44 protein-coding genes and 1 pseudogene are annotated in these 48,245 nt (G+C 60.6%); 20 read left to right on the top strand and 25 right to left on the bottom strand.

Going from position 1 to position 48,245, the window contains the following annotated elements; genetic code table 11:
* The 3 genes and pseudogenes from rimM to ffh form a co-directional block, all read right to left on the bottom strand.
* On the bottom strand, nt 1–299 hold a 299-nt coding region (gene rimM, locus ACIQY3_RS33025), incomplete at its 3' end, for a ribosome maturation factor RimM (protein ID WP_403028612.1).
* A gap of 5 nt (nt 300–304) precedes the next feature.
* Entirely contained in the window at nt 305–556 is a 252-nt protein-coding gene (gene rpsP / locus ACIQY3_RS33020; RefSeq protein WP_403028611.1) for a 30S ribosomal protein S16, read from the bottom strand.
* A gap of 249 nt (nt 557–805) precedes the next feature.
* A pseudogene (gene ffh / locus ACIQY3_RS33015) lies at nt 806–2,182 on the bottom strand (signal recognition particle protein).
* A 210-nt stretch (nt 2,183–2,392) separates the two neighbouring features.
* Between ffh and ACIQY3_RS33010 the strand changes: the two are divergent.
* From ACIQY3_RS33010 to ACIQY3_RS33000, 3 genes are all read left to right on the top strand, one after another.
* Nucleotides 2,393–3,205, top strand: coding sequence for an inner membrane protein YpjD (locus ACIQY3_RS33010; protein ID WP_403028608.1), 813 nt, complete (start codon nt 2,393–2,395; stop codon nt 3,203–3,205).
* 12 nt (nt 3,206–3,217) lie between these two features.
* Nucleotides 3,218–4,459 carry an HlyC/CorC family transporter gene (locus ACIQY3_RS33005; protein ID WP_403028605.1) on the top strand — a complete coding sequence of 414 codons (1,242 nt, stop codon included), beginning with the start codon at nt 3,218–3,220 and terminating at the stop codon, nt 4,457–4,459.
* Between the two features lie 323 nt (nt 4,460–4,782).
* Entirely contained in the window at nt 4,783–6,099 is a 1,317-nt protein-coding gene (locus ACIQY3_RS33000) for an MFS transporter (RefSeq protein ID WP_403028604.1), read from the top strand.
* Nucleotides 6,100–6,202: 103 nt separating this feature from the next.
* Here the strand turns inward: ACIQY3_RS33000 and purT are convergent, their stop codons facing one another.
* From purT to ACIQY3_RS32975, 5 genes are all read right to left on the bottom strand, one after another.
* The gene (gene purT, locus ACIQY3_RS32995; protein ID WP_403028601.1) at nt 6,203–7,384 is read right to left on the bottom strand and encodes a formate-dependent phosphoribosylglycinamide formyltransferase; all 1,182 of its coding nucleotides are present in this window, start codon (nt 7,382–7,384) and stop codon (nt 6,203–6,205) included.
* 99 nt (nt 7,385–7,483) lie between these two features.
* Complete coding sequence (locus ACIQY3_RS32990) at nt 7,484–7,951, bottom strand: preQ0 transporter (protein ID WP_403028599.1); 468 nt, start codon at nt 7,949–7,951, stop codon at nt 7,484–7,486.
* Nucleotides 7,952–8,119: 168 nt separating this feature from the next.
* Nucleotides 8,120–8,335, bottom strand: coding sequence for a DUF1289 domain-containing protein (locus ACIQY3_RS32985; RefSeq protein ID WP_403028596.1), 216 nt, complete (start codon nt 8,333–8,335; stop codon nt 8,120–8,122).
* On the bottom strand, nt 8,332–8,856 hold the full coding sequence (locus ACIQY3_RS32980) for a gamma carbonic anhydrase family protein (RefSeq protein WP_054616048.1): 525 nt from the start codon (nt 8,854–8,856) through the stop codon (nt 8,332–8,334). The genes ACIQY3_RS32985 and ACIQY3_RS32980 overlap by 4 nt, the downstream gene beginning before the upstream one ends.
* Before the next feature lie 50 nt (nt 8,857–8,906).
* The gene (locus ACIQY3_RS32975; protein WP_054054747.1) at nt 8,907–9,506 is read right to left on the bottom strand and encodes a CoA pyrophosphatase; all 600 of its coding nucleotides are present in this window, start codon (nt 9,504–9,506) and stop codon (nt 8,907–8,909) included.
* 146 nt (nt 9,507–9,652) lie between these two features.
* Between ACIQY3_RS32975 and ACIQY3_RS32970 the strand changes: the two genes are divergently transcribed.
* The 7 genes from ACIQY3_RS32970 to nagE all read left to right on the top strand — a co-directional run bounded on the left by ACIQY3_RS32970 (nt 9,653) and on the right by nagE (nt 18,399).
* Complete coding sequence (locus ACIQY3_RS32970; protein ID WP_403028593.1) at nt 9,653–10,204, top strand: NUDIX hydrolase; 552 nt, start codon at nt 9,653–9,655, stop codon at nt 10,202–10,204.
* Between the two features lie 67 nt (nt 10,205–10,271).
* Nucleotides 10,272–10,775: a murein L,D-transpeptidase family protein gene (locus ACIQY3_RS32965; RefSeq protein ID WP_054054751.1), complete on the top strand. Its 504-nt coding sequence runs from the start codon at nt 10,272–10,274 to the stop codon at nt 10,773–10,775.
* 431 nt (nt 10,776–11,206) lie between these two features.
* Nucleotides 11,207–11,938 carry a GntR family transcriptional regulator gene (locus ACIQY3_RS32960; RefSeq protein WP_403028590.1) on the top strand — a complete coding sequence of 244 codons (732 nt, stop codon included), beginning with the start codon at nt 11,207–11,209 and terminating at the stop codon, nt 11,936–11,938.
* Nucleotides 11,939–11,967: 29 nt separating this feature from the next.
* The gene (nagA, locus tag ACIQY3_RS32955) at nt 11,968–13,074 is read left to right on the top strand and encodes an N-acetylglucosamine-6-phosphate deacetylase (RefSeq protein ID WP_403028587.1); all 1,107 of its coding nucleotides are present in this window, start codon (nt 11,968–11,970) and stop codon (nt 13,072–13,074) included.
* On the top strand, nt 13,055–14,077 hold the full coding sequence (locus ACIQY3_RS32950; protein WP_403028584.1) for an SIS domain-containing protein: 1,023 nt from the start codon (nt 13,055–13,057) through the stop codon (nt 14,075–14,077). The genes nagA and ACIQY3_RS32950 overlap by 20 nt, the downstream gene beginning before the upstream one ends.
* A 54-nt stretch (nt 14,078–14,131) precedes the next feature.
* Nucleotides 14,132–16,648, top strand: coding sequence for a phosphoenolpyruvate--protein phosphotransferase (gene ptsP / locus ACIQY3_RS32945; RefSeq protein WP_403028581.1), 2,517 nt, complete (start codon nt 14,132–14,134; stop codon nt 16,646–16,648).
* 41 nt (nt 16,649–16,689) lie between these two features.
* Nucleotides 16,690–18,399, top strand: coding sequence for an N-acetylglucosamine-specific PTS transporter subunit IIBC (gene nagE / locus ACIQY3_RS32940; protein ID WP_403028578.1), 1,710 nt, complete (start codon nt 16,690–16,692; stop codon nt 18,397–18,399).
* Between the two features lie 114 nt (nt 18,400–18,513).
* On the opposite strand, the gene ACIQY3_RS32935 is transcribed toward nagE, so the two are convergent.
* The 3 genes from ACIQY3_RS32935 to purL all read right to left on the bottom strand — a co-directional run bounded on the left by ACIQY3_RS32935 (nt 18,514) and on the right by purL (nt 23,622).
* On the bottom strand, nt 18,514–18,843 hold the full coding sequence (locus tag ACIQY3_RS32935; RefSeq protein ID WP_403028576.1) for a DUF6124 family protein: 330 nt from the start codon (nt 18,841–18,843) through the stop codon (nt 18,514–18,516).
* 567 nt (nt 18,844–19,410) lie between these two features.
* Complete coding sequence (locus ACIQY3_RS32930) at nt 19,411–19,722, bottom strand: YqfO family protein (protein WP_213939823.1); 312 nt, start codon at nt 19,720–19,722, stop codon at nt 19,411–19,413.
* 3 nt (nt 19,723–19,725) lie between these two features.
* A complete protein-coding gene (gene purL / locus ACIQY3_RS32925; protein WP_403028572.1) occupies nt 19,726–23,622 on the bottom strand; it encodes a phosphoribosylformylglycinamidine synthase in 3,897 nt (1,298 codons plus the stop codon).
* Nucleotides 23,623–23,896: 274 nt separating this feature from the next.
* Between purL and mltF the strand changes: the two genes are divergently transcribed.
* A complete protein-coding gene (gene mltF / locus ACIQY3_RS32920; protein ID WP_403028568.1) occupies nt 23,897–25,357 on the top strand; it encodes a membrane-bound lytic murein transglycosylase MltF in 1,461 nt (486 codons plus the stop codon).
* 129 nt (nt 25,358–25,486) lie between these two features.
* Here mltF and pdxJ read toward each other — a convergent pair whose 3' ends face one another.
* The 8 genes from pdxJ to lptF form a co-directional block, all read right to left on the bottom strand.
* Entirely contained in the window at nt 25,487–26,233 is a 747-nt protein-coding gene (pdxJ, locus tag ACIQY3_RS32915) for a pyridoxine 5'-phosphate synthase (RefSeq protein WP_403028563.1), read from the bottom strand.
* Nucleotides 26,234–26,284: 51 nt separating this feature from the next.
* Complete coding sequence (gene recO, locus ACIQY3_RS32910; RefSeq protein ID WP_403028558.1) at nt 26,285–26,968, bottom strand: DNA repair protein RecO; 684 nt, start codon at nt 26,966–26,968, stop codon at nt 26,285–26,287.
* A gap of 167 nt (nt 26,969–27,135) precedes the next feature.
* On the bottom strand, nt 27,136–28,038 hold the full coding sequence (era, locus tag ACIQY3_RS32905; RefSeq protein ID WP_054054777.1) for a GTPase Era: 903 nt from the start codon (nt 28,036–28,038) through the stop codon (nt 27,136–27,138).
* On the bottom strand, nt 28,031–28,720 hold the full coding sequence (gene rnc, locus ACIQY3_RS32900; protein WP_054054779.1) for a ribonuclease III: 690 nt from the start codon (nt 28,718–28,720) through the stop codon (nt 28,031–28,033). The genes era and rnc overlap by 8 nt, the downstream gene beginning before the upstream one ends.
* A 184-nt stretch (nt 28,721–28,904) precedes the next feature.
* Nucleotides 28,905–29,759: a signal peptidase I gene (gene lepB, locus ACIQY3_RS32895; protein WP_054054781.1), complete on the bottom strand. Its 855-nt coding sequence runs from the start codon at nt 29,757–29,759 to the stop codon at nt 28,905–28,907.
* Between the two features lie 5 nt (nt 29,760–29,764).
* Nucleotides 29,765–31,564 (bottom strand): translation elongation factor 4, encoded by a 1,800-nt coding sequence (gene lepA, locus ACIQY3_RS32890; RefSeq protein ID WP_090188076.1) that lies wholly within the window; start codon nt 31,562–31,564, stop codon nt 29,765–29,767.
* Nucleotides 31,565–31,735: 171 nt separating this feature from the next.
* Nucleotides 31,736–32,797, bottom strand: a complete 1,062-nt coding sequence (lptG, locus tag ACIQY3_RS32885; protein WP_403028553.1) for an LPS export ABC transporter permease LptG — start codon at nt 32,795–32,797, stop codon at nt 31,736–31,738.
* Nucleotides 32,790–33,908, bottom strand: coding sequence for an LPS export ABC transporter permease LptF (gene lptF, locus ACIQY3_RS32880; RefSeq protein WP_403028550.1), 1,119 nt, complete (start codon nt 33,906–33,908; stop codon nt 32,790–32,792). The genes lptG and lptF overlap by 8 nt, the downstream gene beginning before the upstream one ends.
* Nucleotides 33,909–34,215: 307 nt before the next feature.
* Between lptF and ACIQY3_RS32875 the strand changes: the two genes are divergently transcribed.
* The 5 genes from ACIQY3_RS32875 to rlmF all read left to right on the top strand — a co-directional run bounded on the left by ACIQY3_RS32875 (nt 34,216) and on the right by rlmF (nt 40,825).
* Nucleotides 34,216–35,706 (top strand): leucyl aminopeptidase, encoded by a 1,491-nt coding sequence (locus ACIQY3_RS32875; protein ID WP_403028548.1) that lies wholly within the window; start codon nt 34,216–34,218, stop codon nt 35,704–35,706.
* Nucleotides 35,707–35,766: 60 nt separating this feature from the next.
* Nucleotides 35,767–36,195, top strand: coding sequence for a DNA polymerase III subunit chi (locus tag ACIQY3_RS32870; RefSeq protein ID WP_403028546.1), 429 nt, complete (start codon nt 35,767–35,769; stop codon nt 36,193–36,195).
* A gap of 8 nt (nt 36,196–36,203) precedes the next feature.
* Nucleotides 36,204–36,587 (top strand): DNA polymerase III subunit chi, encoded by a 384-nt coding sequence (locus tag ACIQY3_RS32865; RefSeq protein ID WP_403028543.1) that lies wholly within the window; start codon nt 36,204–36,206, stop codon nt 36,585–36,587.
* Between the two features lie 195 nt (nt 36,588–36,782).
* Nucleotides 36,783–39,629 (top strand): valine--tRNA ligase, encoded by a 2,847-nt coding sequence (locus tag ACIQY3_RS32860; RefSeq protein WP_403028539.1) that lies wholly within the window; start codon nt 36,783–36,785, stop codon nt 39,627–39,629.
* A 173-nt stretch (nt 39,630–39,802) separates the two neighbouring features.
* The gene (gene rlmF, locus ACIQY3_RS32855) at nt 39,803–40,825 is read left to right on the top strand and encodes a 23S rRNA (adenine(1618)-N(6))-methyltransferase RlmF (protein WP_213939810.1); all 1,023 of its coding nucleotides are present in this window, start codon (nt 39,803–39,805) and stop codon (nt 40,823–40,825) included.
* Nucleotides 40,826–41,031: 206 nt separating this feature from the next.
* Here the strand turns inward: rlmF and ACIQY3_RS32850 are convergent, their stop codons facing one another.
* Nucleotides 41,032–41,313, bottom strand: a complete 282-nt coding sequence (locus ACIQY3_RS32850) for an HU family DNA-binding protein (RefSeq protein WP_007905514.1) — start codon at nt 41,311–41,313, stop codon at nt 41,032–41,034.
* A 487-nt stretch (nt 41,314–41,800) separates the two neighbouring features.
* Here ACIQY3_RS32850 and yejK point away from each other — a divergent pair, with 487 nt between their 5' ends.
* On the top strand, nt 41,801–42,805 hold the full coding sequence (gene yejK / locus ACIQY3_RS32845) for a nucleoid-associated protein YejK (RefSeq protein WP_403028532.1): 1,005 nt from the start codon (nt 41,801–41,803) through the stop codon (nt 42,803–42,805).
* Nucleotides 42,805–43,155, top strand: a complete 351-nt coding sequence (locus tag ACIQY3_RS32840; RefSeq protein WP_403028529.1) for a glutaredoxin family protein — start codon at nt 42,805–42,807, stop codon at nt 43,153–43,155. Before yejK ends, ACIQY3_RS32840 begins: the two co-directional genes overlap by 1 nt.
* A 118-nt stretch (nt 43,156–43,273) precedes the next feature.
* Here the strand turns inward: ACIQY3_RS32840 and ACIQY3_RS32835 are convergent, their stop codons facing one another.
* The 5 genes from ACIQY3_RS32835 to ACIQY3_RS32815 form a co-directional block, all read right to left on the bottom strand.
* On the bottom strand, nt 43,274–44,209 hold the full coding sequence (locus tag ACIQY3_RS32835) for a glutathione S-transferase family protein (protein ID WP_403028526.1): 936 nt from the start codon (nt 44,207–44,209) through the stop codon (nt 43,274–43,276).
* Between the two features lie 84 nt (nt 44,210–44,293).
* Entirely contained in the window at nt 44,294–44,602 is a 309-nt protein-coding gene (locus ACIQY3_RS32830) for a GIY-YIG nuclease family protein (protein ID WP_403028524.1), read from the bottom strand.
* Between the two features lie 40 nt (nt 44,603–44,642).
* Nucleotides 44,643–45,113: a nuclear transport factor 2 family protein gene (locus ACIQY3_RS32825; RefSeq protein WP_403028522.1), complete on the bottom strand. Its 471-nt coding sequence runs from the start codon at nt 45,111–45,113 to the stop codon at nt 44,643–44,645.
* Nucleotides 45,114–45,227: 114 nt separating this feature from the next.
* The gene (locus ACIQY3_RS32820; protein ID WP_403028519.1) at nt 45,228–46,535 is read right to left on the bottom strand and encodes a CynX/NimT family MFS transporter; all 1,308 of its coding nucleotides are present in this window, start codon (nt 46,533–46,535) and stop codon (nt 45,228–45,230) included.
* Entirely contained in the window at nt 46,525–47,184 is a 660-nt protein-coding gene (locus ACIQY3_RS32815; RefSeq protein ID WP_403028516.1) for a FadR/GntR family transcriptional regulator, read from the bottom strand. The genes ACIQY3_RS32820 and ACIQY3_RS32815 overlap by 11 nt, the downstream gene beginning before the upstream one ends.
* 165 nt (nt 47,185–47,349) lie before the next feature.
* On the opposite strand from ACIQY3_RS32815, the gene ACIQY3_RS32810 reads away from it, so the two are divergent.
* Together ACIQY3_RS32810 and ACIQY3_RS32805 are read left to right on the top strand one after the other, a co-directional pair.
* Nucleotides 47,350–47,661 (top strand): type II toxin-antitoxin system MqsR family toxin, encoded by a 312-nt coding sequence (locus ACIQY3_RS32810; protein WP_403028513.1) that lies wholly within the window; start codon nt 47,350–47,352, stop codon nt 47,659–47,661.
* Nucleotides 47,658–48,140 carry a type II toxin-antitoxin system MqsA family antitoxin gene (locus tag ACIQY3_RS32805; RefSeq protein ID WP_403028511.1) on the top strand — a complete coding sequence of 161 codons (483 nt, stop codon included), beginning with the start codon at nt 47,658–47,660 and terminating at the stop codon, nt 48,138–48,140. Before ACIQY3_RS32810 ends, ACIQY3_RS32805 begins: the two co-directional genes overlap by 4 nt.
* The last annotated feature ends 105 nt before the right edge of the window (nt 48,141–48,245 follow it).

The raw sequence follows: 48,245 nt of genomic DNA, 5'->3' as shown, positions 1-48,245 counted from the left end.
GTCAATTCAGGGAACAGGTTGCGCGGCACGCAGATCTCATAACCGGCCAGAAGACGCGCTTCTTCCCGATCATCAAGACCCTTGAGCTTTGCGACCAGGAACTTGTCGTTCCCGCGTCCGCTGACCAGCTCGACCTGTTTCACATTGCCTTCGCGCTTGAGCGTCCAGGTTTTGTACTGCAACAGGTTTTCAGTCGGATCCGTAAAGGAATAAACCTTCACTTCGCCGCGAACGCCATGAACAGAATAAATCTTGCCGATAACGATCAAATCATCAGCAATGGCAGGCGTCGCGTTCATATTGCTCAGGCCGCAGCCTTAGATGCATCCTTCAACAACTGAGCAACACGCTCAGAAGGTTGTGCACCAACGCTCAGCCAGTAGGCTACGCGCTCTTGGTTCACGGACAGACGAACTTCTTGACCACGAGCAACAGGGTTGAAGAAACCAACCTGTTCCTTGTGCGAACCGTCGCGCGGGTTTCTGTTGTCGGTTACGGTAAAGTGGTAAAACGGTCGATTTTTTGAGCCGCCAAGTTCAAGAAGGATTGTTAGCATGTGAACATCGTTCCTGTAGTCGGTGCTGCAAATCTAAAGGCACAGCGGGCATAGGTGCCCGAAAGGCCGCATATTCTAAGGAATATCCGGACTTTTGCAAATGTCTTTTTCCGGCGGCCTTCCGGTCGCCATCAAGATTTGCTATAGAGCCGTCGTTGAAAACGGCCAGTCAGCTCCCGCCAAGTGCGGGTTTGCTGGAGTTCCCACATTGCTGTGGACAGCGCAAGAGCAAGCCCTTGCGCGGATTCTTTACATCTTCGGCATACCGCCGCCGGGCAACATACCGCCCATGCCGCGCATCATTTTGGCCATTCCGCCTTTCGCGGAGAATTTCTTCATCATCTTCTGCATCTGCTTGTGTTGCTTGATCAAGCGACCGATGTCCTGCACCTGGGTGCCGGAACCCATGGCGATCCGACGTTTGCGCGAACCGCTGATCAGCTCAGGGTCGCGGCGCTCGGCCGGGGTCATGGAATTGATGATGGCTTCCATCTGCTTGAATTGCTTCTCTGCCGCGCCCTGGGCATTGCCCATTTGCGCCAGGTTCACACCGCCGATGTTCGGCAGTTTGTCCATGAGGCCGCCGAGGCCGCCCATGTTCTTCATCTGTTGCAGCTGATCGCGGAAGTCTTCGAGGTCGAAGCCCTTGCCCTTCTTCAGCTTCTTGGCCAGTTTGTCGGCCTTGTCCTTGTCGAGGGTCGCTTCGGCCTGTTCGATCAGGCTGAGCACGTCGCCCATGCCGAGGATGCGCGAGGCAATACGCTCGGGGTGGAACGGTTCGAGCGCTTCGCTCTTCTCGCCCATACCGATGAACTTGATCGGCTTGCCAGTGATGGCGCGGACCGACAGGGCGGCACCGCCACGGGCATCGCCATCGACCTTGGTCAGGATCACACCGGTCAGCGGCAGTGCATCACCGAAGGCCTTGGCCGTGTTGGCGGCGTCCTGGCCGGTCATGGCATCGACCACGAACAGGGTTTCGACCGGGTTGATCGCGGCGTGCAGCGCCTTGATCTCGCCCATCATCTCTTCGTCGATGTGCAGACGACCGGCGGTATCGACGATGACTACGTCGATGAATTTCAGTTTTGCTTCTTTAATAGCGGCTTGCGCGATCTCGACCGGCTTCTGGCTCAGGTCGGATGGGAAGAAGGTAACGCCGACTTCACCAGCCAGCATTTCCAGCTGCTTGATCGCCGCCGGACGGTAAACGTCCGCGGACACGACCATGACCGTTTTCTTCTTGCGCTCTTTAAGGAAGCGCGCGAGTTTGCCAGCGGTGGTGGTTTTACCCGCGCCCTGCAAACCGGCCATCAATACGACGGCGGGCGGAACGGCGCTCAGGTTCAAGTCTTCGTTGGCCGCGCCCATCAGGCTTTCGAGTTCGGCCTGGACGATCTTCACGAAGGCCTGGCCCGGCGTCAGGCTGCGCGACACTTCGGTGCCGACGGCGCGTTCCTTGACCGAATTGACGAAGTCCTTGACCACAGGCAGGGCGACGTCTGCTTAGAGCAACGCCATGCGAACTTAGCTCAGGGTGGCTTTGATGTTGTCCTCGGTCAGCTTGGCCTTGCCGGTGACATGGCGCAGCGTCTGCGAGAGACGGTCTGTTAAGTTTTCAAACATTGCGCGATCCTTTCAGGCCCTGTGTAGACCGGGATAATGGCGGCCCAGACCGGAATAAACATGTGCTCGGCGAGCCTGCGGCGTGGGCAGGTCGCGGATTATAGCGAAGACTGCGTCTGGCGGACACCTCGCTGTCAGGTTCTATGGTCTTTCGTGCCATGTGGGTTCTATGCCAAACTCAGCGCCTTTCGGGCTTGCCTAACAGGATTTATGCTCCCCTTGTCACCCAGTTTGCTTACCACTCTCGCCGCCGCCTGCTTATATGCCGCTGCGACTATCTATCAAGGCACTCGCCTGGCCTCCGGTGCCAAGGCGAACAAGCGCCTGCTGGTCACGCTGGGCGTACTGGCCGTGCTGGCTCACAGCGCCAGCCTGTTCACCCACCTGCTGACGCCAATTGGCCTGGGCCTGGACTTCTTCAGTGCCGCCAGCCTGATTGCCGCAGCCGTTATCGCCCTGACCCTGCTGGCCTGCTCGCGGATACCGGTGGAGAACCTGCTGATATTGCTGTTCCCGCTCGGCGCCGCCACCGTGCTCCTGGCGCAGTTCGCCCCGGCCGGCACGGTACAGGTCATCGACGAAGAGCCGGGCATCCTCGCCCACATTCTCTTGTCGATCCTCGCCTACGGCATGTTTACCATCGCGGTGTTCCAGGCCTTGCTGCTGTTGGTGCAAGATCACCAGCTAAAGAACAAGCACCCATCCGGGCTGATCAAGAACTTCCCGCCGCTGCAAACCATGGAAAGCCTGCTGTTCGGCTTCCTCTGGGCCGGCTGGACCCTCCTGTCGCTGTCGCTGATCTCCGGCTGGCTGTTCGTCGAGAACCTGTTTGCGCAGCATCTGGTGCACAAGACCCTGCTGGCCTGCCTGGCCTGGATCGTGTTCAGCGTGTTGCTGTGGGGCCGTAATCGCCTTGGCTGGCGCGGACACAAGGCGATCCGCTGGACCCTCGCCGGTTTCTGCCTGCTGATGCTGGCCTATTTCGGCAGCAAGCTGGTTCGTGAATACATTCTGCACATCTGACGGGCGGCAATAATGGACGACTTGCCCATAGGGCCGATGCTCGCAGTGATCGCCCTGCTGATTTTGTGGTCGGGGTTGTTTACCGCCATCGAAGTCGCGCAACAGCATCTGCTGGCCCAACGCACCGCTTCACGGGCGAGCGACAAGCCCCTGGCGAAGCTGAGCTTTCCGCTCAACAGCCTGATTTTCTGCAACACCCTGTGCCGCGCACTGGTCATGGTCATCAGCACGTTGCTGGCGATTTTCACCTGGGCGGAAAACGGCCCATGGGCCGCCTGCGTCGGCGCTGGTGTGATCCTGCTGGTGTTCGCCGACTACCTGCCGCGCACCCTGGCCGTGCGCTACCCGGACGCGATCCTGAACCTGGGCAACACCTTGCTCGGCGCGCCACTGAAAATCATCTACCCCGCGGCCTGGCTGCTCAATGGCTTCAGCCAGTTGCTGATGCGACCGTTCGCCCGCAAAGTCAAAGTAGTGCAGCAAAGCGAAGACGAGGCGCAGACGGATCGCCACGACGAACACGAACACGCGCCTTCCCGCCCGCACGCGCTGTCCGGTATCCATGCGCTGGACAACATCACGGTCAACGACATCCTGGTGCCGCGCAGTGACGTTGACGGGATCAACCTCGACGACTCCCTCGAAGAAATCATCGAACAACTGCGCAACAACCGCCGCACGCGCCTGCCGGTGTTCCATAGCGACATCAATCAGGTCGAAGCGGTGCTCAATACCCGGCAGATCCGCCACCTGCTGCCGGATGCCAGCCTGACCGTCGAAGCGTTGCTGGCGGCCTGCCACGAACCCTACTTCGTACCGGAAAGCACCCCGCTGCAGTTGCAGTTGCTGAATTTCCACAAGCAACAGCGGCGACTGGGCATGGTGGTGGACGAGTACGGCGAAGTGCTCGGCATCGTGACCCTGGAAGACATCCTCGAAGAAATCGTCGGTGAGTTCGAAAGCGAGCACAGCCTGGACAACCCGCACATTCACCCGCAGGCCGATGGCCGACTGATGATTGAGGGCGCCGCGTCGATTCGCGATTTGAACAAAAGCCTGGGTTGGCACCTGCCCAGCGATGGCCCGAAAACCCTGAACGGCCTGGTGACCGAGGCCCTGGAAACCATTCCGGAAAGCGCGGTTTGCCTGAAGATCGGGCGTTATCGGCTGGAGATCCTTGAGACCGAGGACAACCGCGTTACGCGGGTGTTGGTCTGGCATACCAGTTCGGTTCCGGTCCTGTCCAAGATCTGACGCGCCCCTTATTTTCAACGCACAGAACCTGTGGGAGCGGGCTTGCTCGCGAAGGCGATTTCATAATCAGCAGAGATGTTGACTGATAGTCCGCCTTCGCGAGCAAGCCCGCTCCCACATGGATTTTGTGTGACCCCAAGCTCATAAAGACCTCCCCTGCCTCAACCCCCCTTGTTGAATCGTTAGCCGCCTTCCTATAATCGAGCCGCTTACCCAAGCCCCGCCCCACCCCGTGCTACCCGCACGCTGCGTTAAACCCACATCCCTGGGTGTTCGACCATAATAATTCGCTCCACTGGAGCATGACTGTCAGGGATCACCGCATGACGACCAGCACCGCTTACAGCGACACCACGCCTGCCCAGCCGACGAACTCCGCCACGCGCGTGGCCACCGCGAGTTTTATCGGCACCGCCATCGAGTTCTACGACTTCTACGTCTACGCCACCGCCGCTGCGCTGGTGATCGGGCCGGTGTTTTTTCCGCAGACTTCCGGCACTGCGCAGATGCTCTCGGCGTTTCTCACCTTCGGCATCGCGTTCCTGGCGCGACCGCTGGGCTCGGCGCTGTTCGGCCACTTCGGTGACCGTATCGGGCGTAAATCAACTCTGGTCGCATCCTTGCTGCTGATGGGCGTGTGCACGACGCTGATTGGCGTGCTGCCGGGTTACGACAGCATTGGGGCCTGGGCGCCGATCCTGCTTTGCGTGCTGCGGTTCGGCCAAGGCCTAGGGCTGGGCGGTGAATGGGGCGGCGCGGCGCTGCTGGCGACGGAGAATGCGCCCAAGGGTAAACGCGCGTGGTTCGGCATGTTCCCGCAACTCGGCCCTTCGATTGGCTTCCTCGCTGCCAACGGATTGTTCCTGACGCTGGCCATGACCCTGGACGACGAACAATTCCGCTCGTGGGGCTGGCGGATTCCGTTCCTGTTGAGCGCCGTGCTGGTGATGGTTGGCCTGTACGTGCGCCTCAAACTCCACGAAACCCCGGTGTTCGCCAACGCCATGGCGCGCCAGGAGCGGGTGAAGATTCCGCTGGTCGAGCTGTTCAGCCAGTACTGGGCGCCGATGTTGCTAGGTGCCGGGTCGATGGTGGTCTGCTACGCGCTGTTCTACATCTCGACCGTGTTTTCCCTCAGCTACGGGGTTTCGACCCTCGGCTACACCCGCGAAACCTTCCTCGCGCTGCTGTGTTTTGCGGTGTTGTTCATGGCTGCGGCCACGCCGTTGTCGGCTTGGGCCAGCGACCGTTACGGGCGCAAACCGGTGCTGATCATCGGGGGCGTGCTGGCGATTTTGTCCGGCTTCTTGATGGAGCCGCTGCTGACCCACGGTACGACCTGGGGCGTGGCGCTGTTCTTGTGCATCGAGTTGTTTCTGATGGGCGTGACATTCGCGCCGATGGGGGCGCTTTTGCCGGAGCTGTTTCCGACCCACGTTCGCTACACCGGAGCGTCGGCAGCCTACAACCTGGGCGGCATTGTCGGAGCCTCGGCGGCGCCGTTCTTTGCGCAGAAACTGGTGGCGATGGGCGGTTTGAGTTATGTCGGCGGGTATGTGTCGGCGGCGGCGGTGCTGAGTTTGATTGCGGTGCTGTGCCTGAAAGAGACGCGGCATAACGATTTGAATCGGGTGGCCTGAGCAAAAGCAAAAGCTTCGCGAGCAAGCCCGCTCCCACATTGGATCTGTGTCGGTCACAAAACTAATGTGGGAGCGGGCTTGCTCGCGAAGGCCGCGCCTCGGTTTACAGCTCTACTACGACAGACTGAGAAACACGGGTCGCTTTAGCACGAGCCGCTTCAATCGACTCATCCCGCGCCAACGCCACGCCCATTCGGCGCTGGCCATTCACTTCAGGCTTGCCGAACAGGCGCAACGCCGTGTCCGGCTCGCTCAACGCGGCGCCGAGGTTAGCGAACGCGGTCTGGGTCGACTGCCCTTCCACCAGAATCACCGCCGACGCCGAAGGGCCGACCTGACGGATCAATGGAATCGGCAGGCCCAGAATCGCCCGGGCGTGCAGCGCGAACTGCGACAGGTCTTGGGAAATCAGGGTCACCAGGCCAGTGTCATGCGGGCGCGGCGAGACTTCGCTGAACCACACCTGATCACCTTTGATGAACAGTTCGACGCCAAACAGACCACGGCCACCCAGGGCTTCGGTCACGGCTTTGGCGACGCGCTCGGATTCGGCCAGGGCAATCGGGCTCATGGCTTGCGGCTGCCAGGATTCCTGGTAATCGCCCTTCTCCTGACGGTGGCCGACTGGCGCGCAGAACGTGGTGCCACCGATGTGGCGCACGGTCAGCAGGGTGATTTCGTAGTCGAAATCGATAAAGCCTTCGATGATCACCCGACCTTTACCGGCACGCCCGCCTTCCTGGGCGTAATCCCACGCGGTTTTCACGTCGTCGGCGCTGCGCAGCAGGCTCTGGCCTTTGCCCGAGGAACTCATCACCGGTTTGACTACACAAGGGAAGCCCAGGTCTTCAACGGCTTTGCTGTAGTCCTCGAAGGTGTCGGCGAAGTGGTACGGCGAGGTCGGCAGGTCCAGCTCTTCAGCGGCCAGGCGACGGATGCCTTCGCGGTTCATGGTCAACTGCGTGGCGCGAGCGGTCGGGATCACGGTGAAGCCTTCGGCTTCCAGTTCAACCAGGGTCGCGGTGGCGATGGCTTCGATTTCCGGCACGATGAAGTGCGGCTTCTCGGCTTCAATCACGGCACGCAGGGCCGCGCCGTCGAGCATGTTGATCACGTGGCTGCGATGGGCGACTTGCATGGCCGGCGCGTTGGCGTAGCGATCCACGGCGATCACTTCAACGCCCAGGCGTTGCAGCTCGATCACCACTTCCTTGCCCAACTCGCCACAGCCACACATCAATACGCGGGTCGCGGTGGGCGACAATGGAGTTCCGATACGGGTCATCTCAGGTCCTCAAAGAAGCGGATCATCGAGGGACGCGCCAATGGCGCACTTCCCATGGGGAGAAAGCGCGGCATTTTACATGAACCGCAGGGTTTGGCTTCAGCTGGCGACGGCCTGTTTGCGCAGGCGCCAAGCCATGATCAGCCAGACGACCGTCACGCCGGCGAACTTCGAGCCCATGGCGGTGAGGATCACGGCCGGGGTGAACGCGCCGATCATGCCGAAAAAGATGAAGGTATCGAGAGGGATGCTCAGGGCCGAACTTATCCACAGGCGATCGTGCAACGGGCGCTTGGTGATGCTGAACACCAGCCAGTCGATGCACTCGGACACCGCGAACGCCGTGGCGCTGGCCAGGGCGATGGACGGGTCGGACGTCACGTAGGACAACACCAGCGCCGCCAGCATCGCGGCAATGGCGCCGTGGCCGAAACGGGTCTGCACCATGTCGCGCAGCACAAACACCAGGCCACCCCAGGCGGACCAGATGATGTCCAGGTGCGGAGCGGTGGAAAAGGCGTAGTTGATCAGCACGACGCTGCTGATGTAGGCGATCAGGAAGAGCATGGGGCTTGGGGATACCTGTCAATTTGGGGCACAGGGTACTTCAGGGAGTTGGATGGGCCAAGAGATGTGGTGACAGTGGTGGCCCTTTCGCGAGCAAGCCCGCTCCCACATTGGATCAGTGCTCACAACGATCAATGTGGGAGCGGGCTTGCTCGCGAAGGCCGCACCTCATTTATCCGACTTGGCCCCGATCATCCAAACCAACCCGCTCGACTTCGCACGCTCATGACACAACCCCAACACCTTGCGGCGCTCTTCGTTGTTCATCCGGCTCCAACGGGTAATCTCCTCCACCGTGCGCTGGCACCCGGTGCAGATGTCATCCTCGTCCAGCGCACAGATATTGACGCAGGGCGATAAAACCGGTCGTTCGGTGGTGTTCATTCTTCCTGCTCGACCAAATCGCGGGCATAGCGCTGGGAGTTGTGCACATAGTGGGCGGCGCTGGCTTCGAGCATTTTCTTCTGCGGCTCGGTGAGTTCGCGCACAACTTTACCGGGCGAGCCCATGACCAGTGAACCGTCGGGAATCTCCTTGTTTTCACCGATCAGCGAATTGGCGCCGATGATGCAGTTCTTGCCGATTTTCGCGCCGTTGAGAATCACCGCGTTAATGCCGATCAGGCTGTAGTCGCCGACGGTGCAGCCGTGAAGCATGGCGTTGTGGCCGATGGTCACGCCGGTGCCGATGGTCAGCGGGTAGCCCATGTCGGTGTGCATCACGGTGCCGTCCTGGACGTTGCTGTTCTTGCCGATCAGGATCAGTTCGTTGTCGCCACGCAACACGGCGTTGAACCAGACGTTGGCGCCCTCTTCCAGCTTGACCTTGCCCACCAGCACGGCATTGGGCGCAACCCAGCTCTGTGGATGGGTTTCGACGCGGGCGTCGCCCAGGCGGTATTTCATCGTGTTGTCCTCAAGGCTCAGGCCGGGTTCACGCCATTCGAACGATGGCTTCAGGTGTTGATAAAACTCTTGGGCGGATGATGCAGGCTGATGTCGGCGTCATACAGCAGATTGATCAGCTCGACGATCATGATCGCGGTCAGCCCCCAGATCTTGTACTCGCCATAACGATAGCTCGGCACGTACCAACTGCGGCCCTGGTAATCGATGCGGTGGGTGTGTTCCCGCGGGTCCTCGCGGAAGAACTCCAGGGGCACGCTGAACACCGCCGCGATCTCGGCATCGTTGGCCAGGTACTCAACGTAATCGGGAATGACGCCGACATAAGGCGTGACCTTTATGCCGTGCAGGGAGATCAACGGACTGAGCGGGCCGATCACTTCCACCAGACCGGGCGGCAGGCCAATTTCTTCTTCGGCTTCGCGCAGGGCGGTGAAGATCAGGTCGGGGTCTTCGGGGTCGCGGCGTCCGCCGGGGAAGGCGACTTCGCCGCCATGGGTCGAGAGCCCGCTGGCGCGCAGGGTCAGAACCAGTTCCGGTTCGTCACTGCGGGTGATCGGCACCAATACCGCAGCCTCGGGGAAACGCTTGTCGGTTTCAAGGGTGCGTGGCGTGTGGTTGCTTACCCGATGCAGTAGCTCGTCCAGCATGAGTGTTCTCGATCTGTGCCTTACCCTGCATCATGCACCAATCACACCGACCGCCCAACCCCCGAACCACCCCATGTCGCGAAACGACAACTTGCCGACTGACACCGCCGCACGCCAAGATAGGCGCAGCCTCCAGGAACCCAAGCATGAAATTTTGCAGTCAGTGCGGTAACCCGGTCACCCAGCGCATTCCCGAAGGCGATTCGCGCCTGCGATTTGTCTGCGACAGCTGTCAGACCATTCACTACCAGAACCCCAATATCGTCGCCGGTTGCGTGGCTACCTGGGGTTCAAAAGTGTTGCTGTGCCGCCGTGCCATCGAGCCGCGACTCGGCTACTGGACCCTGCCCGCCGGTTTCATGGAAAACGGCGAGACCATCGAGCAGGCCGCCGTCCGCGAAACTGCTGAAGAAGCCTGCGCCCGGGTGCGCAACCTGAGTATCTACACGCTGATCGACGTACCGCACATCAGCCAGGTGCATGTGTTCTTTCGCGCCGAACTGGTGGACCTGGACTTTTGCGCCGGCCCCGAAAGCCTGGAAGTGCAGCTTTTCGAAGAAGCCGATATCCCTTGGTCCGAGCTGGCTTTCCGCACGGTGGGCCGTACCTTAGAATGCTTCTTCGCTGACCGGCAGACGGAGGTCTACCCGGTGCGATCCGAGTCGATTCCGCCGCTCACCCAAGCCGCCATCACTTAAGCGTCAGTTAATCCAAAACCATCTATAACTTATAAATAGTCGCGACACCTCTAGGGATATCGTTTCAATGCGCTGGTTGCTTGCCTTGTTTTGCCTGTCGTTCGTTGTCGTGTCCCAGGCCTCCACCGTGGTCACTCTGGACGGCAAACCCATCGAAAAAGTGCTGGTGCTTAAATCCGCCCATCAACTGCAACTGATCGCCGACGGCAAACCGCTGCGAACCTACCGCATTTCCCTGGGCAAAAACCCCCGGGGCACGAAGCTGATGGAAGGCGACAAGCGTACGCCAGAGGGGTTTTACTGGGTGGATTGGCGCAAGGTCAGTGACCGCTTCAACCTCGCCATGCACATCTCGTATCCGAACATCACCGACTCCGCCCGCTCACGCCGTGAAGGTGTCGATCCCGGCGGCATGATCATGATCCACGGCACCCCCGACACCTACGACTACCCGGAAGACCTGTTCCACACCCTGGACTGGACCGACGGCTGCATCGCCATGCGCAACATGGACATGCGTGAGGTCTGGGGCTTGGTGCCGGACGGCACGATGATCGAGATTCGGCCTTAATCCTCTCCATATGATCGTTCCCACGCTCTGCGTGGGAATGCCGCCCGGGACGCTCCGCGTCCCATCCAGAGTCGAACGCGGAGCGTCCGTTGATGCGATCCCACGCAGAGCGTTGGAACGATCAATTCTCTGCGTAATGACTACCTTTGGTCGCCCTTCGAAAAAATAAATCAAAAGATCGCAGCCTGCGGCAGCGCCTACAGGGTTGATACCAATTCCCACTGTAGGCGCTGCCGAAGGCTGCGATCTTTGCTTTAAAAACCCCCACCCGTAATACCACTTAAAACCAACCCACACATAACCACCCCGAAAGCCCCGGTTTTACTGCGCCTTGAGCAAAGTGGTCTCATTGACATGGTATTTAAGTGGTATTAGCTTCCGTCCTACAACCGATCGACAACAATCCAACATCCGAATCGGAAAAGCCCTACATGAATGACATCCAGGCCCTACGTCCTGACGACTCCCAGCCGACGCCCCTGTACCTTCAACTGGCGCGCAACCTGGAAGCGGCGATCCATGCCGGCCAATGGAAAGCCGAGCAAGCCATGCCGTCGGAGCGCAGCCTCAGCGAGTCGCTGGGCATTTCCCGCGTGACCGCCCGCAAAGCGCTGGAAGTGCTGTTCGATCAAGGCCTGATTCGCCGCAACCAGGGTTCCGGCACCTTCATCACGCCGCGCCTGGAGCAACCGCTGTCGCGCCTCTCCGGTTTCAGCGAAATGCTCCGCCTCAAAGGCTTCGTCCCCGGCTCGCAATGGCTGGAGCGGGAAATCACCCCGCCGACCCACGAAGAACTGATCCGCCTCGGCCTCTCGCCCAACGACAAGGTCGCGCGGCTCAAGCGCCTGCGCAAAGCCGACGACACGGTGATGGCGATCGAGATGAGCACCCTGCCCGCCTCGATCATTCCCAGGCCGCAAGCGGTGGGCGATTCCCTCTACGAATACCTCGATGGCATCGGCAAACCAATCGTCCGCGCCTTGCAGCACATTCAGGCGATCAACGCTTCGGACGAATTCGCCGCGCTGGTCGGCATCGCCCCCGGCACCGCCATGTTGCTGATGACCCGGGTCGGCTACCTGGAAGACAACACGCCCATCGAAGTCACCGACACCTATTGCCGCAACGACTACTACGACTTTGTTGCAGAGCTTCGTAGATAAAGAGCTCCGTCGCTAAACGAGAACCGATCATGTCCGAAGACAACATCCTCACCGCCCACGGCTGGGTTCGCGGCCGGCTGAATCACCAGCACGGCAAAGTCGTGTCCATCGAAGGCGTGCCCTGCGATCCGGCGGACAACGACCTGCCTTACCTGCTGCCGGGTTTCATCGACCTGCACGTACACGGCGGTGGCGGCAAAGACATCATGGAAGGCGCCACGGCGTTCGAAACCATCACCAAGACCCACGTGCGTTTCGGCACCACCTCGCTGCTGGCCACCACCATGACCGCGCCGAGTGAAGAGATTTCCAGCGTGCTCAAAGCCGTCGGCGAGTTCTGCGAGCAGCGGCCGAAAGGCAGCGCCCGAGTGCTTGGCGTGCACCTCGAAGGCCCGTACATCAACCCCGGTAAACTCGGCGCCCAACCGAATTTCGCCCACACCGCGTTGATGGCTGAAGTCGAAGCCTATCTGGCGCTGGCGCCGATCCGCGTGATCACCATCGCCCCGGAAATCGCCGGCCACGACGCGTTGATCCGCGCCCTCAGCGCTCGCGGCGTGCGCATGCAAATCGGCCACACCCTCGGCAGTTACGAGGAAGGCGTGGCCGCGCTGGACGCCGGCGCCACCAGTTTCACCCACCTCTACAACGCCATGAGCCCGCTGCATCACCGCGAACCGGGCATCGTCGGCGCGGCACTGGCCCACGCCAAATACGCAGAATTGATCCCGGACTTGCTGCACGTACACCCCGGCGCGATGCGCGTGGCCCTGCGTTCGATCCCGTGCCTTTACTGCGTCACCGACTCGACCGCCGCTGCCGGTATGCCCGACGGTGAATACAAGCTCGGCAGCCACACCGTGACCAAATGCCTGGGCGGTGTGCGCCTGGCCGACGGCACGCTGGCGGGCAGCACCCTGACCATGGATCAGGCCCTGCGCAACCTGGTGAAGATCGGTTTGCCGATCGCCGAGGCTTCGCAGCGTCTTTCGCAATTCCCCGCCGACTACCTCGGCCTCCCCGAACGCGGACGCCTGCAACCCGGCGCCTGGGCCGACTGCGTGCGGCTGGATCGCTCACTCACACTCACCGCCGTCATGGTCGAAGGAGAAGACATTGACTTCAAAAATGCTTGAAGAGGCGCTGTCCTCGTTCGAGGCCGTCGAAGCCCAACTGCAGCAACTCGACCCGCAGATGATCGAAATCGCCGGGCGCCTGCGCCGTCAGCCACCGCAAGTGGCGATGACCGTCGCCCGTGGCAGTTCGGACCATGCCGCGAGTTACTTCGCCTACCTGACCATGCAGCAACTGGGCGTCCCGGTGGCGTCGTTGCCGATGTCGGTGGTGACCATGCAACAGGCACCGTTGAAGGTCAGCGGACAGGTCGCGTTTGCCTTCTCGCAATCGGGGCAAAGCCCGGATCTGGTGAACAGCCTGCGTCTGTTGCGCAAGCGCGGTGCCCTGAGCATTTCCATGGTTAACGCCGCCGACTCGCCACTGGAAGCGGCGTGTGAATTCAGCCTGCCGCTGCTGGCCGGCACCGAAAGCAGCGTCGCGGCGACCAAGAGTTTTATCGCCACCCTCAGCGCCAGCGCCCGGTTGATTGCCCATTGGAAAGAAGACGTGGAATTGCTCGAGGCGGGTCTGGCCCTGCCGGAAGGTCTGCGCGACGCGGCGAAACAGGATTGGAGCGTGGCCATCGAGGCCCTGCGCGATTGTCAGCGCTTGATGGTGATCGGCCGTGGCGCCGGTTTTGCCATCGCCCAGGAAGCCGCACTGAAATTCAAGGAAACCTCGGCGATCCAGGCCGAAGCCTTCAGCAGCGCCGAAGTCCGACACGGTCCGATGGCGTTGATCGGCGAGCAATACCCGCTGCTGGTGTTCGCCCCACGCGGCGCCGAGCAGGCCGGTTTGCTGAGCTTGGCGGCGGACATGCGCCAACGGGGTGCCCGCGTATTGCTCGCGGCGCCGGATGACGTCAGCGAACGCGACCTGACCCTGACCCGCGCCGAACACCCGGCCCTCGACCCGATCCTGGCGATCCAGAGTTTCTACGTCATGGCCGCCGGTCTGGCCGTCGCCCGCGGCATGGACCCGGACCAGCCGCGGCACCTGAGCAAAGTGACGCGCACCCATTGAGTCGAAGGGCCGCGAACCGATCCGAACCGACGTTTTTACTGATGAGACCGAGCCATGCATAACAACAATAAAGAGCTGACCCTCAGCGCCCCGCTCAGCGGCCCGGTGCTCACGCTCGCTAAAGTCCCGGACCCGGTGTTCGCCAGCGGCGCCATGGGTGACGGGATTGCTATCGACCCGCTGAACGACACCCTCCACGCTCCGTGCGCCGGCGTAGTGGTGCACGTCGCCCGCACCGGCCATGCGGTGACTTTGCGCGCTGACAACGGTGCCGAACTGCTGCTGCACCTGGGCCTCGACACAGTCGAGTTGCAGGGCGAAGGTTTCTCGATGCTGGTCAAGGAAGGCGCACGGGTCGCCAACGGCCAACCGCTGTTGCGCTATGACCTGGACAAGGTCGCGCAGCAATGCAAAAGCCTGGTCAGCCTGATGATCCTGACCAACAGCCAGGATTTCCAGGCGCGGCCGATCACCCTGAAATCGGTGAAGGTCGGTGATCCATTGCTGCATATCGTGCGGCGGCTGGGCAATGGCGCGCAGGTCGAAGTCGAGTTGTCGGGCAGCCAAGTTCACGGGCATATCCGCATCGCCCATCGCGGCGGTTTGCACGCTCGGCCAGCGGCACTGATCCGTCAGACCGCGCAAGGTTTCAAGAGCAAGTCGCAGTTGCATTTCGCCGGCAAGTCGGCGTCGTGCGACAGCTTGATCGGGCTGATGAGCCTGGCCGTCGGCGAGCAGGAAGAAGTGCAGGTCAGCAGTCAGGGCCCGGATGCGGAAGCAGCGTTGCAAGCGTTGCTCACCGCTTTGTCCACCGCCCTCGCCGAAGACAGTCACGCGGCTGCGCCAACACCGATTACCCGAAGTCATCGCCCTGCCGAAGCAGGTGTGTTGCACGGCGTTCGCGCGGCGCCCGGTCTGATCGCCGGGCCGTTGTTTCGCTTGAACGCGATCAGTCTGCCGGTGGACGCCGGCCACCACGATCCCGAGCAACAACTGCAAGCCCTCGACACGGCGCTGAGCGTGGTGCGCAGCGAAATCGACCACACGCTGACCCAGGCCAGAAAACACAAAAACACCGACGAAGAAGCCATCTTCGCCGCACACCTCGCGCTGCTCGAAGACCCGGCATTGCTGGACGCCGCAGCGCATTGCATCGACAAGGGCACAGCCGCGACCCACGCCTGGAGCCAATCCATCGACGTGCAATGCGACGTCCTGCAGCAACTCGGCAGCCCGTTGCTGGCCGAGCGCGCCAACGATCTGCGCGACCTCAAGCAACGGGTGCTGCGCGCCCTGCTCGGGGAAACCTGGCACTACGACATTCCGGCCGGCGCCATTGTTTCCGCCCATGAACTGACCCCGTCCGACTTGCTGCAACTGAGCCAGCACGGTGTCGCGGGCTTGTGCATGGCGGCGGGCGGCGCGACTTCCCATGTGGCAATTCTGGCCCGGGGCAAAGGCTTGCCATGCCTGGTGGCGCTGGGTTCGACGCTGCTGGATCAGGAGCAAGGCCAAGCGGTGGTGCTGGATGCGGATGGCGGCCGCCTCGAACTGACGCCGACCACCGAACGCTTGGCGGAGGTGCGTCAGGCGCAACTCGATCATCAACAACGCCGCGCCCAACAACAGGCGCAAGCGCACACCCCGGCGCTGACCCTTGATCGCTTGCACATCGAAGTCGCGGCCAATGTCGCCTCCAGTGCAGAAGCGGCGGATGCACTAGCCAACGGTGCCGATGGTGTCGGTTTGTTGCGCACCGAGTTTCTCTTCGTCGATCGCAACACCGCACCGGACGAACAGGAACAACGCCTCGCCTACCAATCCGTACTCGATGCCATGGGCGACAAGTCGGTGATCATCCGCACCATCGACGTCGGCGGCGACAAGCAACTCGACTACCTGCCACTGCCGTCCGAGGCCAACCCGGTGCTCGGTCTGCGCGGCATTCGCCTGGCCCAGGTGCGCCCGGAATTGCTCGACCAGCAACTGCGCGCGCTGCTGCACGTCAGCCCGTTGTCGCGCTGCCGGATCCTGTTGCCGATGGTCACCGAAGTCGATGAGTTGCTGCACATCCGCCAACGCCTCGACGCCTTGTGCACCGAGCTGGAACTGACCCAGCGCCCGGAACTGGGGGTGATGATCGAAGTCCCGGCCGCTGCGCTGTTGGCCGAGCAACTGGCTGAACACGCGGACTTCCTATCCATCGGCACCAACGACTTGTCCCAGTACACCCTGGCCATGGACCGCGACCATGCCGGCCTTGCCTCGCGGGTCGATGCGTTGCACCCGGCGTTGCTGCGATTGATCGCTCAGACCTGCGCCGGCGCGGCGGTGCATAACCGTTGGGTCGGGGTGTGTGGCGCACTCGCCTCCGACCCATTGGCCACGCCGGTACTGATTGGCCTGGGGGTCAGTGAGTTGTCGGTGAGCCCGGTGCAGATCGGTGAAATCAAGGACCGCGTCCGCCATCTTGACGCAAGCGAATGCCGACGCATCAGCCAGGACTTGCTCAAGTTGAGCAGCGCCGGCGCGGTGCGTCACGCCTGTCACCAACATTGGCCTCTGAGCTGAACAACCAGCTCTAAAACAAAAAGAACACAGGGAGATCCGCCATGTACCAATACTTTATCGAAGGCTTGCAGCGCCTCGGCCGCGCGCTGATGCTGCCGATCGCGATCCTGCCCATCGCCGGCCTGTTGCTGCGCCTGGGCGACACCGACCTGCTGAACATCGCGATCATCCACGATGCCGGCCAGGTGATCTTCGCCAACCTGGCGATGATCTTCGCCATCGGCATCGCGGTCGGGTTCGCCAAGGACAACAACGGCACCGCCGGCCTCGCCGGGGTCATTGGTTATCTGGTGATGATCTCCACGCTGAAGGTGCTGGATGCGAGCATCAACATGGGCATGCTCGCCGGGATCGTCAGCGGCTTGATGGCCGGCGCGCTGTATAACCGCTTCAAGGACATCAAGTTGCCGGAGTACCTCGCCTTCTTCGGCGGCCGACGCTTTGTGCCGATCGTCACCGGATTCGCCGCCGTGGGTCTTGGCCTGGTGTTCGGTCTGATCTGGCCGCCAATCCAGCAAGGCATCAACAGTTTCGGCGCATTGATGATGGAAAGCGGCAGCTTCGGCGCGTTCGTCTTCGGCGTGTTCAACCGCCTGCTGATCGTCACCGGCCTGCATCACATCCTCAACAACATGGCGTGGTTTGTGTTCGGCAACTTCACCGATCCAACTACCGGCGCCATCGTTACCGGCGACTTGTCGCGTTACTTTGCCGGCGATCCGAAGGGTGGCCAGTTCATGACCGGCATGTTCCCGATGATGATCTTCGGCCTGCCCGCCGCGTGCCTGGCGATGTATCGCAACGCCTTGCCGGAGCGCCGCAAAGTCATGGGCGGGATCTTCCTGTCGATGGCGCTGACGTCGTTTTTGACCGGTGTGACCGAGCCGATTGAATTCGCCTTTATGTTCCTCGCGCCGATGCTGTACCTGGTGCACGCCGTGCTGACCGGCCTGTCCATGGCGGTCACCAATATGCTGAACATCCACCTCGGTTTTACCTTCTCCGGTGGCTTTATCGACATGGTGCTGGGCTGGGGCAAGTCCACCAATGGCTGGCTGGTGGTGCCGGTGGGCCTGGCGTATGCGGTGATCTACTACGTGGTGTTTGATTTCTGTATTCGCCGCTTCAACCTGAAGACGCCGGGGCGTGAAGATGTGGCTTCAAGTGAGAAGGTTATCGTCGCCGAGAATGAACGCGCCGGGGCCTACATCAAGGCGTTGGGCGGTGCGGCCAACTTGATCACCGTGGGTGCGTGCACCACGCGGTTGCGCCTGGACATGGTCGATCGGAACAAGGCCAACGACGTCGAGTTGAAAGCACTGGGCGCGATGGCCGTGGTGCGTCCGGGCAAGGGCGGGAGTCTGCAAGTGGTGGTCGGGCCGATGGCCGACAGCATTGCCGATGAGATTCGCCTGGCGATGCCGGCGCTGGGTCGCGCAGTCATCAGCACCCCTGCCGCCGTTGCCGAAGAGGCAAAACCCGTCGCGCTGCCGGAAGCGCAGCAGTGGCTGAATGCGTTGGGCGGTGGCGACAATGTGCTGCAAATGGACTGCATCGCCATGACCCGGATTCGCCTGCATTTGGCGGATGGCAAGGCGTTGTCGGAATGTCAGTTGAAGGAATTGGGCTGTCAGGGTGTCAGTCAGCTGGAAGGTGGGGTTTGGCATTTGTTGATTGGCGATAAAGCGCCGAGTTTGAGTGGGGCACTGGAGGCGTTGGTCAATCGTAGTGAGGTGAGTGCCAAGGTTTAAACCACACAAAACCTGTGGCGAGGGGGCTTGCCCCCGTTGAGGTGCGAAGCGCCTCCCAATGGGACTGCTACGCAGTCCAACGGGGGCAAGCCCCCTCGCCACAGTAACCGGGATCTATTCGCGCGGGTCGATCTGATCCAGCACTCGATTCGCGGTGATTTCCGCCAGCATCACGCTGTTTGATATGCCCAGCAGGGCGTTGCGTGAACTGCCGTCCAGCAGGTCCACCAGGTTATGGACCATTACGTCGACCGAGGCCAGGGTCTCGACAAGGTAAACCATCAGGGTTTCGCGGGTGGCCTCGGGGCTTACGGCAAACAGGGTGCTGGGGGTGCGCGGTGTGGCTTTGATGTCGGCGAATGAGGGGATGTCGCGTGGTTTTGCTTCGGGTTGTTGCGGGGATGTCGGATTGGTTTCTGGCGGATCGGGCGTAACCTTAGTCATAAGTCAGATTCTCTGATTGGGTGCCCACCCTCCTGCTGCTAAACGTGAGGGAGGCAGCTGTGCGCAGGTTAGCAGACCGGGGAATCTAACAAAGCCGGCGCGCCCGAAGGCGCCCTGCGCACAGCTACCATCGAGTGCAGGCGTGGAGATGCCTGACTGACGGAGCTTGTGCAACTTGTTAGATAAATCTCCCGGGCTGCTAAACCCGATCACTGATGGGCAGTGACAGGAATCAAATTACCGAGCAGCCCCAAGGCGCACAAGCCGGCGGATTCTGGCGTAGCCGTAGGCAACGGCGCAAGAATTTGTAGCTCTCAGGAAGTTACTTCGAGCGCTTTTAAACAGGGCCTTTGTGGCGATGTTTAATGGTCTGACAGACAGTGACTACTCGGGCGTTACTCAGTCAGTCTTCGCGGGCAAGCCCGCTCCCACATTGGATCTGTGTACGCCGAACCATTGTGGGAGCGGGCTTGCTCGCGAAGGGGCCCGCCCAGACACCACAAATCCCGCACAACAAAAAACCCGCTGATCTGCATCAGCGGGTTTCTTGTTACAGCGGCTATCAGATCAGAAATCCTCCAGCCGCCACACCTCATAAGCCGGCGTCTCATAGGGGTGGCTCAGTTTCAACGCAGCCACGGCGGCCACGATCAACTCATCCGCCACCACCAGCTCAACTTTCCATTCCTCAACCTGCTCGACCTGCCCCGCTTCGCCAATAAACGGCTGACTGCCATCCAGTGGACGAAACTGGCCCAGGCCCAACACCTGCCATGCGCAGTGATCATAAGCGCCGATCCGTCCGCCACCGGCGGCGAATACAGCACTCTTGACCTGTTCCACATGGCTGGTCGGAACAAAGAAGCTGAGCTTATACACGCCTTAGTTAACCCAGACGCGCGCGTTACGGAACATACGCATCCAAGGTGCGTCTTCGTTCCAGTCTTCCGAACGCCACGAGTTCTGCACGGCACGGAATACGCGTTCCGGGTGCGGCATCATGATCGTTACGCGACCGTCGCGGCTGGTCAAACCGGTGATCCCGCGCGGCGAGCCGTTCGGGTTGGCCGGGTAGTTTTCGGTGACCTTGCCGTGGTTGTCGACGAAACGCATCGCCACGCAACCGGACAGATCGGCTTCCAGCAAGGCTTCTTCGCTTTCGAACTCGGCATGGCCTTCACCGTGAGCGATGGCGATTGGCATGCGCGAACCGGCCATGCCCTGCAGGAAGATCGAGTTCGACTCCTGGACCTGGACCATCGCGACGCGGGCTTCGAACTGCTCGGAACGGTTGCGCACGAAGTGCGGCCAGAACTCGCTGCCGGGGATCAGCTCGTGCAGGTTGGACATCATCTGGCAACCGTTGCACACGCCGAGGGTGAAGCTGTCGTTACGTTCGAAGAAGCCCTGGAACGCATCGCGAGCACGGCTGTTGAACAGCGCGGACTTGGCCCAGCCTTCACCGGCACCCAGTACGTCGCCGTAGGAGAAACCGCCGCAAGCAACCATGCCCTTGAAGTCGTTCAGGTCGACACGGCCGGCCAGAATGTCGCTCATGTGCACGTCGATCGCGTTGAAACCGGCGCGGTCGAACGCGGCTGCCATTTCCACCTGACCGTTGACGCCCTGCTCACGCAGTACGGCAACCTGTGGGCGAATGTTTTTCTTGATGTAAGGCGCGGCGACGTCCTGGTTGACGTCGTAGCTCAGCTTGACGCTCAGGCCCGGGTTGTCTTCTTCCAGCAGCACATCGAACTCTTGCTCGGCGCAGTCGGCGTTGTCACGCAGACGCTGGATCTGGTAGCTGGTTTCAGCCCAGGTACGTTGCAGCAGACGACGCTGGCCTTCGAATACGGTTTCGCCGTTGAAGGTGATGTTGACCTGGCCGTTGTTCATCGGCTGACCGATCACCGACACGCAATCCCCCAGACCGGCCGCGCTGAATTGCGCAAGGATGTCCGGAGTAGCGTCCTGGCGAACCTGGATCACAGCACCCAACTCTTCGTTGAACAGGATCGCAGCGATGTCGGCAGAAGTTTCTGCCAGGCCATCGAGGTTCAGGCTCAAACCGCAGTGACCGGCGAAGGCCATTTCAACCACGCTGGTCAGCAAACCACCGTCGGAACGGTCGTGGTACGCCAGCAGGTGACCGTCGGCGTTGAGGCCCTGGATCACCGCGAAGAAGGCCTTCAGGTCTTCGGCATCATCGACGTCCGGCGCTTGCGAACCGAGCTTGCCATGAACCTGGGCCAGGATCGAGGCGCCCATGCGGTTCTGGCCACGACCCAGGTCGATCAGGATCAGGTCGGTGGTGCCCTTGTCCATGCGCAGTTCCGGAGTCAGGGTCTGACGAATGTCAGCCACTGGCGCGAAACCGGTCACGATCAGGGACATCGGCGACGTCACGGTCTTGTCGACGCCTTCGTCGTTCCAGCGCGTGGCCATGGACATGGAGTCCTTGCCCACCGGAATGGTAATGCCCAGGTCCGGGCACAGCTCCATGCCGACTGCTTTCACGGTGTCGTACAGACGCGCGTCTTCACCCGGGTGACCGGCGGCGGACATCCAGTTCGCCGACAACTTGATGTCGGAGATCTTGTTGATGCGCGATGCCGCGATGTTGGTCAGGGTTTCGCCGATGGCCATGCGGCCCGACGCCGGAGCGTCCAGCAGGGCCAGCGGAGTACGCTCACCCATGGCCATGGCTTCACCGGTGTAGACGTCGAAGCTGGTGGCGGTGACGGCAACGTCAGCCACCGGAACCTGCCACGGGCCGACCATTTGGTCACGGGCCACGAGGCCGGTGATGGTGCGGTCGCCGATGGTGATCAGGAAGCTTTTGCTCGCAACGGCCGGGTGATGCAGAACGCGTTCAACGCAGTCGGCAATCTCCAGCGTCGACGGATCGAAGTCGTCGCCCAGTTCGTTTTCACGAACGGCCGAACGGTGCATGCGCGGGGCTTTGCCCAGCAGCACTTCGAGGGGCATGTCCACCGGGCTGTTGCCGAAGTGGCTGTCGGTGACCGTCAGTTGCGGCTCGGCAGTGGCTTCGCCGACCACGGCAAACGGGCAACGCTCGCGTTCGCAGATCGCCTGGAAGCGTTCGAAGTCCGCCGGGCCAACCGCCAGAACGTAGCGTTCCTGGGATTCGTTACTCCAGATTTCGTGCGGGGCCATGCCCGGCTCGTCGTTTGGAATGTTGCGCAGTTCGAAGCGGCCACCACGGTTGCCGTCGTTGACCAGTTCCGGGAAGGCGTTGGACAGACCGCCCGCACCGACGTCGTGGATGAAGCTGATCGGGTTCTTGTCACCCAGTTGCCAGCAACGGTCGATGACTTCCTGGCAGCGACGCTCCATCTCAGGGTTTTCGCGCTGTACCGAAGCGAAGTCCAGGTCCGCCGAGCTGGTGCCGGTGGCCATGGAGGAAGCGGCCCCGCCACCCAGGCCGATCAGCATCGCCGGGCCGCCGAGAACGATCAGCTTGGAGCCGACGGTGATCTCGCCTTTTTGTACGTGTTCGGCACGGATGTTACCCATGCCGCCGGCCAGCATGATCGGCTTGTGGTAACCGCGAACTTCGTCGCCACGGGGGGTGGTGATCGACTGTTCGAAGGTACGGAAGTAACCGGTCAGGGCTGGACGACCGAATTCGTTGTTGAACGCGGCGCCACCCAGTGGGCCTTCGATCATGATGTCCAGCGCGGTGACGATGCGCTCAGGCTTACCGTACGGCACTTCCCACGGCTGTTCGAAACCCGGGATTTGCAGGTTGGAGACGGTGAAACCGGTCAGGCCAGCCTTGGGCTTGGCACCGCGACCGGTGGCGCCTTCGTCGCGAATCTCGCCACCGGAACCGGTGGATGCGCCCGGGAACGGGGCAATCGCGGTCGGGTGGTTGTGAGTCTCGACTTTCATCAGGATGTGCACCGGTTCCTGCACCGCGCCGTACTGGCGGGTTTCTGGGTCCGGGAAGAAACGGCCGGCAACGTTGCCGACGATCACCGAAGCGTTGTCCTTATAAGCCGACAGAACGCCTTCGCTGTGCATCACGTAGGTGTTCTTGATCATGCCGAACAGGCTTTTTTCCTGGCTCTGGCCGTCGATGTCCCAACTGGCGTTGAAGATCTTGTGACGGCAGTGCTCGGAGTTCGCCTGGGCGAACATCATCAGTTCGATGTCGTGCGGGTTGCGCTTCAAGCCGATGAAGGCGTTGACCAGATAATCGATCTCGTCTTCAGCCAGGGCCAGGCCCAGCTCGGTGTTAGCTTTTTCCAGCGCGGCGCGGCCGCCACCCAACACGTCGATCGCGGTCAGTGGCTTGGGCTCGGCGTGGCTGAACAGGCCGGCAGCCTGTTCGAGGTTGCCCAATACGATCTGGGTCATGCGGTCGTGCAGCACATCGGCAATCAGCTGCGCGTCGGCGTCGCTGAACTGGCCCGCCACGTAGAACGCGATGCCGCGTTCCAGGCGCTGGATTTTGCTCAGGCCGCAGTTGCGAGCGATGTCGCTGGCTTTACTGGACCATGGCGAAATGGTGCCGAAACGCGGCAACACCAGGAACAGACGGCCGGTCGGTTCTTGCACCGGGACACTTGGGCCGTACTTCAGAAGGCGCGCAAGCACCTGCTGTTCGTCGCCGGTCAGGACGCCGGTGACTTCGGCGAAGTGAGCGAATTCAGCATACAAGCCGCTGACAGCCGAAACTTTCTGGCTCAGTTGCTCAAGGAGTTTGCTGTGGCGAAAGGCAGAAAGGGCAGGAGCGCCGCGCAGGATCAACATCTTCGGGACAGCCTCGGGAAGGGGTGTGCTTTGAGGCCGTGCATTCTAGCCTAAACAGCTCGCGACATCACCCGAAACGGTACGGGCGGCGTCACCCGGACGTCGGGCCGGGTATCGGGGCCTGAAACCGGCGCTTATCAGGGGTTATTTTTTCTGTCACAAAATGCTGTTCGAGCCCATTCCTGCGGGCTCCGGGCGGGTTTTCGATTCTCTAGCAGACTCGCCCTTCTCTGTCGAGATATGGCGCTCGCAGTCCTTTGCGTATACTGCGCAGATGTTTTCCCCAACGGCTTTGCGTCCGCGGTACGCCAAATGGCTGATCGCAACCGGACTCTTCCTGATGCTCAGTGGCTGTGTTGATAAACCCAACACGCTAGAGCGCGTAAAGGAGGATGGCGTGCTGCGGGTGATCACCCGGAACAGCCCCGCCACCTACTTTCAGGATCGCAACGGTGAAACCGGCTTCGAATACGAGCTGGTGAAGCGCTTTGCCGAAGATCTGGGGGTCGAACTCAAAATCGAGACGGCTGACAACCTCGACGACCTGTTCAATCAGGTGGGCAAGCCCAACGGCCCGGTGCTGGCGGCTGCCGGTCTGGTCAGCAGCGAGCAACGCAAGAAGCAGGTGCGGTTTTCCCACTCCTACCTCGAAGTTACCCCGCAGGTTATCTACCGCAACGGCCAGTCACGGCCGACGGACGCCGGCGACCTGGTCGGCAAGAAGATCATGGTGCTCAAGGGCAGCACCCACGCCGAGCAACTGGCGGAGTTGAAGAAGAAATATCCCGGCATTGAGTACGAAGAGTCTGACGCGGTTGAAGTCGTCGACCTGCTGCGGATGGTGGATGAAGGCCAGATCGACCTGACCCTGGTCGATTCCAACGAAGTGGCGATGAACCAGGTCTACTTTCCCAACATTCAGGTCGCCTTCGACCTCGGCGACGCCAGCAACCAGAGCTGGGCCGTGGCCGCCGGGGAAGACAACAGCCTGCTCAACGAGATCAACGCCTACCTCGACAAGGTGCAGAAGAACGGCACCCTGCAACGCCTGAAAGACCGCTATTACGGTCACGTGGATGTTCTCGGCTACATGGGCGCCACCACCTTCGCCCAGCACTTGCAGCAACGCCTGCCGAAATACGAACAGCACTTCAAGAACTACGCGAAGAAGGAGAAAGTCGACTGGCGCCTGCTGGCGGCGATCGGCTATCAGGAATCCCTGTGGCAACCGGCGGTCACGTCCAAAACTGGCGTGCGCGGCCTGATGATGCTGACCCAGAACACCGCACAGGCCATGGGCGTGTCCAACCGCCTCGATCCCAAGCAGAGCATCATGGGCGGCGCCAAGTATCTGGCCTACATGAAGGATCAACTGGACGAGTCGATCCAGGAACCGGATCGTACCTGGTTTGCCCTGGCGGCCTACAACGTCGGCAGCGGTCATCTGGATGACGCACGCAAACTGGCGGCCAAGGAAGGGTTGAACCCGGACAAATGGCTGGATGTGAAAAAGATCCTGCCACGGCTTTCCGAGAAGAAGTGGTTCAGCAAGACCCGCTACGGCTACGCCCGGGGCGGCGAGCCGGTGCACTTCGTGGCGAACATCCGTCGCTACTACGACATCCTGACCTGGGTGACGCAACCGCAGCTTGAAGGCGATCAAGTGGCCGAAGGCAACCTGCACGTGCCGGGGATCGACAAGACCAAGCCGAATCAGGAAACGCCGCCGCTCTGACGGGTTATCCACAAGCCAATGTGGGAGCGAGCCTGCTCGCGAATTCGGGTCCACATTCAACATCTCTGTCGACTGTTACACCGCTTTCGCGAGCAGGCTCGCTCCCACATTTTGGTTTTGTGTTTGGCTTTAAGCTTTTGCGGCGGCAGCCAGAATCAGCGCTTTCATTTCCGACACCGCCGACTTGAACCCGACAAACAACGCATGGGCCACCAGCGCGTGGCCGATGTTCAGTTCGTTGATGCCCTTGATCGCCGCCACCGCTTCGACGTTGTGGTAATGCAGGCCATGGCCGGCATTGACGATCAAACCTTGGGTCAGCCCAAACGCCACGCCATCTGCAACGCGCTTCAGTTCTTCAGCCACTTCGGTCGGCGTCTCGGCATCGGCGTAGCGGCCGGTGTGCAGCTCGATGGCGGGGGCGCCTACACGCTTGGACGCGGCAATCTGCCGCTCATCGGCATCGATGAACAGCGACACTTCACAACCGATCTTCGACAGGCGATCCACCGCCGCCTTGATCCGCGCTTCCTGCCCCGCCACGTCCAGGCCACCCTCGGTGGTCAGTTCCTGACGGGTTTCCGGCACCAGGCAAATGTGCGCCGGGCGGATGCGCTCGGCGAACGCCATCATTTCTTCGGTGACGCCCATTTCGAAATTCATGCGGGTTTGCAGCACATCCTTGAGCAACAGCACGTCGCGCTCCTGGATGTGCCGGCGGTCTTCGCGCAGGTGCACGGTGATGCCGTCAGCGCCCGCCTCTTCCGCGTCCAGTGCAGCCTTGACCGGATCCGGGTAACGCGTGCCCCGGGCCTGGCGCAGGGTGGCAACGTGGTCGATGTTCACGCCAAGAAGAATGCGATTGCTGGTGGTCACGGAAGCGCTCCTGAAGAGGGGGAAGTTCGGTGCACAGCATACACGGGGATTTTACGGCTTTCGAAACAACTCTCGGGAAACCAGCGGACGACCGCCCAGATGCACGGCCAGCGCCTGGCGCATCAAACGCTTGGCGGCGGATAGCGCGCCTGGGGCGGACCAGTCGGCTTCGGCCATGGCCAGCAATTCGGTGCCGTTGAACAGGCCGGGTTGCAGCAGGTAAACGCGTTCCAGGCCCGCATCCACTTGCAGACGATAGAGCCCATCCGACGCGATAGGCTCGCCGTGGATATCGGTGTTCAGCGCGAAGCCGTAGCCGAGATCGTCCAGCAGCCGCCATTCGAAGGAGCGCAGCAACGGTTCCAGCGGACGGCCTTCGGCCAGTGCGAGCAGGGTCGCGGCGTAGTGATCGAAGACACCGGGGTGCGGGTCTTCCGCCGGTAACAGGCGAATCAGCAGTTCATTGAGGTAGAGACCGCTGAACAGCGCCTCGCCGACCAGCCATGTAGAAGTACCCGAGCTTTCCATGCGCCCGACATTCTTCAGCTCGCCCCGCCCACGAAACTCGACCTCCAGCGGCACGAACGGCCGCGCCAGTGTCCCGGCCTTGCCCCGCGCACTGCGCAACACCGCCCGCAGCCGACCTTGCGGCGTGAGGAAATCCACCAGCGCACTGGTTTCGCGGTAAGCGCGGCTGTGGAGCACGTAGGCGAGTTGGCCGATGGGCTGGGACATGGAGTACTCAATGACGGAACGCAGTTTACAAACAACCCAAAACCAAATGTGGGAGCGGGCTTGCTCGCGAAAGTGGTGTGACAGTCAACATCAATGCTGAATGTTACATCCTATTCGCGAGCAAGCCCGCTCCCACAGGGGTTCACTGGTGTATCTGGAACCGGGTGTTACAGGTCGCCATAACCCAGCGAACGCAACGCGCGTTCGTCATCGGACCAGCCGCCTTTCACTTTGACCCAGAGGTTGAGCATGATCTTGGAGTCGAACAGCAGCTCCATGTCCTTGCGCGCCTCGGTGCCGATGCGCTTGATGCGCTCGCCCTTGTCGCCAATGATGATCTTCTTCTGGCCGTCACGTTCGACGAGGATCAAGGCGTGGATGTGCAGGGTTTTGCCCTGCTGCTTGAACTCTTCGATTTCGACGGTGATCTGGTACGGCAGCTCGGCGCCCATCTGGCGCATGATTTTTTCCCGCACCAGTTCAGCGGCGAGGAAACGGCTGCTGCGGTCGGTGATCTGGTCTTCCGGGAAGAAGTGTTCGTTCTCCGGCAGGTAACCGGCGATCACGCGCTCCAGCGCTTCGAGGTTGTGCCCGTGCTGGGCCGAGATCGGCATGATCTGCGCGTTCGGCAGCTGTTCCTGCAACCAACTCAGGTGCGGCATCAGCTCGGCTTTGTCTTCGATACGGTCGGTCTTGTTCAGCGCCACGATCAAAGGACCGGTCACGTACTGGACGCGCTCGAGGACCATCTGGTCTTCGTCGGTCCACTTGGTGCGGTCAACCACGAAGATCACCACGTCGACGTCTTTCAACGCCGCCGAAGCGGTCTTGTTCATGTAACGGTTCAGGGCTTTCTCGCCACCTTTGTGCATACCCGGGGTATCGACGTAGACGGCCTGGATGGCGCCTTCGGTCTTGATGCCCAGCATGTTGTGACGGGTGGTTTGCGGTTTGCGCGAGGTGATCGCGAGCTTCTGACCCAGGATGTGGTTCAGCAGCGTGGACTTGCCCACGTTGGGACGGCCGACGATGGCAACATAGCCACAGCGTGTTGCGGTTGTATCAGTCATTGCCATTCTCCACACCCAGGGCAATCAGTGCTGCGGCGGCCGCTACCTGTTCGGCAATACGACGACTCACACCCTGACCTCGGCTTTTTTCATTCAGTAAGGTGATTTCGCATTCGACGAAGAAGACTCGGCAATGCGGCTCACCCTGGATATCCACCACTTCGTAACGTGGCAGCTCACAGCCCCGGGATTGCAGGAATTCCTGCAGGCGGGTTTTCGGATCTTTGTTGGTGTCGACCAGGGTCAGGCCCTCGAACTCCCCGGTCAGCCAGGCCAGTACGCGCTCGCGCGCCATGTCCATGCCGGCATCCAGGTAGATCGCACCAATCAGCGCTTCGAGGGCATCAGCCAGAATCGACTCGCGACGGAAACCGCCACTCTTCAATTCGCCGGACCCCAGGCGCAGGTAATCGCCCAGATCGAAACCACGGGCCAGCACAGCCAGGGTCTCACCTTTCACCAGGCGTGCGCGCAAACGCGACAACTGGCCTTCGCGGGCCAGCGGGAAGCGATCGAACAGCGCCTCGCCGGCGACGAAGTTGAGGATGGCATCACCGAGGAATTCCAGGCGTTCGTTGTTGCGCCCGGCAAAACTGCGGTGAGTCAGGGCCAGGACCATCAGCTCCTGGTCCTTGAAGGTGTAGCCGAGCTGACGCTCTAGACGACTTAAGGAGACGCTCACGGTTTACCCACGCTGAGTTCGTGGTTGGATTCCACCGCCATCGCCGTGATGCGGCGCAGGCTTGGGACAATTAACGCTGTGTTCAAAAATAACGTCCTGAATATCATTGGCTTCATGCCTTCGGGGTCGATTGTGGCGACTCCAGAAATGCATTCGGCGCTGTGTTCAACAGCGCCGTGTGTGATTACTTGATCAGGCCAACCCGCGAGAAATTCGGCAGGTGACTGAGTTTAGGTTCCGGCCAGCTCATCCAGACTGCGAAGGCCTTGCCGACGATATTCTTGTCGGGAACCATGCCCAGCAGATCCTTGGGAATCGTTGGATCATCCCAGTAGCGACTGTCGTTGGAGTTGTCGCGGTTGTCGCCCATCATGAAGTAGTGCCCGGCAGGCACGGTCCAGGTATGGTCCGGCGTTGCGCGGTAGCGGCTCATTTCCTTGCGGATCAAGTGCTCGGCCGCGCCGAGTTTTTCCTTGTAGAGCTCGGCACTGCCCAACGTGCCCGGCTCGGAGCCGACCAGTTGCTCGGCAATCGACTCACCGTTGACGAACAGACGCTTGTCGGCGGTGTAGCGAATCTGGTCACCCGGCAGGCCCACTACACGCTTGATGTAGTTGACGTTCGGATCGCTTGGGTAGCGGAACACCATCACATCGCCGCGTTGCGGATCACCGACTTCGATGACTTTCTTGTCCATCACCGGCAAGCGGATCCCGTAGGAAAACTTGTTCACCAGGATGAAGTCGCCAACGTCCAGGGTCGGTTTCATCGAGCCGGAAGGAATCTGGAACGGTTCCACCAGGAACGAACGCAGCACCAGCACGATGAACAACACCGGGAAGAACGACTTGCCGTATTCGACCAGCAGCGGCTCTTTGTTCAGTTTCTCGACCACCACCCCGTCAGGCTGGCTGACGCTGCCCTGATAGGAGGCAATGGCGGCACGCCGACGCGGCGCCAGGAAAACCAGATCGAGCAACGCCAACAGGCCGCAGACGAACACGGCGATGACCAGCAACAGCGGGAAATTTAGTGACATAGGACCTAACTATCCAACCTGAGCACTGCAAGGAAGGCTTCTTGTGGAATTTCCACGTTGCCGACTTGCTTCATGCGTTTTTTACCGGCCTTCTGCTTTTCCAACAGCTTGCGCTTACGGCTAACGTCACCGCCGTAGCATTTGGCCAATACGTTCTTTCTGAGTGCCTTGACGGAGGTTCGCGCAATGATCTGCCCGCCAATGGCGGCCTGGATCGCGACGTCGAACATCTGGCGCGGAATCAGTTCTTTCATCTTCTCGGTCAACTGGCGACCTTTGTAGTGCGCATTGTCCCGGTGCACGATCAGCGCCAGGGCGTCGACCTTGTCACCGTTGATCAGCACATCCAGTTTCACCAGACTAGCCGATTGGTAACGATCGAAGTGGTAGTCCAGCGAAGCATAGCCGCGACTGGTGGATTTCAGACGGTCAAAGAAGTCCAGGACCACTTCGTTCATCGGAATATCGTAGGTCACCTGGACCTGGGACCCGAGGAACAGCATGTCGTGCTGCACGCCACGCTTCTCGATGCACAGGGTAATGACGTTGCCCAGGTGCTCTTGCGGCACAAGAATATTGGCCCGCACGATCGGCTCGCGCATGTCTTCGATCGAAGACACGTCCGGAAGCTTCGACGGGTTATCGACGTAAATCGTTTCACCGGTTTTCAGCAACAGCTCGAAAATTACCGTCGGCGCCGTGGTGATCAGGTCCAGGTCGTACTCGCGCTCGAGGCGCTCCTGGATGATTTCCATGTGCAGCATGCCGAGGAACCCGCAACGGAAGCCGAAGCCCAGGGCGTCGGAGCTTTCCGGGGTGTACTGCAGCGACGAGTCGTTGAGCGTGAGCTTTTGCAGGGCTTCACGGAAATCTTCGAAGTCGTCGGAGCTGACCGGGAACAGGCCGGCGTAAACCTGCGGTTGAATGCGCTTGAAGCCGGGCAGCACGTCAACGTCGGGGGTGGAGCTCAAGGTCAGGGTGTCACCGACCGGTGCACCGTGAATGTCCTTGATACCGGCGATGATGAAGCCCACTTCGCCGGCCTTCAGGTCAACGGTGGCGGTGTGTTTCGGGTTGAAGACACCGACGCTGTCCACCAGGTGGATCTTGCCGGTGGACTTGACCAGAATCTTGTCGCCCTTCTTCACACGGCCGTGGCGCACGCGAACCAGGGAAACAACGCCCAGGTAGTTGTCGAACCAGGAGTCGATGATCAACGCTTGCAGCGGATCTTCGTAATTGCCGGTCGGCGCAGGAATGGTGTGAACCAGGCGTTCGAGCACTTCGTCGACGCCCAGGCCAGTCTTGGCGCTGCACTCGACCGCATCGGTGGCATCAATGCCGATGATTTTCTCGATTTCTTCTTTGACGCGGTCCGGATCGGCCTGCGGCAGGTCGATCTTGTTCAGGACCGGCATGACTTCCAGGCCCTGTTCGATCGCCGTGTAGCAGTTGGCAACCGACTGCGCTTCAACGCCCTGACCGGCATCGACCACCAGCAACGCACCTTCACAGGCCGCCAGCGACCGGCTGACTTCATAGGTGAAGTCAACGTGGCCGGGGGTGTCAATGAAGTTCAGCTGGTACTTGATGCCATCGCGAGCGGTGTAATAAAGGGTGACGCTGTGGGCCTTGATGGTGATCCCGCGTTCACGTTCCAGATCCATGGAGTCCAGGACCTGGGCCTCCATTTCGCGCTCGGCAAGGCCGCCGCACATCTGGATGAAGCGATCGGCCAGCGTCGACTTGCCATGGTCAATGTGGGCGATGATGGAGAAATTGCGGATATGACTCAAATCACTCACGGATCAACACTCAAAAAGGCTGCAGGCATAGCCCGCCGAAAAATAGCCGGGAATTGTACCTGATCCACGGCGCAAGCGTCACGTTCGCAGGTCAGACGGCGAATACAAAAACGCCCCGGTCTTGCGACAAGGGCGTTTTCAGCGAACGGCAAAGTCAGGAAAACCCCGGAATCAACCGGCCCGACGCAACAGCCAGACCCCGGCCAAGGCACAGACACTGGCCGGCACCAGTACCGCAAACAGCGGCGAGAAACCGAACACCAGGCTCGAGGGCCCGAGCAAATCCTGGACGATACGGAAGGTGAAGCCCACCAGCACGCCGGTAAACACCCGCTGGCCAAGGGTCACCGAACGCAATGGGCCGAAGATGAAGGAAATCGCCATCAGCACCAACGCGGCGGTCACCAGCGGTTGCAACACCTTGACCCAAAATGCCAGCCAGTAGCGACCGTTGGCGAGGCCCTGGTCAGCCAGGTAATGGATGTAGCCCCACAAGCCGCTGATCGACAGCGACTCGGGCGCCATTACCACGGTGCTCAGCAACTGCGGGCTCAAGGCCACTTCCCAGCGCTCGACCGGCGTGTTGACCACTTCGGTATTTTTTTCATGGAACAACGTGGTGGTCACGTCCGTGAGCTGCCAGTGATCCTTGTCGAACTCCGCACGCTTGGCGAAGCTCGCCGACTGCATGTGGCGCTCTTTGTCGAAGTGATAACGGGTCACGCCATACAGCAGGCCATTAGGTTGCACGGAGTTGACGTGAATGAACTCGTCACCCTGGCGATGCCACAGGCCGTGCTTGGCGCTTTGTGCATCGCCACTGCCCTGGGCCAGCGAACGGTTGGCCTGGGCAGTGACTTCGGTGGCCGGCGCCACGTACTCGCCAATAATCACACCCACCACCATCAGGATCAGCATCGGCTTCATGACCGCCCAGACGATCCGCCCGATCGACACGCCAGCGGCGCGCATGATGGTCAGTTCGCTGTTGCTGGCCAGGCTGCCGAGGCCGATCAGGCAACCGATCAGCGCCGCCATCGGCAACATGTCGTAAAGACGTCGTGGTGCGGTGAGCAGCACGTAGCTCAGGACATCCATCAACGTGTAAGTATCGCTGGCGTCGCCCATTTCATCGATGAAGGCGAACAGCGTCGCCAGACCGAGAATGATCCCCAGCACCGCCAGGATCGCGACAAATACGCTGCTACCAATGTAGCGATCGAGCTTAACCACGAGCCACCTCCAGCGCATCGCGGCGACTCGCCAGTTTCAAGCGCATCGGCTCCCAGTAGAGCAAGCCCAGGCCAATAGCCAGGAAGATCCCGTGCACCCACCACAAGCCCAGCGCAGCCGGGATCTTGCCTTTTTCGAGGGCGCCGCGAGCGGCAATCAGGATGGTCAGGTAAGCCATATAAAGAAGAATCGCCGGCAACAGCTTGAGGAAACGGCCCTGGCGCGGGTTGACGCGCGACAGCGGCACCGCCATCAGGGTCACGATGAAGACCAGCAACGGCAGGGACAGGCGCCATTGCAGTTCGGTGCGCGAGCGGATGTCATCACTGCCCAGCAAGGAACTGGTGGTCATGGCATCACGGTCGGTCACTTCGTCACTGACATCCGGCTTGGGCAGCAAAACGCCGTATTCGTCGTACTTGATCTTCCGGTAGTCGGCCTGCCCCGGATTACCGTCGTAGCGATAGCCGTTATCGAGGATCAGGTAACGGTTGCCGTCAGGGCGGATTTCCTGGCGGCCCTTTTCGGCCACCAATACGGAAATCCCGCGATCCTTCTGGTCGGACGAAATATTCTTTTGCGAAATGAACACGCCGCCCAGGTTGATACGGTCGTCCGTCAGGGTTTCGGTGTAGGTCACTCGCGTACCGTCGCGCAACGCCTGGAAGCGACCCGGTTCCAGGGTATCGAACTCGGTCAGGGCGTCCTGCTTGTTCAGCAGCAACTGGAACTGGTTGGCCCCTTGTGGCGCCAGGCTCAGGCTCAACCACGCCACCACCAGCGCCACCAGGGTGGCCGGAAACAGGGTGATACGAAACAGACGCTGCTGGCTCATGCCGGTGGCCGACAGCACGGTCATTTCGCTTTCCAGGTACAACCGGCCATACGACAACAGGATCCCGAGGAACAGCCCCAATGGCAGGATCAGCTGCAGGAAGCCCGGCAGACGAAAGCCCATGATCAGGAACAATGAACTCGGGTCCAGTTGGCCCGAAGCCGCCTGCGCGAGGTATTTAATGAAGCGACCGCTCATGATGATGACCAGCAGCACGGCGCTGACGGCGCTCAAGGTCAACAGGACTTCGCGGGATAGATAACGGAAGACGATCAAACCAGACACTCCAGGGTTGTCAGGCTAAGGCGGCCAAACAAACAAACGTATCGGCCAACCCGCAGGGCAGGGCCGCCGAAAAAGATGGCGCATTATCCTGTGATTGGGTGCGCCTGTCACTGCGCAAGCTCAAGCACGTGCCCAAAGCACCGAAGATCGTACAACCGAGGGTTGTCAGGCGCCGGTGGCGAGGTTCAAACTGCGGCCTTTGTCGCGGGCCGTGACCTGCGTCTTTCTATCTATATAAGCAGGCGTTTGCGCACACCGTCGAACGCCGCGTGTTGACCATTAATTCAGGGACCCGGACATGGAACTGGTTGTAAAAAGCGTTAGCCCAGAAACGTTGAAAACCGCCACTCTGGTGGTCGCCGTCGGCGAAGGCCGCAAACTCGGCGCCGCTGCCAAACAGCTCGACGAACTGAGCGGGGGTGCCATCAGCGCCGTACTGAAGCGCGGCGACCTGGCCGGCAAAGTCGGCCAGAGCCTGTTGCTGCACAGCCTGCCGAACCTCAAGGCCGACCGCGTGTTGCTGGTGGGCGTGGGCAAGGACGAAGAGCTGGGCGACCGCCCGTTCCGTAAAATCATCGCCGGTATCCTCAATACGCTCAAAGGCCTGGGCGGCAGCGATGCCGTGCTGGCGCTGGACGAAGTCGTGGTCAAGGGCCGCGACAGCTACGGCAAGACCCGCCTGCTGGCCGAAACCCTGGTGGACGGCGAATACACCTTCGACCAGTTCAAGAGCCAGAAAGCCGAGCCTCGCGCCCTGAAGAAAGTCACCCTGGTGACCATCAAGGCTGCACAAGCAGAAGTTGAACGCGCCGTGGCCCACGCCACCGCAATCGCCAACGGCATGGCCTTCACCCGTAACCTGGGCAACCTGCCGCCGAACATCTGCCACCCGACGTTCCTGGGCGAACAAGCCAAGAACCTGGGCAAGGAATTCAAGAGCCTGAAAGTCGAAGTCCTCGATGAGAAGAAGATCAAGGACCTGGGCATGGGCTCGTTCTACGCCGTTGGCCAGGGCAGCGCCCAGCCGCCGCGCCTGATCGTCATGCAATACAACGGTGGCAAGAAATCCGAGAAGCCGTACGCACTGGTCGGCAAAGGCATCACGTTCGACACCGGCGGCATCAGTCTCAAGCCTGGCCTGGGCATGGATGAGATGAAGTACGACATGGGCGGCGCCGCCAGCGTGTTCGGCACCCTGCGTGCCGTGCTCGAACTGAAACTGCCGATCAACCTGGTGTGCATCCTGGCATGCGCCGAGAACATGCCGAGCGGCAACGCTTCGCGCCCTGGTGACATCGTCACCACCATGAGCGGCCAGACCGTGGAAATCCTCAACACCGACGCCGAAGGCCGTCTGGTGCTGTGCGATGCCCTGACCTACTCCGAACGCTTCAAGCCACAGGCCGTGATCGACATCGCGACCCTGACCGGCGCTTGCGTGGTTGCGCTGGGCGCTCACACCTCCGGCCTGCTGGGCAACAACGACGAACTGATCGGCCAACTGCTGAGCGCCGGCCAATCGGCTGACGACCGCGCCTGGCAACTGCCGCTGTTCGATGAGTATCAAGAGCAGTTGGACAGCCCGTTCGCCGACATCGCCAACATCGGCGGCCCGAAAGCCGGGACCATCACCGCTGCCTGCTTCCTGTCGCGCTTCACCAAGAACCTGAACTGGGCGCACCTGGACATCGCCGGCACCGCATGGACCAGCGGCGGCAAAGACAAGGGCGCCACTGGCCGTCCGGTTCCATTGCTGACCCAATACCTGCTGGACCGCGCCAAAGCCTGAAACCGATGACCCTGGGCGGCGTTGCTTCAGGGCAACGCCGCTCATGGCTCAGGAACCGCAATGACCAAAGTCGACTTCTATATCCTGCCCAGCGCCGATCCGTCAGCGCGGCTGGATTTTGCCTGCAAGCTCACCGAAAAAGCCTGGCGCATGGGCCACCGCATCTACCTGCATTGCAGCGATGCCGCCCAGCGTGAGGACCTCGATGCGCGCCTGTGGGCGTTCAAGGGTGAAAGCTTCGTGCCCCACGGTCCCGCCGAAAGCGAACCGGATAGCCTGATCGTCCTGGGCCTGGGTGATGACTGCGGTCAGCATCAGGATCTGCTGGTCAATCTCGACCTGAAGGTTCCAGCCTTCGCCAACAAATTCGCCCGTGTGGCGGAAGTGGTGGTGGAAGATCCGACGATTCGGGCGGCAGCGCGGGAGAGTTTCCGTTTCTACCGCGAACAGGGCTATCCTCTGCAAGATCACCGTTTACAGCGACTCTGAGCATTCCGATGGACACTCCAAAACCGCCACAAAAGTCCGCGCACCTGCTGGATGACCTTGAGTCGATCCGCCAACTGCTCGGTGATGACAACCTGCAACCGCCATTGTTGACCGACACGGTCAATGAAGACGAACAGGAACAGATTCCGATGCTGTTCGAGCCGGCAGGCAACACGCCTGATGCCGTCGAACCGCCTCTCGCCCCTGCCGCCCAACCGGCAGCGGCCGCCAGCAAAGGCCCCGACGCCCTGCTGCACCTGGACAGCGAACTGCGCGCCGCCGCGCAATTGATCATGCAAGACGTGATCGACGACTTCGCCCCGCACATTGAAACCGAGATCAAGCGTCGGCTCGATGCGCGGATGGAACGGTTGCTTAGCCAGTACGAATAAACCCATGTGGAAGCGGGCTTGCTCGCGAATGCGGTATATCAGTCGCCTTAAAATGGTGACTGACACGCCCTCTTCGCGAGCAAGTCCGCTCCCACATTAGTTCTGCGCCCTGTCTGCACCTGCTCGCCCTGCGCCCCATGCCCCGCTATACTCGTCGGCTTTTCCTGAATTGATGCCAATAGGGTCCCGCCGCGCATGGATAAGACCTACCAGCCGCACGCCATTGAAACTTCCTGGTACAACACCTGGGAGTCCGAGAACTACTTCGCCCCGCAAGGCGCGGGCGAGTCCTACACCATCATGATCCCGCCGCCGAACGTCACCGGCAGCCAGCACATGGGTCACGGCTTCAACAACGCGATCATGGACGCCCTGATCCGTTTCCGCCGCATGCAGGGTCGCAACACCCTGTGGCAGCCGGGCACCGACCACGCCGGTATCGCCACGCAAATGCTGGTGGAACGCCAGCTTGAAGCGCAAGGCCAGAATCGTCACGACCTGGGCCGCGAGAAATTCCTCGAGAAAATCTGGGAATGGAAGGATCAGTCCGGCGGCAACATCAGCCGTCAGATCCGCCGCCTCGGCTCGTCCGTGGACTGGAGCCGTGAGCGCTTCACCATGGACGACGGCCTGTCGGAATCGGTGAAGGAAGCCTTCGTGCGCCTGCATGAAGACGGCTTGATCTACCGCGGCAAGCGCCTGGTCAACTGGGACACCAAGTTGCACACGGCGATTTCCGACCTCGAAGTGGAAAATCACGACGAGAAAGGTTTCCTGTGGAACCTGAAGTACCCGCTGGCCGACGGTGCCAAGACCGCTGAAGGCAACGATTACCTGATCGTCGCGACCACTCGCCCGGAAACCATGCTCGGCGACGCCGCCGTGGCTGTTAACCCGAACGATGAACGCTACAAAGCCCTGATCGGCAAATTTGTCGAGCTGCCGCTGGTCGGCCGCCGCATTCCGATCATTGCCGACGATTACTGCGACCCTGAATTCGGCACCGGCTGCGTGAAAATCACCCCGGCCCACGATTTCAACGACTACGAAGTCGGCAAGCGCCACAACCTGCCGCTGCTGAACATCTTCGACAAGAACGCCGCCGTACTGCCAGCCTGCCAGGTGTTCAACCTCGACGGCACGCTGAACGAAAGCATCGACGGCAAGATCCCGGCGGAATACGCCGGCCTCGACCGTTTCGAAGCACGCAAGCAAATCGTTGCTGCATTCGACGCCGCCGGCCTGCTGGTCAGCGTCGACGATCACGGCCTGAAAGTGCCGAAAGGCGATCGCTCCGGCACCATCATCGAGCCGTGGCTGACCGACCAGTGGTACGTATCGACCAAGCCATTGGCCGAGCCTGCGATCGCTGCCGTTGAAGACGGGCGTATCCAGTTCGTGCCGAAACAATACGAAAACATGTACTTCTCGTGGATGCGCGACATCCAGGATTGGTGCATCAGCCGTCAGTTGTGGTGGGGCCACCGGATTCCGGCCTGGTACGACGAGTCGGGCAAGGTCTATGTCGGTCGCGACGAAGCCGAAGTGCGTGCCAAGCACAACCTCGGTCCGGACGTTGCGCTGCAACAGGACAACGACGTTCTCGACACCTGGTTCAGTTCGGGCTTGTGGACGTTCTCCACCCTGGGCTGGCCTGAGCAGACCGAGTTCCTGAAGAAATTCCACTCCACCGACGTGCTGGTGACCGGTTTCGACATCATTTTCTTCTGGGTTGCCCGGATGATCATGCTCACCATGCATTTGGTGAAGAACGAAGACGGCACGCCGCAGGTTCCGTTCAAGACCGTGTACGTACACGGCCTGGTACGTGATGGCCAGGGCCAGAAGATGTCCAAGTCCAAGGGCAACGTCCTGGACCCGCTGGACATCATCGACGGTATCGAGCTGGAAGAACTGGTGCAGAAACGCACCTCCGGCCTGATGCAGCCGAAACTGGCGAAGAAAATCGAGAAGCAGACCCGCGACGAGTTCGCCGACGGTATCGCCAGCTACGGCACCGACGCCCTGCGCTTCACCTTCTGCTCGCTGGCGTCTACCGGTCGCGACATCAAGTTCGACATGGGCCGCGTCGAAGGCTATCGCAACTTCTGCAACAAGATCTGGAACGCCGCGCGCTATGTTCTGGACAAGGGCGAAGACTGCGGCCAGAACGGCGAAGCCTACGAGCTGTCCCTGGCGGATCGCTGGATCATCTCGCAGCTGCAGCGCACCGAAGCCGAAGTGACCCGTCAACTCGACCAGTTCCGCTTCGACCTGGCGGCACAAGCCTTGTACGAGTTCATCTGGAACCAGTATTGCGATTGGTACCTGGAACTGTCCAAGCCTGTGCTGTGGGACGAAAACGCCCCGGTTGAACGTCAGCGCGGCACTCGCCGCACGCTGGTTCGGGTGCTGGAAGTCGCGTTGCGCCTGGCGCACCCGTTCATGCCGTTCATCACCGAAGAAATCTGGCAGCGCATCGCGCCGCTGGCCGGTATCGAAGGCAAGACAATCATGCTGCAACCTTGGCCAGTGGCCAACGAAGCGCGGATCGATCAGGGCGCCGAAGACGACATCGAGTGGCTGAAGACGCTGATGCTCGGCACGCGCAACATTCGCGCCGAGATGAACATCGGTCCGGGCAAGCCGCTGAACCTGTTCCTGAAAAACGTCAGTGCCGAAGACCAGCGCCGTCTCACCGAGAACGAAGCGCTGCTCAAGAAGCTGGCGCGTCTGGAATCGATCACTGTATTGGCTGCTGGCCAGGAAGCACCGCTGTCCGCTACCGCTCTGGTTGGCGAGATGGAAGTGCTGGTGCCGATGGCCGGTTTGATCGACAAAGATGCGGAACTGGCGCGTCTGGACAAGGAAATCCTGCGTTTGCAGGGTGAAGTCCAGCGCGTCGGCGGCAAGCTGTCCAACGCCGGGTTCGTTGACAAGGCTCCGGCCGAAGTCATCGACAAGGAACGCGCCAAACTGGCCGAAGCTGAACAGGCTTTGGGCAAGTTGGCCGAGCAGCATGCGCGGATTGCCAGTCTGTAACGGCACATCGCAATGAAAAAGGGAGGCCCGAAATGGCCTCCCTTTTTTGTGCGTGCCACATCTCCCCAAACACCACAAGGGGGGATTGTGGTGTTCCGTCACAATTGCGTTCGCAGCGTCCGGATGTGGGACAATGCCCCCCACTTTCAGCCATACCCGAATCGATCACACCCATGAACGCCCCCCGCACACCCCGCCCTGCGCGCAAGAAGCCTGACTCCGCCACCCCGGCCAAAGCCGTGGAACCCCGTCCGAAGGCCAGCCTGCACCCGCGCAACCGCCACCAGGGTCGCTACGACTTCCCGGAGCTGATCAAAAGCACGCCGGAACTGGCGAAGTTCGTGATCCTCAACCCGTACGGCAAGGAAAGCATCGACTTCGCCAGCCCCGACGCGGTGCGGGTGTTCAACCGGGCGCTGCTCAAGTCGTTCTACGGCGTGGCCCACTGGGACATCCCGGCTGATTACCTGTGCCCGCCGGTTCCGGGGCGTGCCGACTACGTGCACTTCCTGGCCGACCTGCTGGCCAGCGTCAACGACGGCGAAATCCCTCGTGGCGCGCCGGTCAAGGTGCTCGACATCGGCATGGGCGCCAACTGCGTCTATCCGCTGATCGGTTACAGCGACTACCGCTGGCACTTCCTCGGTTCGGAAATCGACCCGACTGCCGTGGCCGCCGCCAAAGCCATCGTGCAGTCCAACGGGCTGAACAAGGCCATCCAGTTGCGCCAGCAAAGCAATCCCAAGCACATTCTGCTGGGCCTGCTGGAGCCGGGAGAACGCTTTGACCTGACCATGTGCAACCCGCCGTTCCACGCTTCGATGGACGAAGCAACCAAGGGCAGCGAGCGCAAATGGCGCGCCTTGGGCCGTGCCGATCCAAAACGCAAACTGCCGGTGCTGAACTTTGGCGGTCAATCGGCGGAATTGTGGTGTGAAGGTGGCGAAGCGCGTTTCGTGACGCAATTGATCGCCGAGAGCGCGAGCTTCCAGCACAAAGTGCTGTGGTTCAGCACCCTGGTGTCGAAAGCCTCGAACCTGCCGGCGATCCAGACCGCACTGAAAAAAGCTGGCGTGCTGGAAAGCCAGGTCGTGGAAATGTCCCAGGGCCAGAAGCAAAGCCGCTTCGTGGCCTGGACCTTCCAGACCAAGTCCGAGCAGCAAGCGTGGCGTGAGCGCTGGGTTCGCAAGGGCTAACTGAAGATTCCAAGCTTGTGATGAACCTGTGGGAGCGGGCTTGCTCGCGAATGCTGTGTGTCAGTCGACATAAAGGGTGACTGACACACAGCATTCGCGAGCAAGCCCGCTCCCACATTGGTTTCGAGGTGTCTGAAAGACCAAATCACAGACACAAAAAAGCCGTGCCCGGATTGCTCCGGAGCACGGCTTTTTGTTACTGCGTCTTACTTGTTAACAGCGTCGGTCAGGCCTTTGGCCACAACCAGCTTGATAACTTTCTTGGCAGCGATTTCGATGGCAGCGCCAGTCGAAGGGTTACGGCCAGTACGGGCAGGACGCTCGGTCACTTTCAGTTTGCCGATACCTGGCAGAGTGATTTCGCCGCCGTTTTCCAGCTGATCGGCAACGATTTGGCCCAGTTGGTCCAGAGCGTTACGCGCGGTGGTTTTTGGCGCGTCGATAGCTTCAGCGATGTCGGCGATCAGTTGGTCTTTAGTAAGAGCCATGTAGTGTTCCTTCCCTATCAAATTCATATGGATTGCAGAGTGCAGTGTCAGCCATCGAGCCCGATCTTCTGGATCTGGCACCCTCGGCCAATAACCACGGGATCGGGGTTATAGATACCGAAATCAGGGTTTGGTTCGACCTGACAAATGCTGAATGCACGCTTAACGCAGTGACTTCGCGTAAGACGGGGCAAAACTAGCACAGAGACGGGGAAATATCCGCCTCTAGCTACCCATTTGGTCAGCTTTATTGCTCTAAACCGGGAAAAAACTGCATAAGGGCCGTTCTGCACCGGCGTTTTTGCCCTCCCACCCCTGCAGGAGCTGCCGAAGGCTGCGATCTTTTGACTTCGATATTAAAAAAACCAGATCAAAAGATCGCAGCCTTCGGCAGCTCCTACAAAGGGGGCGTGCGGGCCCAGTTGCGGTACACTTGGCACTTTTTTGGGGGAGCACGCCCTCCTCTCTTCAATCAGCCGAGAAGCCCATGCCGATCCGTCATTGCATCGTCCACCTGATCGACAAAAAACCCGACGGCACACCTGCAGTCCTTCACGCTCGGGACTCCGAACTGGCGGAGTCCACGGCCATCGAGAACATGCTCGCCGACCTCAACGAGAGCTATAACGCCAAACAAGGCAAGGCCTGGGGTTTCTTCCATGCCGAGTCCGGGGCGCATCCGTTCAGCGGCTGGCTGAAGGAATACCTCGACGGCGGCAAGGATTTCACGGCGTTCAGCCGTGTGGCAGTGGAACACCTGAAAAAGCTGATGGAAGAGTCGAACCTCTCTGTGGGCGGCCACGTGCTGTTTGCGCATTACCAGCAGGGCATGACCGATTACCTGGCCATCGCCCTCCTGCACCACAGTGAAGGTGTTGCAGTGACTGAAGAACTCGATGTCACGGCCTCCCGTCACCTGGACCTGGGCCAGTTGCACCTCGCGGCGCGAATCAACGTGTCCGAGTGGCAGAACAACAAGCAGTCAAAGCAGTACATTTCGTTTATCAAAGGCAAGAACGGGAAAAAGGTTTCGGAGTATTTCCGCGACTTCATCGGCTGCCAGGAAGGCGTCGATGGTCCCGGCGAAACCCGCACCCTGCTCAAGGCCTTCAGCGATTTCGTTGAAAGCGAAGATTTGCCGGAAGAATCCGCCCGCGAGAAAACCAAGACCCTGGTGGACTACGCCAGCAGCCAGGCGAAACTCGGCGAACCGATGGGCCTGGAAGAACTCTCGGAGCTGATCGACGAAGAACGCCCGAAAGCGTTCTACGATCACATCCGCAACAAGGATTACGGCCTGTCCCCGGAGATTCCGGCGGATAAACGCACCCTGAACCAGTTCCGCCGCTTCACCGGGCGCGCTGAAGGCCTGTCGATCAGCTTTGAAGCACACCTGCTGGGCTCGAAGATCGAATACGACGAAGAAGCCGGCACGCTGATCATCAAGGGCTTGCCGACCCAGCTCACCGACCAGCTCAAGCGACGCAACTGATGCTGAACGGCATCCTGAAGAAATTCCTGCTGATCCTGCTGGTGGTCGTGGTTTACCAGAACTGGGGCAAGATCGAGCGCTACATCCACCCGGCGCAGGTGGTGTCCGAGCAGACCCAGGCCAAGGCCAACGTCGTGCTGTACGCCACTGACTGGTGCGGCTACTGCAAGCTGACCCGGCGTTTTCTCGACCAGAAAGGGATTCCGTACAAGGAATTCGATATCGAGAAGGATGCCGTGGCGCGTAAGGCCTATGAAGCGCTGGGCGGGCGCGGGATACCGTTGATTGATGTGAACGGAACGTTGATTCGCGGGTATGACCCGGATGAAATCCTCGCCGCCCTGAAATAACTACTGTGGGAGCGGGCTTGCTCGCGAAAGCGGTGTGTCAGGCAACATTTATATCGACTGATACGCCGCCTTCGCGAGCAAGCCCGCTCCCACACAAGCCCGCTCCCACATTTGAAGATCAGCGTTTTTCGATACGAAATCCAAATCGCGGAAAGTGCACATGCACCACGCCCGCCCGCTCGTCTTCACGTCGCAGAATCAATTCCTCACGCCCTGCAAACACCAGCTCACCGGCTACCGGATCGCAGCCGTAGTCGGTCGCCGCAATCACCACCTGCTGGCCCGCCTCAAAGCCGTTAGGCTCGTCGAACGCTTCATCCGGCAACGCAGCGGGCGTGGCATTGCGCGACACCTCCAGCGCCTCCTCGGCCGTCATCTCGCTGAAAGCGCCGTGCCCGAAGCCCATCACCCGACCGAACCACGCCGACACCGCCGGATACGCATCAACCAACGGTGCAGTAACAGGCGTCGCTTTAAGAAACCACAGGCAATGAGCCAGGGAAAAATCGGCAATTGATGGCTCGCCGAACAGAAAATCACCCTGCTCGCGCTGAAGCTGCAATTCGAGGCGCCCCATGATCGTCGGCCACTGGTGCCGCGCCTGTTCCGCCGCCAGCTTCGTCGTGCTGCCACCGCTGAATAACCCGGCGCGATCGGCGAGGAAGGCCTTGATCGCTTCCGGCGGCAACTTGCCAAAGCGCACCGCCACCGATTCCGGCTGGAACACCAGGCTGACCGCATGCTGAAACACCACCGAATCCACCCACGTGGCGAAGCTCGCGGCGATCATTTCCTGACCTTCGGGGAAAAACGCCGGCAAGGCTTTTTCCTGTTCCAGGCGACGGGCGATCAGCGCAGTGTCGCAATAGATATCAGCACCGATCTGCAACACCGGCGTCTTGCGATAGCCACCCGTTAGAGCGGTCAGTTCAGGTTTCGGCATCACCGGCGAGATCTTCACCGAGCGCCACGACAGCCCTTTGAAGCCCAGCAGCAGACGGGCCTTTTCGGCGAAGGGAGACGTCGGGTAATTGTGGAGAATCAACTCTGACATGCTCGGCTCCGCCGCTCGAATAAGGAGCTGGCAGCTTAGCGCGCAATCGGCGGGTGGCCTACGGCTCCGCCTGATGGGCACTTATCAGTCAGATTGATAAGTCAGCACCAGACACTCCTTGGCGCTTTTCTTGAGCTTTTTGATCAACCGTTCCTGACGCAGCGCTTCGCTTTTATCGCGGCAGACTTCGGTGTAGACCAGCGCCATGGCGGGACTGGAAAGGAAAAACCGGGCGCCCTTGCCGCTTTGGTGCTTGGCAAAGCGGCGCACCGGATCGTCGCTGATCCCGCAGTAGAGCGAACCATTGGCCGCGCGAACGAGGTAGACGAACCAGGGTTTGCTGGCAGGCATCGGTTCGACGGCGATGACGGGAGATTCGCTGAGGGTGTTCACGTGACGATCATGGCTTGCTGGGAAACAAGCCGCGATCTTATCAGCGACTGGCCTGGAATGCCTTCAGCCCCTTCAAGGCCTGGGCGCGAACGGCGTTGCGCACCAGCGGCGTCCAGCCCAACAACAGACCTTTGGTGCCCAGTGCCTGGCGCGACCAGCGCCACAGATCGAAGCTGTCGTGGTGCTCGCAGATCTTGCCATCGCGAAACACGAAACGTGCCTGGATGTCGTTGACCACAATGTTGCCGGTCTGGCTGAACAGATACGTCGCCACCCAATGCGCGCCGCCGGTGCGCTCGTCGCTGCGCACGTTGTCGAAGGTCAGGGAAAAGTCTTTCGCGCGAGTCGTGAGCATGCGCCACATGTCGCCGGCCTGTTGGCCGCGCAACTCGCCGAACGCCGGATCACTGAACACCACGTCATCGGTGTAGCAGGCGGCCATGGCCTCGGCATCCAGCCGCTGGAAGGCCTGGTAGAAACGGGTGATCAAGGCGTTGTGGGCATCACTCATGGGCAGACTCCCTGGGTTTGCAAAATGGCTACAAAAGATTGCCTGCACGATAGTCTGCAAATGCGCGGAAAACTATCGGCATTCGTGGGCCGAATACCGATAGTGCGAGGGGCGTCAGATTTTTTCGCTGTTCACCTGCACGTACAGCGAACGCCCGGCGCCGAGGCCGGCGATGATCGCGCCGAGACCGATGATTCCGAAGATCCAGCCCAGCGCGTTCCAGCCACCGGTCCAGTCGTGGACGATGCCGACGGCGAACGGCCCCATGGAGGCCAGGGTGTAACCGAAGCCTTGGGCCATGCTCGACAGGTTGGCGGCCACGTGGGAATCCCGCGAGCGCAGCACGATCAGGGTCAGCGCCAGGCTGAACGTACCGCCCTGCCCCAGACCGAGCAGGATCGCCCAGCCCCACAGGCCTTCGATCGGCGCGTAGAGACAACCGAACAAGCCGCCGAGGGTCAGCAACATGACGATCACAATCGCCAATCGCTGGTCCTTGCCCCGGGTGGCCAGCCACGGCGCGGCCAGGGAACTGGCCAACTGGACGATCACCGAACCCGAAAGTACGAGCCCCGCCTGGGTTGGCGTCAGTCCGCGACCGATCAGGATCGACGGCAACCAGCCGAATACGATGTAGGCCAGGGACGATTGCAGGCCCATGTAAAGCGTCACTTGCCAGGCCAGTGGATCACGCAGCAGACCGCGAACGCGGTAGGCAACGTTATGCGAGCCGTGTTTCTGCCCCACTTGCGGTAACCAGAAAATCGCCGCGACCACCGCAGGAATCACCCAGAAACCCAGGCCCAACGCCCAGCTCTTGTCGAAATGCTCGCTCAACGGCACGGTCGCTCCCGCCGCCATCGCCGCGCCTAGGCACAGAGCCATGGTGTAGACACCCGTCATGGTGCCGGCCTGTTTCGGGAAGTCGCGCTTGACGATCCCCGGCAGCAACACGCCAATCACACCGATGCTGGCCCCGGCCAACACACTGCCGGCGAACAGGCCGACTTCACCGAAGGAACTGCGCAGGATGATCCCGCCAGCCAGCATCAGCAAAATCCCCAACACCACCCGTTCGGCACCGAAGCGCCGGGCCAGGAGCGGCGCCAGCGGCGCGAACAAACCGAGGCACAGCACTGGCAACGTGGTCAGCAAACCGGCTTCGGCCGCCGATAAACCGAGGGTCTTCGACACTTCGCTGAGCATCGGCGCCATGCTCGACAGCGCCGGGCGCAGGTTCAGCGCCACCAGGATCAGCCCCAGCAGCAACAGCCACGGTCGGCGCAAAATCGGGTGACTTTGCTGGACCTGTTCGTCATCGGCCTCGGCATCGATCAGCAGCTCTTCGAGCTCCGTCGTGCGCTTGGGTTGCGGGAGGTTGCTGTGATTGGCAGACATGGAATTCTCGGTTTCAAGGTTCATTGATCAACTGCCTCGACAGGGCTTTGGCCCGTTCCGGGTCGCGTTGCTCGACGGCATCCAGCAGTTCGATATGCAGATCGAACACCTCTTGGCGTCTCGGGGAAATGTTCAGGGTCTGGCGCAATTGCGCGCCGACGATGCTGGAGAAGTAGCGATACAACTCGCTGAGGGTCGGGTTGTGCGCGGCGTCCACCAGACGGCGGTGGAACACCAGGTCGCAGGCGATGTAACTGTCGAGATCACCGTGGTAATGACTGCCGCTGACGCCCAAGGCTTCGCGCAATGCGACCAGGTCTTCGTCAGTGCGGCGCAACGCAGCCAGGCCGATGGCCTCGACTTCCAGAATGTGCCGGGTTTCCCGGGCCTGTTCATGGGTGCATTGAGACAACGCTTTCATGGTGTCCAGCGGATCGATCACCGCTCGCAGGTAACTGCCGTCGCCCTGGCGGATCTCGATCAATCCGGAAAACGCCAACACGCGCATGGCTTCACGCACGGTGTTGCGGCTGATGCCCAGCTCGGCGGACAGCTCGGGCTCGGTGGGTAAACGCTGGCCGACGGTCCAGACGCCTTGGGTGATGCGCAGGCGTAACTGGTCCAAGGCCTGATCGACCAGGGATCGCTTAATGAGTGGAGAAATGTCTGACATAGGATTCGCCCTTTCATCCAATCATAGGATGAATTTTCTGACATGTTAGTCAGCTCCGTGTAGGACGGCAACCGCCTACCGTCAAAGCAGCAACATTCAGAGGGATTTTCGATTGGTCAAAATTACCCTTTAAGGGTAATTTCAAGGATAGGCGCACGCTTTCTTATGGAGAAGAACACACCTCATTACGACTTAACGGTGGTTAAGTCAGAGGTCTTGCGGCTTAGGGCATCTGCATTTACGAGCGCGGCAAAAACTAGCGGCAGGTATCTTGGCTTGAGCGTTACAGAGATGCGGGAGGTCATCTTCAAGCTGCAGGGCAATATGTTGTACAAGTCGATGACCACCTATGCCAACCATCGAGTCTGGCAAGACGTTTACCACATCAATTCACATGATTTGGAGATTTACATTAAGGTGACTTACCGCCCCGGCGGTGGCCCTCCGGTAATCTCCTTCAAGGAGAAAAACCTATGAAAATCCAGCAGTGTTTCAGCTGTGGCGCCCCTGAAGGAATGACACATTTCGAGGGTCGCGGCGAAACCTTGAGCGTCAAAGGCATGGAGCGCCGTATTGATGATTTATCCGGTTGGGAATGTCAGATGTGCGGCGAAGTCGAATTTGACCCAAGTTGCGCGGAGCGTCATTCAAACGCAGGTGACGAACTGGTCATTGCTGGCAGGCAAATGATTGGCGCGGAGATGAAGCGCATCCGCCGCAAGCTGCACCTATCACAAAAAGATGCGGTGCTGCTGTTATCCGGTGGCGGACACAACGCTTTTTCCCGGTACGAGCGTGGCGAGATACTTCCGCCAAAAGCGTTGGTACTGTTGATGCGCTTGCTTGACCGGTACCCGTACCTTCTCGCCGATGCACATGCCTTGGGCGCGGGCGCGGATTTACGGGGCTTCAAAGAAATCGTGCACAAAGAGCACGAAACCATCACGGCTTCCTGAGCACCAACAACAGACAAAAATAAACCCGGAACACGTCCGGGTTTATTTCACTGCCTGACGTCGATCAATGCAAAATCTGACTCAAGAACAACTTGGTCCGATCAT

Source organism: Pseudomonas sp. NPDC096950, from assembly GCF_044762525.1.
Classification (GTDB): Bacteria; Pseudomonadota; Gammaproteobacteria; order Pseudomonadales; family Pseudomonadaceae; genus Aquipseudomonas.
The sequence above is the reverse complement of the archived record's forward strand: the minus strand, read 5'-3'. Positions and strand labels throughout refer to the sequence as shown.

Excerpts from the sequence above, each read along its gene's own strand:
- rpsP (WP_403028611.1), bottom strand. The coding sequence starts at position 556 with ATGCTAACAATCCTTCTTGAACTTGGCGGCTCAAAAAATCGACCGTTT.
- ACIQY3_RS33010 (WP_403028608.1), top strand. The coding sequence starts at position 2,393 with ATGCTCCCCTTGTCACCCAGTTTGCTTACCACTCTCGCCGCCGCCTGC.
- ACIQY3_RS33005 (WP_403028605.1), top strand. The coding sequence starts at position 3,218 with ATGGACGACTTGCCCATAGGGCCGATGCTCGCAGTGATCGCCCTGCTG.
- ACIQY3_RS33000 (WP_403028604.1), top strand. The coding sequence starts at position 4,783 with ATGACGACCAGCACCGCTTACAGCGACACCACGCCTGCCCAGCCGACG.
- purT (WP_403028601.1), bottom strand. The coding sequence starts at position 7,384 with ATGACCCGTATCGGAACTCCATTGTCGCCCACCGCGACCCGCGTATTG.
- ACIQY3_RS32990 (WP_403028599.1), bottom strand. The coding sequence starts at position 7,951 with ATGCTCTTCCTGATCGCCTACATCAGCAGCGTCGTGCTGATCAACTAC.
- ACIQY3_RS32985 (WP_403028596.1), bottom strand. The coding sequence starts at position 8,335 with ATGAACACCACCGAACGACCGGTTTTATCGCCCTGCGTCAATATCTGT.
- ACIQY3_RS32980 (WP_054616048.1), bottom strand. The coding sequence starts at position 8,856 with ATGAAATACCGCCTGGGCGACGCCCGCGTCGAAACCCATCCACAGAGC.
- ACIQY3_RS32975 (WP_054054747.1), bottom strand. The coding sequence starts at position 9,506 with ATGCTGGACGAGCTACTGCATCGGGTAAGCAACCACACGCCACGCACC.
- ACIQY3_RS32970 (WP_403028593.1), top strand. The coding sequence starts at position 9,653 with ATGAAATTTTGCAGTCAGTGCGGTAACCCGGTCACCCAGCGCATTCCC.
- ACIQY3_RS32965 (WP_054054751.1), top strand. The coding sequence starts at position 10,272 with ATGCGCTGGTTGCTTGCCTTGTTTTGCCTGTCGTTCGTTGTCGTGTCC.
- ACIQY3_RS32960 (WP_403028590.1), top strand. The coding sequence starts at position 11,207 with ATGAATGACATCCAGGCCCTACGTCCTGACGACTCCCAGCCGACGCCC.
- nagA (WP_403028587.1), top strand. The coding sequence starts at position 11,968 with ATGTCCGAAGACAACATCCTCACCGCCCACGGCTGGGTTCGCGGCCGG.
- ptsP (WP_403028581.1), top strand. The coding sequence starts at position 14,132 with ATGCATAACAACAATAAAGAGCTGACCCTCAGCGCCCCGCTCAGCGGC.
- nagE (WP_403028578.1), top strand. The coding sequence starts at position 16,690 with ATGTACCAATACTTTATCGAAGGCTTGCAGCGCCTCGGCCGCGCGCTG.
- ACIQY3_RS32935 (WP_403028576.1), bottom strand. The coding sequence starts at position 18,843 with ATGACTAAGGTTACGCCCGATCCGCCAGAAACCAATCCGACATCCCCG.
- purL (WP_403028572.1), bottom strand. The coding sequence starts at position 23,622 with ATGTTGATCCTGCGCGGCGCTCCTGCCCTTTCTGCCTTTCGCCACAGC.
- mltF (WP_403028568.1), top strand. The coding sequence starts at position 23,897 with ATGTTTTCCCCAACGGCTTTGCGTCCGCGGTACGCCAAATGGCTGATC.
- recO (WP_403028558.1), bottom strand. The coding sequence starts at position 26,968 with ATGTCCCAGCCCATCGGCCAACTCGCCTACGTGCTCCACAGCCGCGCT.
- era (WP_054054777.1), bottom strand. The coding sequence starts at position 28,038 with ATGACTGATACAACCGCAACACGCTGTGGCTATGTTGCCATCGTCGGC.
- lepB (WP_054054781.1), bottom strand. The coding sequence starts at position 29,759 with ATGTCACTAAATTTCCCGCTGTTGCTGGTCATCGCCGTGTTCGTCTGC.
- ACIQY3_RS32875 (WP_403028548.1), top strand. The coding sequence starts at position 34,216 with ATGGAACTGGTTGTAAAAAGCGTTAGCCCAGAAACGTTGAAAACCGCC.
- ACIQY3_RS32870 (WP_403028546.1), top strand. The coding sequence starts at position 35,767 with ATGACCAAAGTCGACTTCTATATCCTGCCCAGCGCCGATCCGTCAGCG.
- ACIQY3_RS32865 (WP_403028543.1), top strand. The coding sequence starts at position 36,204 with ATGGACACTCCAAAACCGCCACAAAAGTCCGCGCACCTGCTGGATGAC.
- ACIQY3_RS32860 (WP_403028539.1), top strand. The coding sequence starts at position 36,783 with ATGGATAAGACCTACCAGCCGCACGCCATTGAAACTTCCTGGTACAAC.
- rlmF (WP_213939810.1), top strand. The coding sequence starts at position 39,803 with ATGAACGCCCCCCGCACACCCCGCCCTGCGCGCAAGAAGCCTGACTCC.
- ACIQY3_RS32850 (WP_007905514.1), bottom strand. The coding sequence starts at position 41,313 with ATGGCTCTTACTAAAGACCAACTGATCGCCGACATCGCTGAAGCTATC.
- yejK (WP_403028532.1), top strand. The coding sequence starts at position 41,801 with ATGCCGATCCGTCATTGCATCGTCCACCTGATCGACAAAAAACCCGAC.
- ACIQY3_RS32840 (WP_403028529.1), top strand. The coding sequence starts at position 42,805 with ATGCTGAACGGCATCCTGAAGAAATTCCTGCTGATCCTGCTGGTGGTC.
- ACIQY3_RS32835 (WP_403028526.1), bottom strand. The coding sequence starts at position 44,209 with ATGTCAGAGTTGATTCTCCACAATTACCCGACGTCTCCCTTCGCCGAA.
- ACIQY3_RS32825 (WP_403028522.1), bottom strand. The coding sequence starts at position 45,113 with ATGAGTGATGCCCACAACGCCTTGATCACCCGTTTCTACCAGGCCTTC.
- ACIQY3_RS32820 (WP_403028519.1), bottom strand. The coding sequence starts at position 46,535 with ATGAACCTTGAAACCGAGAATTCCATGTCTGCCAATCACAGCAACCTC.
- ACIQY3_RS32815 (WP_403028516.1), bottom strand. The coding sequence starts at position 47,184 with ATGTCAGACATTTCTCCACTCATTAAGCGATCCCTGGTCGATCAGGCC.
- ACIQY3_RS32810 (WP_403028513.1), top strand. The coding sequence starts at position 47,350 with ATGGAGAAGAACACACCTCATTACGACTTAACGGTGGTTAAGTCAGAG.
- ACIQY3_RS32805 (WP_403028511.1), top strand. The coding sequence starts at position 47,658 with ATGAAAATCCAGCAGTGTTTCAGCTGTGGCGCCCCTGAAGGAATGACA.